The following is a 41326-nucleotide window of genomic DNA, read 5'->3' on the forward strand; positions in this document are numbered from 1 at the left end:
GGAGCGAATTCGTTCTGGCAACCCCTCCTCTGCAATAAAATTGCAAAAATCGGCACTTTTTTAGTTATTCATATCCAGGCACAGCTTTTATACAAACTTATCCACAGAAACCGGTGTCATCTTGCTAGAATGGCCGAAAACAAGGAGGCCAAGATGGACTTGCGACTGAGACCTTACAAGGGAAAATGCCCGCAACTGGGCAAACGGGTATATGTGGATCCCTGTGCCACCCTGGTGGGGGATATCCAGCTGGGTGACGATGCCAGCATCTGGCCCATGGTGGCCGCCAGAGGGGACGTCAACCATATCCGCATCGGTGCCCGCAGCAATGTGCAGGACGGCACAGTTCTGCACCTGACCCGCAAGAGTGCCAGCAACCCCGGCGGCTATCCGTTGCTGATCGGCGAGGATGTCACGGTCGGTCATAAAGCCATGCTGCACGGTTGCACCATAGGCAACCGGGTGCTGGTCGGCATGGGTGCCATCCTGCTGGACGGGGTCGTGGTCGAAGATGATGTGATGATCGGTGCCGGTAGTCTGGTGCCACCGGGCAAACGGTTAGAGGCCGGCTTTCTTTATATGGGTAATCCCATCAAGCAGGCGCGCCCTCTCAAGCCGGCCGAGATCGCCTTCCTGAAGACCTCGGCCAACAACTATGTACTGCTCAAGGACGAGTATCTGCAAGAAGCCTGATACCCCGCCACCACAAACAGGAAGCCCGGCATAATGCCGGGCTTCGCTTCTTATTATAGCTATATAGCCGTGCAGAACGGCTGACCAGAAATCAGTGGGCCTGATCCCAGTTGTCACCGGTACCCGCTTCAACCAGAAGCGGCACATCCAGTTCGGCTGCGGCAGACATCTTCTCCTTGATGATGGCGATGTACTCCTCCAGCTTCTCTTCGCGGATCTCGAACACCAGTTCATCGTGTACCTGCATCAACATGCGGATCGACTCGTCTTCAATCCCGCGGATCCAGCCATCCACGTTGATCATGGCGCGCTTGATGATGTCGGCAGCCGTACCCTGCATAGGTGCGTTGATGGCGGCCCGTTCGGCCGCCTTGCGCAGACCGGCGTTGCGGGACTTGATATCCGGCAGATAGAGGCGACGGCCAAACAGGGTTTCGACATAGCCCTGGGCGTCCGCCTGCTGGCGGGTGCGCTCCATATACTCCAGCACCCCCGGGTAACGCTCGAAGTAGAGATCCATGTACTTCTGCGCTTCGGCGCGACCGATCCCCAGCTGCTTGGCCAGACCGAAGGCGCTCATGCCGTAGATGAGACCAAAGTTGATCGCCTTGGCGCTGCGGCGCATGTCGCTGGTCACCGCATCGAGCGCGACCCCGAACACCTCGGCGGCGGTCGCCTTGTGGATGTCCTTGCCCTCGGCGAAGGCGGTCAGCAACCCCTTGTCACCGGAGAGGTGGGCCATGATGCGCAGCTCGATCTGGGAGTAATCCGCCGCCACCAGCTTGTAACCGGCGCACGGAATGAAGGCCTGCCGAATACGGCGCCCCTGTTCGTTGCGTACCGGGATGTTCTGCAGGTTGGGATCGGTGGACGAGAGCCGACCGGTCGCCGCCACCGCCTGATGATAGGAGGTGTGCACCCGCCCGGTCTGCGGCTTGATCATCAGCGGCAGCTTGTCGGTGTAGGTGGACTTGAGCTTGGCCAGCCCACGGTGCTCCATCAGCAGTTGCGGCAGCTCATAGGTCTCCGCCAGCTCGGCCAGCACCTCTTCCGCAGTGGATGGCGCTCCCTTGGGGGTCTTTTTGATGATCGGCAGCCCCAGCTTGGTGAAGAGGATTTCACCCAGCTGCTTGGGCGAGGAGAGATTGAACTCCTGCCCGGCCAGCTCGTGGGCCTGCTTCTCCAGCTCTGCCAGACGCACTTCGATCTCCTGGCTCTGCTGATGCAGCAGCTTGGGCTCGATGGTGGTACCGAGTCGCTCCATCCGCGCCAGCACCGGCAGCAGCGGCAATTCGATCTCGCTGAATACCTTGGCAAGGCCCGGCTCGGCAGAGAGCTTGCCCCACAGCGCCTGATGCAGACGCAGGGTGATGTCGGCATCTTCCGCCGCGTAAGGAGCCGCCTGCTCCAGTTCGATCTGGTTGAAGGTGAGCTGCTTGACCCCCTTGCCAGCAATGTCCTCGAACGAGATGGTCTCGACGTTCAGATATCTGCGAGCCAGGGAATCCATGTCGTGGCGGCTGGCGGTAGAGTTGAGCACATAGGACTCGAGCATGGTGTCGTAGGCGATACCCTGCAGCTCGATGCCGTGATTGAGCAGCACGTTGCGATCGTACTTGAGGTTCTGCCCTACCTTGAGACGGGTCGGGTCTTCCAGCAGCGGTTTGAGCTTGCCGAGTACCACGGCCTCGGTCAGCTGCACCGGCGCCCCCAGATAGTCGTGGCCGAAGGGCACATAGGCCGCCTTGCCCGGTTCGATGGCAAAGGAGACGCCAACGACCCGCGCCTCCATATAGTCGAGACTGGTGGTCTCGGTGTCGAAGGCAAACAGTGGCGCCGCCTGCAAACGGGCAAACCACTCATCGAATTCGGCCTCGTCCAAGATACAGCGATAGTCGGTTTCAATGGCGGCTGCCGGGGCGGCGCCTTCCTCATCACTTTCGGCTTCGCTCTCCTCGCCACCAGACTCCAGTTCTTTGATCAGGTTGCGCAGCTCGTACTCGCGGTAGACCGCCAGCAAAGCCTCCTTGTCGATGGGGCCAAGCTGCAGCTCTTCCAGACTCTGCTCCAGGACCACATCGGTCTTGATGGTAGCCAGCACATAGGAGAGGCGCACCTGCTCTTCCTGCTCGCGGAACTTGTCGGCAAACGCCTTGGAGCCGCGGAAGCCGAGCGCCGCCACCTTGTCGAGGTTGGCGGCAATCTCGTCGATGCTGCCTATCCCCTGCAACAGGGCCAGTGCGGTCTTCTCGCCGACACCTGTCATGCCGGGAATGTTGTCCACCTTGTCCCCCATCAGCGCCAGGTAATCGATGATGAGCTCGGGCGGTACGCCGAACTTCTCGATCACCCCTTCCCGATCGGTCTTCACATCCTTCATGGTGTCGATCAGGGTGACATGGTCGGAGACCAGCTGCGCCATGTCCTTGTCGCCGGTGCTGATGAGCACAGGCAGCTGTTTCTCGGTCGCCTGACGGGCCAGGGTGCCAATCACGTCGTCGGCCTCCACCCCTTCGACCATCAGGAAGGGGAAACCCATCGCCTTGATCATCTGGTGGATAGGAGCGACCTGGCTGCGCAGATCGTCCGGCATGCTGGCGCGTGTTGCCTTGTATTCGGGATAGATGTCGTCACGGAAGGTCTTGCCCTTGGCGTCGAACACCACGGCCACGTGGCAGTCGGGGTACTGCTTGCGAAGGCTGCGCATCATGTTGGCCATGACACGGACGGCGCCGCTAGGCAAGCCGGTCGAGGTGCGCAGATCGGCCTGCTGCGAGGCAAAGAAGGCGCGGTAAAGATATGAAGAGCCGTCGACCAGAATAAGAGGATTGCTAGAGGCCATGAAAATCGTCCTGCCAAGAATAAACAGTCGCTAGGATGCCACAGGGCCCGCACCACACCAAGGGGACTCCCACCATCACCCCGGCGCACCGGTGGGGCATATTGCTGTGGATAACTCTGTGCTCAAAAATGGCACCATTGCATCACGGTCGTGACAAAGCTGTGGATTAAAACAAAAAACATCTTTTAAAACATTGCGTTGAGATCATGAAAACTCAACATGACGCACGCATCATGATCTCGATCAATGTGGAAAAAAATTCAAGGGGGTACTGAGGCAGGATCCAAAACGAAACAATCCTAGCACAGGGAGATGACTTGACCAGCGGAGGTCGAACGATAACCATACAAAAGTACAACAATCTACCCTGGCTCACATTTTCAACAACGAGGAGTCTGTCATGAAAAAAGTGGCCGTGATCTTGAGTGGTTGTGGCGTGTTTGACGGCGCCGAAATCCACGAGGCCGTCATCAGCCTGCTGGCGCTGGCCCGTCAGGGAGCATCCGTTCAATGCTTCGCCCCCAATGTCCTTCAGCTTCATGTCATCAATCACCTGACCGGCGAGGTCAGCGAGGGAGAGAGCCGCAACGTGCTGGTCGAGGCGGCCCGCATCTGCCGCGGCCAGATCAGGGATGTGGCTGAACTGGATGCAGCCGACTTCGACGCCCTGCTGGTGCCGGGCGGCTTTGGCGCCGCCAAAAACCTGTGTGACTTCGCCATCAAGGGCGCAGAGTGCCGCATCCAGCCGGATGTGCTGAAGGCTTGCCAGAGCTTTGCCAGAGCCGGCAAACCGGCCGCCTACATCTGCATCGCACCGGCCATGATCCCGCTCATCTATGGGGCAGGCACCCTGGCCACCATTGGCAACGACGAGGGCGCCGCCAACGCCATCGAAGCCATGGGTGGCAGTCATCTCGACTGCCCGGTGAGCGAGTTCGTGGTGGATCAGGAGCGCAAGGTCATCTCCACTCCTGCCTACATGCTGGCCAACAATATTGTGGAGGCGGCGGACGGTATCGAGAAGACCGTCAAACAGCTGCTGGCACTCTGATTGCCCGGCAGACCAAAACAAGCGGGCCGCTCAAGGAGCGGCCCGCTTTCATTCCGGTCAATCTAGACGGGATCAGATGGCATCGCCCATCTGGTCCATCTTGCCCAGCAGGGCACGCAGACGCTCTTGCCAGGCAACGTGCTCGTTGCGCAGTTGGTGGTTTTCGTCTTGCAGCTTGCTGTTCTGCTCTTTCAGCTCGTCCAGCTCCATCTTCAGCAAGGAGATGTTGTCGACGGCGGATTGTACTTTGGATTCGAGTTGCTCAAGGACTTCTAGTGACATATGCATACCTGTATGTTCAATTGCGATGCCCCACAGAGGGCGATTCAAGCGCGTGGAGCCAGCATACCCTGATGCGCTCGGCACAAACAAGCCAGCACGTTGCAAAATGCGCCCTGCGGCCCGGTATTGCTTAAATATGCGTCGGTTTTTCTCGCAGGCAGCAGGAACCTCGATCCCGGGCGTCCGCCGTGGCACAACCCGCCCTCCTGCCGATGCCACCATCAGCCATGCAAGGCGATGAAGCCCCCCATCATCAGACAGGCCACGGCGTACATCAACAGGCCGTAGAGCAGGTTCCAGCGCAGCAGCAGCCCGGCGCTCAGGTTGTAGCGGGACGCCAGCGCCAGATTGGAGCCGGAAAGCGGGCTCGTCCCGGTCGCCAGCCCCCACCCCATGAGGAAGCACATGCCAAGCAGGCTGGGATCCGGTGCCAGCGGCCAGAGCAGCGGCGCCACCCCCGAGATGCTGATGAGAGGATGCACGCCCACTATGGCCACCAGGAAGATCAGCAGCAGGGTCAGGCAGGCTTCCAGCCAGCCGAAGTGGTTGAACAGCGGCAGGCCGTGGCCACTGCCAAAGTCCAGTACTGACAGCGCGCTGTTGATGCCAGCCGCCAGCAGGCCGGCCCCCAGAAACAGCACAAGCTGGCCACCGATGGCCGGGAAGCGCTCAACCACCTGGCGCTTGAGAGCAGCCCCTCGCCCCGCTTGCGGCATGAACAACAAGGCCAGCAAGGGCGCCACCAGGGCGATCACCGCCAGAATGCTGAGTCCGGGCCAGAAACGGTGGATCACCAGCACCAGCAGTGCCAGGGTCACCGGTAGCCCCAGGGTCTGGAGCCGCAGCGGATAACCTTCAAAGGTCTCCACACCGAGTCGCTCTACCTGCCAGGCTGTCAGCCCCATGGCCAGCAAGGCCGCCAGTATGCCAAAAGGCAGTATGCTGCCCAGTTGCAGACCCGGTGCATAGGTGAGGGCCACCGCCATGGCGACGAAGAAGGGGGACCAAAACGCAGCCGCACAGAAGATCCGGCTCAGCACCATGACCTGACGCCGCTCCAGCGTCCCGTTGCGCTCCAGCCGATCGCCGATGATGAAGAGCACCGAAAGATTGATGACGGCCCCCAGCAGATTGAGGCTGGCCATGGTGCTCCACAGCCCCTTGCGACCGGACCAGGAGGCGGTGCCGGTCAAGAGGCCAGAGGTAGCCAGATTGAGGGTGCTTACTGCGGCAAACATGGTCAGCATGTTGATGTTCGGCAAGAGCCAGTCACCTGGGCTGAGGCTGGCCCCTCGCCACCAGGAAAAGAGCAGCAGCAGGAGCGCCGCGCCGTAGAGGGCTAGCGCCTGGCGCCGTGCAGCCCCCACCAGCCAGGGCCAGGTGAGCAGGGAGGCGGCCCAGGCCGCGATGGCGGCGGGCCAGGGGGAGAAGTCCAGATAAAGGTGCAGCAGGTTGAGCAGCCACATCCCCAGGATCAGAAAGCCTGACCAGCGCTTGACCATACAACGGCCTCGGTCAGGGGATCAGAGGCACTGATCCATGTCCAGGGAAGGTTTGTCGCACTCGGGGCGGCCCACAATCCTGGCGGGCACGCCAGCGACCGTGGTGTGAGGCGGCACCGGGTTGATCACCACGCTGCCGGCACCGATCTTGGCGCCGACGCCCACCTCGATGTTGCCGAGGACCTTGGCCCCCGCCCCTATCATCACCCCTTCCCGGATTTTGGGGTGACGATCGCCACTCTCCTTGCCGGTCCCCCCCAGAGTCACACTCTGAAGGATGGAGACGTCGTTCTCGATGACGGCGGTTTCGCCGACCACGATACCGGTGGCATGGTCAAACATGATGCCCTTGCCGATGCGGGCGGCCGGGTGTACATCCACGCCGAACACCACGGAGATCTGGTTTTGCAGATAGAGCGCCAGGGCACGGCGTCCCTGACGCCACAACCAGTTGGCCACCCGATACCCCTGAAGAGCATGGAATCCCTTGAGGTAGAGCAGCGGGGTGGAGAAGAGGTCGACCGCCGGGTCGCGATCCTGCACCGCGCAGATGTCGGCGGCCACTGCGGCCAGCAGCTCGGGCTCGCTGCGCAGGGCCAGCTCGATCACTTCCCGCAAGGCGATGGCAGGCATGGTGGTGCTGTCGAGCTTGTTGGCAAGCTGGAAGCTCAGCGCCGAGCGCAAATCCCGGTGATTGAGAATGGTGGAATGAAAGAAGCTGGCCAGCATGGGCTCCTGGGCCGCCATGCTCTGCGCTTCCTGCTGAATTTTTTGCCAGGTTCTGGCAACCAGATCATCCATGTTGCAGCCTACTGTTGTTCAGGGTGAGTGCTTTGTCGTTCTTTTGTCAGCACCGAGATGGGGTCCATGTGAATGATCACATCCATCCGCTCGAAGGCCTGGCGGACGGCCAGTTCAGCCTCGTCGGCTATCTGATGGGCCCTGACCAGAGGCAGTTGATCATCAAGTTCCAGATGCAACTGCACGAAACGGGTCGGCCCGGATTGGCGGGTACGCAGGTCATGTACGCCATGCACCCCCTCTACGGCGCAGCAGAGGGCCATTATTCTCGCTTGTTCTTCCTCTGGCAACTGACGATCGAGCAGGGCCTGCACCGATTCGTAGCCGATATGGACAGCCCCCCACACCAGGAACAGACCGATCAGAATGGCAAACAGGCCGTCGGCCCAGTACCACCCCTGCCCCGCCAGCACCAGTGCCACCAGCACGCCGCCATTGAGCAGCAGGTCGGAACGGTAGTGCAGCATGTCAGCCTTGATGGCCACACTGTTGGTCTTGCGGATGACAAAGCTCTGGAAGCTCACCAGCAGCAGGGTCAGCACGATGGAGCCGACGCTGACCCAGATCCCGGCCTCCAGGCGCACCACGGGCACCTGATTCAGCATCGACGAGATGCCGTGCATCACCAGCAGTAGGGCGGACCCCGAGATGAAGGCCGACTGCACCAGACCCGCCAGGGACTCCGCTTTGCCGTGGCCGAAGCGATGCTCTTCGTCGGCAGGGGCCAGCGCATAACGGATGGCCAGCAGATTGATGAGAGAGGCGCTGATGTCCATGAAGGAATCGGTCAGGGATGCCAGCAGGCTGGATGAATCCGTCATCAGCCAGGCGATCAGTTTGCCCAGGATGAGCAGGGTGGCGGTGGTCACAGCGGCCATGCTGGCCAGGGTGACCCAGCGGGAATAGTGTTGGTGGCTCAAAACCGGCTTTCCTCCGACGCGTAAAAACTTATTATACCCTGACCCGGACGTCAGTTTGGCGTGCAAAATCAACAGAGTGACTCCCAGATGAACAAAATACTCCTGGTCGACGACGACCTCGAACTGACCCAGCTGCTCACCGAAATCCTGACCCTGGAGGGGTTTGAGGTCACCGTCGCCGAGGATGGGGAAGAGGGATTGCAGCGACTGGCAGAACAGGCATTCGACCTGGTGCTGCTGGACGTCATGATGCCCAGACTCAACGGTTTCGCGATGCTGACCCGGCTGCGCAAGACCCACGACACCCCGGTGTTGATGCTGACCGCCCGTGGCGACAGCCAGGATCGGGTCAACGGGCTGGAGGCCGGTGCCGACGACTATCTCGCCAAGCCGTTCGACGACAGGGAACTGCTGGCCCGGGTGCGCGCCATCCTGCGCCGTACCCAGGGCACCCAGCCCCAGCGCGGCGGCAGCTCGGAAGAGGTGCGCTTCATGGATCTGGTGCTGCAGCCCGGCCTGCAACAGGCTCGCTGCGACGATCAGTTGCTGGAACTCACCGCCACCGAGTTCGGCCTGCTGGAGTGCCTGCTGCGCAATCCGGGCCAGATCGTCAGCAAGGGCCTGCTCTCCGAGCAGGTGCTGGGCAAGAAGCTCGAACCTTTCGATCGGGCCATCGACATGCACCTGAGCAACCTGCGCAAGAAGCTGCCGGAGCGGGCCGACGGCCAGCCCCGCTTCAAGACGGTGCGGGGACGAGGCTACCTGTGGCTGGAGCAGGCATGAAATCGGCCCGCACCTTCAACGGCCTTTCCACCCAGATCTTCCTCTGGTTCTGGTTCATCCTGCTGCTGGTCGTGGCCGCGGTGGTAATCCTCCCCACCCTGGACCCCCGCAACATCATCCCGCTGCCGGCCCACGAGATCACCCGTCTCAACAACAACCTGGCGGCGCTGCAACGGGGCGCGGATCCCGAGCAGGATTTCGATCTGGCCAAGGCCATCGATGCCGCGGGCCTCTTGCCGGTGGACAACATCTATCTACGCGATGCCAAGGGGCAGATGCAGTCCAGCACCCGGCTGAGCAAGTTCGTGATCCGTTTCATGCTCGACTCGGACAACCCGGCCAAGCCCATGCTGGGCAGCGAACACCAGCGCGCCATCGCCGGCCCCTTCCAGATGGTCCATCACGGCCAGACCTATCACGTCTATTTCGGTCTGAACGTCGAAAACTCCTACCTGTTCCTCTTCATCCAGATCCTGGATCACCCCATCCAGATCCTGGGCATCGCCATGCTGGTCAGCACCCCGCTCTGTCTGTTGCTCGCCTGGCGCCTGACCCGCCCCATACTGCAGTTGCAGCAGTCGGTCTCCCAACTCGCCCAGGGCAACCTGGAAATACAGATCCCCAATCTGGGGCGGCGCGACGAGATAGGCCAGCTGGCCGAACATGTCAGTCGCATGGTCGATACCCTCAAGGACATGATCCAGAAGCAGAAGCAGCTGCTCTCCGACATCTCCCACGAGCTGCGCAGCCCCCTGACCCGCATCCAGCTCGCACAGGCGCTGATCCGCCGCAAGCAGGGGGACAGCGCCGAGCTGGCGCGCATCGAAGGGGAGATAGCCCGGCTCGACAAGCTGATAGGGGATCTGCTGGATCTGTCGCGGGTGCAGCAACATGTGGAGGCGCCAGTGACGCTGCCCCTGGCGGAGCTGCTGGAACCCATCCTGGACGACGCCATGTTCGAGGCAAACCAGAACGGCAAACAGCTCAGGCTCCCTTCCCTGCCCGCCGAATCCCTCACCATGTGGCCGGAACTGTTGGCCCGCGCCCTGGAAAACCCGCTGCGCAACGCCCTCAAGTATGCCCGCGAGTTCATCAAGGTGGACTGGTACCGGGAGGGACGGGAGTGGGTGATGACCATACGGGATGACGGCCCTGGCGTGCCGGTGGAGCAGCAGCCCCGGTTGTTCCTGCCCTTCTTTCGGGTGGACGATGCCCGCAACGCCAAGACCGGGGGCACTGGTCTCGGCCTTGCCATCGCCGCCGAGGCAATCCAGCGTCATGGGGGGACCATCCGGGCCAGCAGCAATCAGCCGACCGGACTGGTCATCACCATCCGTCTGCCCATGCCCTGACCTCCCCCTTTTCATCGGCACGGGTGCTGGGTATGCTGGCGCCCGTTTCGCACCAGCCCAGGATCCTTCCATGCTCGATATCGTGCTCTACCAACCGGAAATCCCCCCCAACACCGGCAACATCATTCGCCTCTGCGCCAATACCGGCTACCGGTTGCATCTGATAGAGCCCCTGGGGTTCGAGTGGGATGATAAACGGGTCAAGCGGGCCGGGCTCGACTATCACGAGTTTGCCGACGTCAAGCGCTGGCCTGACTATGAGGCGTTTCTGGCGGCCGTCGCCCCCCAACGGGTCTTTGCCTGCACCACCAAGGGACGCACCGCCCACTCGGCGGCCCGGTTTGCCCCCGGTGACGCCCTGCTGTTCGGGCCCGAGAGCCGAGGCCTGCCCATGGAGATAATCGAGAGCCTGCCATTCGAGCAGCGGCTGCGCATCCCCATGCTGCCCCAGAGCCGCAGCATGAATCTGGCCAACGCTGTCGCGGTGTTCGTCTACGAGAGCTGGCGACAGTTCGACTATTCAGGCTCGCTCTGACCGCTGACGATATTGGCAAGGCGGCCAGAATTCAGACTGACTGCGCCGTCCCCTGCCCCGCCAGCAGCCGTCCATCACGCTCCAGTCGCCAGCAGAGCCAGCCCAGCGTCAGGCCACGACCGGCCATCAGGGCACTCATGGCGGCCCACAGGGCCGCCACACCCCATCCCTGGCAGAGCCACCAGATGGGAAAGAAGCCGGCAAACACCGCCACCAGCATGCTGTTGCGCATCTCCCGGGCCCGGGTGGCGCCGATAAAGACCCCGTCCAGCAGGAAGCACCAGACCGCCAGCAGCGGCATGGCCACCAGCCAGGGGAGCTGACGTTGCGCCTCGGCGATCACCGCCGGTATGTCGGTAATGTGGCGGATGAGCCAGTGGCCCCCCAAGGCAAACGAGAGGGTGAATGCCAGGGCGATCAGCAGCGCCCAGCCCAGATTGAGGACGATGGCCTCCCGCAGCAGCGGCCGATCGCGCCGCCCGATGGCGCGCCCTACCATGGCTTCCACCGCATAGGCAAATCCATCCAGCCCGTAGGAAATCAGCATCAGGAAATTGAGCAGCACCGCATTGGCGGCCACCGCCACATCCCCCAGCCTGGCCCCCTGCAGAGTCATGAACACGAAGCAGAGTTGCAGGCACAGGGAGCGGATGAAAATATCCCGGTTCAGGGCGAGCAGCCGTAGCAGAGCCGGCCACTGGCGCCAGCGCAGCCAGGCGTTGTGCCACACCCCGGGATCAAGTCGGCGCAGATGCCGGCTCACCAGCCAGAACCCCACCCCGAGCGTGCTGTAATCCGCCAGCAGGGACGCTGCGGCCACCCCTTTCACCTGCCAGCCCAATCCCAGCACGAACCAGGCATCCAGCACCATGTTGACGAGATTGCCCAGGATCAGCAGCAGCATGGGACTGCGGGCATCCTGCATGCCCAGCAACCACCCCATGATGACCAGATTGCACAAGGCCGCCGGAGCGCTCCAGACCCGCACCGACACATATTGACCGGCATAGGTCTGTACCTCGGAAGAGCCGCCACCGAGGGCGATGATGGCCGGCAAGAACGGCAACAACAGGAGCAACAGCGCCATGCCCAGTCCTATCGCCAAGCCCAGGGCCCGCGCCAGGGTGTCGAGCTGCCCTTCGGCATGGGCTGCACCCTGAGCCTGGGCGGTCAGCCCTGTGGTGGACATGCGCAGGAAGCCAAGCAACCAGAACAGCAGATTGATGAAGGTCGCACCGACCGAGACGCCGCCGAGAAACCAGGCCTGGCCAAGATGACCGATCACCCAGGTGTCCACCAGCCCCAGCAAGGGCGTGGTGACGTTGGAGAACACCATGGGCAGGGCCAGGGCGAAGACGGCTCTGTGGCGGCGAGGATCCTTCAGCCAGGCGGGAATCAGCATGGTGCGCGCCGGGCTCACTCGCCAGCCAGCCGCACGATGCGCGCGAAGTCGGCCACCATGGCCTGCATGTCCACGTGGGGCACCTCACCCGGTGCTACTTTGGGTCGGAAGGTGGCCACCAGCTTCCCCTCGGGGTTGATCAGCACGATGGAGGCGGAGTGGTCGATCAGGTAGTCCTTGCGATCCCCTTCCACGATGGAATAGACCAGCCCCAGATTGCGGACCAGAGGAAAGAGGGCACTGTGAGGTGCGGTCGCCGCCTTGAACTCGGGCTCGAAGAAGGCGGTATAGCTCTTCAGGCGGGCGCTGTCATCCCGCTGGGGATCCGCCGAGATGAATACCACCTGGCTAGTGGGGGCTATCTTCTTCAACGCCGGATAGACGCTGCGCAGATCCGCCAGCGTGGTCGGACAGACATCCGGGCAGTAGGTGTAGCCGATGAACAGAAAGCTCCAGTGTCCCGTCAGGTTGGCTGGGGTAAAGGGCTGTGCATCCGCATCCGTGAGGGCAAACGGGTTGATGTCTCGCCCCGCCGGGTAGTAATCGGCCTGTTCCGGCACCGCGGGCTGACTCCAGTAATAAGCCGCCGCAATGGCGCCGATGAACAGCAACAGCAGCAGGTAAAAGCGTGGTTTAACCATATAAAACAAAGCCTTGCTTATGTTAGAAGCCCAGGGGGGCAAAACCGGTAGGGGTCATTGTAACCCGCCTGCCCCCGCCGATGGCTAGTCTTGCATCCCGGCGGGAAAGCGCCTGTGCCATGGATCAGCCGCATCGGCGCCAAAACAAGAGCCCCGCTCTGGCGGGGCTCTTGTCTGTACAGGAAGAGGGATCAGGGCCGCAGCCTGTGCTGCGGCTGGGCACGTCTCAGGGGGACGCGCAGCGGGATGACGGGGGCAGTCCAGGGCTCATCCGGCAATCCGATGTCGTGATGACGGCGAAACAGACGAACCAGGCGGACAATCTTGTCTTTGGGGCACCCAAGCCAGATGGTCCAACCATCTCCCTTGTGATAGACCCAGAGCGCATAGAACCATGTCATCCGACTGCCCTTGATGAATCGGGTGATGGAAGATGCGGGCGCTGCGGCCGGCACCGGATCCCACGGCGAGCTTGAAGCCATACCTGTCCTCCTTGCTCAACAGGTCACGCTGACGGGTCTCTTTGTCCCCAACGACGAACCAACCACGGCAGCGTACTGACTGTACGAGTCCCCAGTCTGAGGCGACTCTCCCTTCTGCGCACCGACCCGGCGATCATGCATCCCTGCCATGGCGTACTGCCCGGTGCGACTCCCCCTTCCCTGATCACCGACCATGACAGGGGCCTTATCAAAGGATATATCCGAAATGCATGTCGTGCGGCGAGACTATGTGCACAGGAAGGAGAAGCGAAAAGGTGGGGAGGGAGATGCCATCGGCAGATGAAAATGAAGAGGCCTCCCGCAGGAGGCCTCTTCATCGCATCGGATGCTTACATCCAGTCGGCGTTGCGGATCACGCCGACCGCCAGGCCCTCTATGGTGAGGTGCTGACTGGCGAGATCCACCTCGATGGGGGAGAGCTCTTCGTTTTCCGGCAGCAGCCACACTTGGCTGCCCTTGCGCTGGAAGCGCTTGACGGTGACGTCCTCGTCCAGACGTGCTACCACGACCTGGCCGTTACGTACCTCCTGGGTCTTGTGTACCGCCAGCAGGTCCCCGTCCATGATGCCGATGTTCTTCATGCTCATGCCCTGCACCCGCAGCAGGAAGTCTGCCCGCGGGTGGAACAGGGCGGGATCCACCTGGTAGTGGCTCTCGATGTGTTCCTGGGCCAGGATGGGTTCCCCGGCCGCCACCTTGCCGATCAGTGGCAGGCCGTTTTCTTCAGGCTGCACGTCCTCTTCTTCGAGCAGCAGACGAATGCCGCGGGACGTGCCCGGCATGATCTCGATGACCCCTTTTTTGGCCAGGGCCTTCAGATGTTCTTCGGCCGCGTTGGCCGACTTGAAGCCAAGCTTCTGGGCAATCTCGGCGCGAGTCGGCGGCATGCCGGTCTCGTTCATGTTCGCCTTGATGAGCTCGAGTACTTCAGCCTGGCGAGGGGTAAGGGGTTTCATAGCATGGGCACCTGTCTTTTTATACAGCACACTGGCAGTATATACAGTGCTGGGGCCAAGGCAAGGCGCAACTGGCATTTGTCGCGACCCGACGCACATTTGTCCCTCCCCCCGCTCTGAAGTGCCGACTCATCGTACCTCTCGGCGACAAGCTGTCGGTGATTTGCTATGCTCACGCCGCATTTTTTTGGAGAGCAGACGCACATGTCCCTTGGACAGAAGATTTCCAGAGCCATCCTGCAATGGCCGGTCAGCGGCTTGGTCAATCACAAGAGCCTGCCGGAAAATCCCATCACCGAGCTCAAGCTGGATCCGGCCAGACCCATCGTCTATGCCCTGAAGACCAGCTCGATCACCGACCTGATGACCCTGCAACAGTGCTGCGAGGATCTCGGCCTGCCCGGCCCCTTCACGCCGCTGGAGCTGAACGGTCAACTGCTGCCACGCTACGTCTGTCTGGATCGTCCGCCTCCCCTGTTTGGCACACGCAACAAGCCGCTCCCCTTCCTGCAGGAGTTCCACCAGCTGCTGGACCTGCACAAGCAGGATCCGGCGCTGGACATCCAGGTAGTACCCGTCACCCTGTTCTGGGGCCGCGCCCCGGGCCGGGAAGGCGAGGAGGCCTCCGGCTGGAACATCATCAGCAGCCTGGCGCCAAACCGCCTGAAGAAGGCGCTGATCGTGATCCTGAAAGGGCGCGAGAACCTGGTGCGCTTCTCCCCGCCCCTCTCCCTGCGCTACATGGCGGACAAGCACGGCACCGACGAGGCCATCGCCCACAAGCTGGCGCGGGTGGCCCGTACCCACTTCAGCCGCCAGCAGCTGGCCGCCACCGGGCCCAAGCTGCCGAACCGCAACCTGCTGTTCAAGCAACTGCTGGATTCGAGCGTGATCCAGCAGGCCATCGAGGAGGAGGCCAGACGGGAAGGGATCAGCCTGGAGAAGGCGCAAAAGCGTGCCCACGGCTACATGGACGAGATCGCCTCCAATTTCTCCTATCGGTTGATCCGCCTCGGGGAGAGTTTCCTCGGCTGGCTGTGGAACAAGCTCTATCGCGGCCTCTCGGTCAACGGAGCAGAGCAGGTGCGTCAGCTGGCCCAGGAAGGGCACGAGATCGTCTACGTCCCCTGCCATCGCAGCCACATGGATTACCTGCTGCTCTCCTACGTCATCTACCACCAGGGCATGGTGCCGCCCCACATCGCGGCGGGCATCAACCTCAACTTCTGGCCGGCAGGCCCCATCTTCCGCCACGGCGGCGCCTTCTTCATCCGCCGCACCTTCAAGGGCAATCCGCTCTACAGCACGGTATTCCGGGAGTACCTCAACCTGCTGTTCGCCAAGGGCTACTCGGTGGAGTTCTTCACCGAGGGTGGGCGTTCGCGTACCGGTCGCCTGCTGCCCCCCAAGACCGGCATGCTGGCCATGACCCTGCAGGCCATGATGCGCGGGCTGGACAGGCCGGTGACCCTGGTCCCCGTCTACCTCGGCTACGAGCACGTGATGGAGGTGAACACCTATCACAACGAACTCAAGGGGAGCCGCAAGGAGAAGGAGAGCTTCCTGCAGGTGCTCGGCATCCTGCGCAAGCTGCGCAACTATGGCCGTGGCTTCGTCAATTTCGGAGAGCCGCTGACCCTCAACAGCTACCTCGGCGAACATGTGCCCACCTGGAAGGAGAGCATCGGCCGGGAGGAGCGTCCCGAGTGGATGGCCTCCACCGTCAATCAGCTGGCCGAGCTGCTGATGACCCGTATCAACGATGCCGCCGCCGTCAACGGCCTGACCCTGAGTGCCCTGGCCCTGCTGGCCGCCGAGCGCCACGCCCTGACCCGGGACGAACTCCAGGCCCAGCTCAACACCTATCTGGACCTGCTCAAGCAGGTGCCCTACAGCCCGCACAGCACCATGCCGGACGAGGACGCCAGGACCCTGCTGGAGCAGGCGATGGAGCTCAACAAGTTCGAGGTGAGCGAGGACAAGCTGGGCCAGATCATCAGCCTGGACCGCTATCAGGCGATCCTGCTCACCTACTACCGCAACAACATACTGCACCTGTTCGCCATGCCCTCCCTGGTGGCGGCCCTGATCGAGCGGTGCGAGGGGATCTCTCGCAGCGAGATCGTCGCCCGCTGTGTCGATATCTACCCCCTGCTCAAGACCGAACTCTTCCTGCGCTATGAAGAGGACGAGCTGCCTGAACTGATCGATGCCCTGCTGGCCGAGCTGTTGCGCCAGCAACTGGTCGAGGCCCGCGACGGCGGCTACTGGGTCAACCCCGGCAACCAGATGCGCCTGCTGCTCTTGGCCGAAAGCATCCAGGAGACCCTGCAGCGCTACGCCATCGTGCTGACCCGCATGCTGGCCCAGCCCCACATCGAGGCGGAGCAGCTGGAAGCGGACGGCCTGATGATGGCGGAACGCCTCGGCACCCTGCACGGCATCAACGCCCCCGAGTTCTTCGACCAGAAGCTGTTCAGCACCCTGATCCACACCCTGCGCAGCGAAGGTTATCTGGATCCGGGCTGCAAACCGGATCTCGGCCGCTTCCAGGCATTGGCCGACAACATAGTGCCGCTGCTCAGCAACAAGATCCGCCGCACCATCCAGGCGGGCAACCGGCTCTGAGGCGTCGACACCCAACAAAAAGGCCGCATCATGCGGCCTTTTTTCATCAAGGAAGGCGGCGGGTTAGAGGTAGTGAACCATCACCCCGAGCAGCACCAGCGCCCCCACATAGTTGTTGTTGAGAAACGCCTGGAAGCAGGCTTCCCGCTGCCGCTCCCGGATCAGTCGCTGCTGGTAGACGAACAGCGCCGCCGCCCCCAGCAGCCCCCAGTAATAACCTGACCCCAACCCCATCAGCTGCCCGACCCCCAGCAGGATCAGCAGGGTCGCCAGTTGCAGCGCGCCGATGATCCGCTTGTCGTGGCGGCCAAACAGGATGGCGCTCGACTTGAGGCCGAGCTTGAGGTCGTCATCCCTGTCCACCATGGCGTACTCGGTGTCATAGGCGATGGTCCACAGCAGGTTCGCAAGAAACAACAGCCAGGCTTCCGGCGGCAGGGCATTGGCTTGGGCCGCATAGGCCATGGGAATGGACCAGGAGAAGGCCATGCCGAGCACCAGCTGGGGGATGGGGATGAAGCGCTTCATGAAGGGGTAACAGACCGCCAGCAGCAGACCGGCAAAGGACAGGCTGATGGTGAGCGGGTTCAACGTCAGCACCAGGGCGAACGAGAGAAGCGCCAGCACGGCGAACAGCACCAGCACTTCCCGCTCGGCGACCCGCCCCATGGGCAGCGGTCGCCCGGCGGTGCGTTTCACATGACCGTCGAAGTTGCGATCCGCATAGTCATTGATGACACAGCCGGCGGAGCGCATCAGAAAAACGCCCACCACGAACACGGTCAGGATCCAGGGGTCAGGCAGGCCACCAGCCGCCAGACAGAGCGCCCACAGGGTCGGCCACAGCAGCAGCAGGGTACCGATGGGCTTGTCGATGCGGGCCAACTGCGCATAGGCCAGTCCCCGCTCCTTGGTTAACAGCTTCACTCCAGCTCCTTATCCGATGGCAACGAATGAGACGATAGCGAGGGCAGGAAAAGTTCATGGACCAGCAGTGGCCATTGCCTCAGAAACAGGCGGGAACGACGCCCCCAGACGGTGGCGGCCGGACACCAGGGATTGCTCGCTATCTCGAAACAGGCCAGTTGCAGGTGATCCCGCCGCGCCGGTGCCTCACCGAAAATACGCTCTCCCAGCGGCTGCTCTCCCAGATCCTGCAAACCGCCCCCCTGCAAGGCCGCTTCGGCAAACAGGGTCCAACCCAGGATGGCAGGCCCGCCATCACCGTGCAGGATCACCTCGCGGCACATGCCCACGGGGGCCGACACCGCCACCAGCGCCTGCTCGTCCACCGTCAGCGACACGGCGCGATTGCCGAGCAGTTGCACCGAGAGGTGATGATTGTAACGACGCAGGCGCCGGGTCATGGAATCGGCCTCCAGCAACCAGGGACGCAGCGCCTCGGGTGGTTCGCACTCTGCAGGCGCCCGCCACGGGACGAGCTGGACGAGGGGAACAGTCAACTCGGACTTCACAGCTTCACCATCCGGAGATTTCCGTTGTCAGGTTAAAAACCGGTTTATTATCCGTAAATCAATGGCGAATTGTAAGAACATCCGTGCTTGACGGCCCCGATGGCAGCATCAAAAATGGGGCATCCGTCGCTGCCGAGCCATCCAGATGAAGATCTTCAGAATTCTGCTGCTGTCCCTGGGGTGTACCCTCTTGAATACACAGGCCTTCGCCAATGAGGAAGAGGCCACCGATCCCGCCTCCTCCGCCGTCCAGCCGGGATTCGCCTATCACGCTCTGGATCCGGACATCATCACCAACTACCTTGGCGACGGCAAAACCCTCGGCTATGTACGGGTGACGGTAGAGCTGATGGCCACGGACGCTGCCGACCTCAAGTTGCTGGAGCAGCACGACCCCCTGATCCGCGACGCCATCATCCGGCTGATTGGCAGCAAGACGGGCGCACAGATCAAGTCCCTGGTGAACCGGGAAGAGCTGCGCAAGGAGTGTGAGGCCAAGGTCAACGAACTGCTGGTCAAGGAGACGGGCAAGAAGGCGGTCCGCGAGCTCATCTTCACCAAATACCTGTACCAGTAACCACACCGGGAGGGGTCCTGCCCCTCTCACCCGTTGCATTCACTGTCGAGGACGTCATGGGTCACAAGACGCTGTGTGAGTGGCGCCGTCACGAGATCCCCGCCGATCTCAAGACGCTGCGCAAGATTGTGCGCAAACCCAAATTCGTGTGTGGCAAGTGTGCCCGCAGCGCCAATGACAAGGATTACCTGTGCCAGCCGCTGCGGCTGAAGCATAAAGAAGGGTAGGTACCTCTTCTCACGAAGAGGTTCACGCAATATTTCAGAAGAGAGAGGAAGGCTGATTTATTGATCAGTCCAGCCATGGCGACCCTGTTCAAACAGGCGACGGGCCTGCACGTCGTTGGGACAGACGCCGCGATACTCCTCTCCCGACCGTCCTGCCAGATAGAGATGCTCGGGTCGGCAATACCAGGCCAGCCCCTTCTGGCGACCCAGCTCCCAAAGGGCAAGGTCCACTTTTTCCCCGCACTGGGTCTGGTGAAAAGCCACCCGATCGCCAGCAAAACCGAGCTTGCCGTCCGCCTCTCCCACGTCGCTCCACACCTTCTCGCAAGGGTCGTCGGAGTTGGAAACACAGCCCCCGAGCAGGGCGGCACAAAACATGATGACGAGTGAGCGCATATTCATCCTTGGCGTCGTTGGAATCGTTGTTGAGCCGCTGCCTGCCTCGTACAGCGTCATTTGAGCAGTTCATTCTAACCAGCCCGCCCCGTTCTCACCAAGGGCTGCCCCCCTCGCCACACAAAAAATCGGGCGGGCACCAGGCCCGCCCTCAGGCGTTACAGGGAGTCACTGATCGTCGAGAGGGTCATAGTCCTGCCAGCTCTCGTCATCCAGCTCCTCCAGCTCGTCTTCCCAGGATTCCGGCTCCCAGTCATCATCGAGATCGAAATCAGGCGTCTGCGTACCCATGCTCATTCTCCTTGGATAGTGCACCGGCCTACAAAGTCTATCCAGAATAATGGGGCTCGCCAGTGGTTCCGATCAGAGCTTTACCTGGGTGCAGCCACCTGGAGTCATGGCTCCGGTGGCATCCACGCTCTGTGTCAACCTGGTGACAGACCGGGCGAACACGTCGGCTGGCAGTTCCCGCGCAGGGCGACGGGGCACCGACTTGGTCTTCGGTCACAACGCCTTGAACATGCTTGCCTCGACCTGTCGTGGCATCGCTCGTCAGGTGCTCTGGCGCTTTTGCAATTGAAAATCCAGGGCGAGGCTCATGCCGGCCACCTCCTCGCCCGCCAGCTGGCGCAGGATCAGCTCCGCCGCCTCCCTGCCCATCTGGTGATAGGGGATCCTGACCGAAGTCAGCGCAGGATGACAGGCGCGCGCCACATCCAGATCGTCGAAACCGGCGATGGCGAGCTTGCCCGGCACGCTCAGATGGCGGCGCTGGCATTCGAACAGCACCCCGGCCGCCAGCTCGTCGTTGACGCAGATCAGCGCATCCAGTTCGGGCCAGCGCAGCAGAAACTCCCCCAGCATGGCCGCCCCCGTGCTAAAACTCGGCAGCTCAGAGGTATTGATGATGGCGTCCGGGGAGAGGTAGTTGTCCAGCAGCGCCTTCTGCCAGCCCTGCATGCGCTGCTGCAGCATCCACTGCTCCTGGCGGGCACAGAGAAAGCCGATGTTGCGATGACCGCGCTCGATGAGGTGGCGGGTCAGCTGATAACCGGCATCGAAGTTGGAGACCCCGACGTTCATGTCGATGGGATGGCGCGCCATGGCTCCCACCTCCACCACCGGCAAGCGGGCCGCCTGCAGGCGCTGCCGGATGACCTCCCCGGGATCCCCCCCAAACAACACCACGGCGGCCGGATTGTGCTGCAGGAAATTGCTGAGCAGGCTGGCCTCCTGCTGCTTCAGGTGCTGGGCATCCCCCAGCATGATCTGGTAGCCCTCGGCGAGCAGGGTCTGCTGCAGCCCGGCAATCATGTCACCGCAGGCGCGCTCCGCCAGGCTGGGGACGATGACCACTATGGTCTGGGAAGTGGCGGAAGCCAGCGCCCCCGCCGCCCGATTGGGGATATAGCCGAGTTCATCCACCGCCGCCTCGATGCGCTCTCGCATCTTGTCTGACACCAGCTCGGGGGTGCGCAGGGCGCGCGACACCGTCATGGCTCCCACGCCAGCCAACTGAGCCACGTCGTTGAGGGTCACCCGACCCGTGCTGCGGCGTTTTTTCGCTTCTGACATCCTTTCCCTTCCTCGGCATACGGGCATTCACTTTAAGGCAAAAGCGGGGCACTGACTATTTGCTCAAACCGGATTTTACCTTCTTTGAGGCCGATAAGGGGCAGGATGAATCCCTTCTGTGAGAGAAATGATAGCGCTATCACAGATCAATGTTAGCGCTATCTGGTAGCGCTAACTTTCGGGATCAAGCTCACAGTTATCAAAGGGCAAGATCGCTAGATTGGCGCCATCCTATCCAGCCCGGACACTGCCATGCTGACCCAATTGCTGACCGAGGAGGTCATTTCCATCGAAGCGGGCGCCCGCGACTGGCGCCACGCCATCGAGCTGGCCACCGCCCCCCTGCTGGCCAACGGCACCATAGAGCCCTCCTATGTGGCGGCGCTCTATCGCTCCCACGAGGAGCTCGGCCCCTACTACGTGCTGGGACCGGGCCTGGCCATGCCCCACGCCCGCCCGGAAGACGGCGTCAACCGGTTGGGACTGGCGCTGACCGTGCTGAAGGAGGGGGTCAACTTCGGCTCCGAGGGCAACGACCCGGTGCGGCTGCTGGTCACCCTGGCTGCCAGCGACAGCAACTCCCACGTGGAGACCATCGCCCAGCTGGCCGAGCTGTTCATGAATGAAGAAGACGTGGCGGCCATCATGGCGGCCACCAGCAAAGACGACATCTTGCGCATCCTGGCGCGTTATTGAGTGGCGCCCTGCGCCCGACAGAGGAAGAGAGCATGAAAATTCTGGTTGTATGCGGACACGGCCTGGGCACCAGCCTGATGATGGAGATGAGCATCAAGAGCATTCTCAAGGAGCTGGCCGTGACGGCCGAGGTGGATCACCGGGATCTCGCCTCCGCCGGCAGCGAGCGCGCCGAGATCTTTGTCGCCACCCGCGACATCGCCGAACAGCTAGTCAGCATGGGGGTCGACGGCCGGCTGGTATCCCTGGACAACATGGTCGACAAGGCCGCCATGAAAGAAAAACTCGCCATCGCCCTGCGCGAGCTGGGCGCACTCTAACCCCTTTGCGACTGTCTGGGCGGCCGGTGAGCCGCCGCTTCCATCTGCTTGGAGCTGACCATGGAATTTTTCAATTTTCTGATGTTTGACGTGCTGTCGGAGCCGGCCGTGCTGGTTGGCCTCATCGCCCTCATCGGCCTGATCGCCCAGAAGAAACCGGTGACCGAGTGCATCAAGGGCACGGTCAAGACCATCATGGGCTTCGTCATCCTGGGGGCCGGCGCCACCCTGGTGGTGAACTCGCTGGGCGACTTCGCCACCATCTTCCAGCACGCCTTCGGCATCAAGGGGGTGGTCCCCAACAACGAGGCCATCGTCTCCATCGCCCAGCAGTCGTTCGGCAAAGAGATGGCGATGATCATGTTCTTCGCCATGCTGGTGAACATCCTGATCGCCCGGCTCACCCCGTGGAAGTTCATCTTCCTGACCGGTCACCACACCCTGTTCATGTCGATGATGGTGGCGGCCATCCTCTCCGCCGGCGGCATGAGCGGCATTCCGCTCATCGCGGTGGGCAGCCTGGTGGTCGGCGTGACCATGGTGCTGTTCCCGGCCCTCGCCCACCCTTACATGAAGCAGATCACCGGCTCCGACGATGTGGCACTCGGCCACTTCTCCACCTGCTCCTACGTGCTGGCCGGCTGGATCGGCGCCAAGTTCGGCAACAAGGCCCACAGCAGCGAAGAGGTGCAGGTGCCCAAGAGCCTGCTGTTCCTGCGCGATACCCCGGTGGCCATCTCCTTCACCATGGGCATCATCTTCCTCATCACCTCCGCCTTCGCCGGGCCCGAGTTCGTCGCCAGCGTCGCCAAGGGCAAGCACTGGTTCATGTTCTCCCTGATGCAGTCCATCACCTTCGCCGCCGGGGTCTACGTGATCCTGCAGGGGGTACGGATGGTCATCGCCGAAATCGTGCCGGCCTTCAAGGGGATCTCCGACAAGCTGGTGCCCAACGCCAAGCCGGCGCTGGACTGCCCCATCGTCTTCCCCTACGCCCCCAATGCGGTGCTGATCGGCTTCCTGTCGAGCTTCGCCGCCGGTCTGGTGGGCATGGTGCTGCTCTACCTGCTGGGGCTCACCGTCATCATTCCGGGCGTGGTGCCGCACTTCTTCGTCGGCGCGGCAGCCGGGGTGTTCGGCAATGCCACCGGCGGCCGTCGCGGCGCTCTACTAGGTGCCTTCGCCAACGGCCTGCTGATCACCTTCCTGCCGGTGTTCCTGCTGCCGGTACTGGGAGATCTGGGCTTTGCCAACACCACCTTCAGCGATGCCGACTTCGGTGTGGTGGGGATCCTGCTCGGCCTCATCGTACGCTGATCACTCTTGCTCATCGGGGGCATGGCCAGCGGTGCCATGCCCCCACTCATCTTCCCGCACTGCCAGCCGGGCCCCACCAGCCCGAACAACGTCGAAAATATGTGCAAACACAGTGCGTTGGATCGGATTTTCACCCCATAGCGGCAGCATCTGACAGGGGAGTGCGATATGCTGATGCGCTGACGTTCCACCCGACCTCGCTCGAGGCCCTTTCCATGAAATACTTGGTAGTACAAACCAAACAGATAGGAGATGTGCTGATCTCCACCGCACTGTGCAACAACCTCAAGCAGCACGACCCTGCCGGGGAAGTTCACTATCTGGTCATGGATTACTGCGCGGGCATGGCAGAGGGAAACCCCAACATCGATCGGTTGATCATCATCGAGAAGGCGCGCCGCAACGAGTGGCGCTACATGAAGGATTTGCTGCTGGGCATTCGCCGCGAACGCTACGATGTGGTGATCAACAGCCAGGGCCAGATGATAGGCCTGCTCACCTGCCTCTTCTCCGGCGCCCGCCTGCGGATCGGCTTCGACTCCTTCCCATGGCGCCTGGGCCACAACCGCATCGTGCGCTTTCGCCATGACACCGAGCATCAGGGTAACAGCACCCTGGTGGACGACCGATTTTCACTGCTCAAGCCCCTCGGCCTCGCCAGGGAGGATCGCAACTACTATCTCTGGCTCAGCGACGGGGAGAGACAACGGGGGCGCGAGACCCTGCTGGCCGCTGGCGTCGACCCGACCCGGCCACTCATCGCCATGGGAGTCAACTCACTCGGGCATTACAAGCGCTGGCCCATCGACTGCTTCGCCAAGGTCGCCCAGTGGCTCATCGAGGAGCACAATGCCCAGATCCTGGTCTATTGCGGACCGGGGGAAGAGGAGTACAACCGGGGGCTGAAGCCGTTACTGCCAGCAGCGCTGCAGGCCAGCGTGTTTGACCATGTTCAGACCCGCTCGGTACGGGAACTGGTGGGGCTCTTCGCCCATTGCCAGCTCTTCGTTGGCAACGACACAGGCCCACGGCATATGGCGCAGGCGCTGGATATCCCCCTGCTCACCATCGTCTCTCCCCTCGGACACTCCGCCATTGCCAATCCCGTCTCTCATCCCCGTTATCGCTTCGTCGACACGGGTCGTCAGGATCCGCAGCAGGAAATTTTGAATGTGCAGGAGATACTGGCCACATTCTGTGCTGAGCTAGGAATAATGAATAAATAATCGGCTACAGAGGTATGCCCCGCCAGTAACGCAATTTATGGTCTGACCTTTAATTCGTTACTGGTTATGGTCATTCCACCCGAAAACGGGCTTCACCACCACCGATATGATCGAATGACTCTCGTATTCGGAACTATAGATTGACGCTAGAAACTGCATTAAAGATAGTAGACTATATGTGATTATTATTTCGCAGTCTGTTAAAATAATTAAATTATATCTCAGCTGATTTTAATGCCACTTTCTATAATTTTTTTAAAAAAGCTATGCTTTAAGAAAAAAGTCTATCTAAACTCATCCATTGTTAAATGATATTAATTTTTAATCCTCGCTGCTTATGCCTTAAGGAATAAGACAGTGATGGTCTTATGATAATAGCAAAGAATAACTTAAATCTAGTCGGCTTTTTACATGATTTGATGAGTTCCTTGATAATAAATCTAAACTTAAGAGATTTTGCAGATAAAAAATTATAATTTTTATCAAAAAAATAAAATAAAGATCTGTAAAACTCTATTTCTATGTCTAGATTTCTATTCGTACTCCCACCACCATAATGAACTATCTTTGCATCAGGAACAAAGAATATATTCATTTTTTCTTTCTTCATTCTAATACAGATATCTTCTTCCTCACAGTAAAGGAAAAAATTAGGATCTAAACCTCCAACTTTAAAATAGTCGGATGCGCGAAAAAACATTGATGCTCCACTACCCATTTGGACCCTGAATGGTTTTTTATATTCCTTCTTCCTATCCATATACTCTGATGATTTTAACATTCGACATAATCCGTTGCCAAACCATTGATTACCTACTGATGGTAAATAGGCAAAGGATGGATGATATGTACCATCTTTATTATACTGAGATGGTATACACAGCGATACATCTGGATTATCCTCCATGAAGGAATGAAGTATATCAAGCGCGCCCTCATCCACTAGCGTATCATTGTTAAGAACAAATATGTACTCTCCTTTAGATTCTGATATTCCAAGTATGTTTCCAAGAGCAAATCCGAAATTAATATCATTATCTATAAAATGTATTTTATCATTATTTTTAATTTTCAAGTAATCAATAAATATGCCACGTTCATCCTCGCTCGAGTTATTATCAACCACTATTATTTCATAATCTTGAAATGAACCACGCAATATACTATCAATGCAATCCATTGTGTATTTAGACGAATTGTAATTTAAAATTACAATAGAAACAGAAACCCCCATTCTATACCCTCACTGTTAAAGATGACATTATTTATAATAACTAATCACACAAAAAAACAATACCCCCTGTTTATCGCTATCAATTCATTCTGTATCACTCTCCTTAAAAACTATAGATGCAGCTATAACCAGCGATGAGACAAAGAAAGTAATACCAGAATTGTGACCAAAAAATGCCTGACTGAGGCAGTAATCAATCGATGAAAAAACAGCCACAATAACCAACGCGGAACCACAATGCACATCATCATTATGGGGTCGGTGCAAACGACTTTTTACCAAGAATAGGGGGATCAACATCATCAATAGCAACGCACCAAGGCCAACAATGCCTCGTTTGGCCATTTCATCGAGAAACTGGTTATGGGCATGAGAATTGAAATCATAGATAAACTGGCTAATTTCTCCTCGTGCCAGCTGCGCTTTTTGTGACTGCCGAATCCCATGATTTCCCCAGCCAAATAGTGGCTTTTCGGTAAAGCTCTGCCAAGCACTCTGCCAAAGCTGAAGTCTGATCCCAAGCGAGGTGTTGAGGTTGGTTTTGTCGAGATATTGGCTGATATCATTCTGAGCCAGCTCTATCCGTGCTTCCACACCACTCTGCGGTTGGACAATCAAAAAACCACCGCATAACAGTCCACCTACAAGCATAACGAGGGTTGTCTTGCGATACAGGCACTCTTTAAACAGCACCGCAATAGTAAATAAAATAACAGGTAATAATACCCACCCCCCACGCGTTCCCGAGAGGAAACTGGCCCCCATCCCAGCACAACCTCCCAGCAGCATGAAAAAAGAGAAGGCCAATTTTCCCTTTTTTTGTGCCCAAAGAAGTCCACACAGGCAAAATAATCCTAACGACATGGCAATATTACCACTCTGTAGTGGCATCATATCGTTAAATGCCCGCTCATAGCCCAAAATAAATTTATCATGAATGGCTATGCCACATGCGAGGAGAGCACCGACACCACAACCGGAAAGCAGTATAGGAAGGCGCACAGGCACGCAAGCTAGTAAGGGCAATATGACAACAGCCATCAGCGCTCTACTTGCCCTGTCGATTTGGCTGATCTTGCCACCATCAAACCAAACGGAAATAACCATCACCAGAAAATAGAGCGACAAGCCAAGCCCGATAAACTTGAGTTCACGGGGTAATACCCAATTCAAGCGCCTCACAGCGAAGAAACACAGGCTTGCCAGCAACAACAAAGCTGGGCCATAGGAGTAACCACTGGGCACGGATAGTGCCAGAGCTCCAAATAAAAAAGCTGAGAGTTGAACTAGTAGCGGCAACGCTTGGTCATGGACCAGCCCAAATGCGCCCTGATTGGGCGGCGATTCTGTTTGCATCGGCATACGTTCCTCTACAACAACCTTATTTTCTGAAGACATAATTCCCCCTGATCTTGCGCCACAGACCGAACATGTCGGTGCGGGGGAAGATGGCGATCCGGCGGATCTGGAACGGATCCCGGTGCATGGCTCTGGGGCCGCTGTTGGTGGCCACAGCATAGCGATAACCGGCGGCAACGGCCTGGGCTTTTGCACTGTCGTTCAGATCCCCGTAAGGATAGGCAAACGAGATCAGGGGATGGCCGAGCAACTGCTCCAGCCAGGCCTTGTTGGCCTGGATCTGGTGGGCCTGCTCCTCTGGGGGGAGCGTGCTCAGGCGGGGGTGAGTCAGGGTATGGCCCCCGATCTCCACATGACCGGAGGCCACCAGCGCCTTGATTTCGTCCGGGGTCATCAGGGTCACCGGGGTATCGGGGTGAGTCGGGTGCTCCACATCCCAACGATTGTGATCCTCACCGGTCACCACATAGACCACCGCCTTGTAGCCATACTTTTCCAGTAGCGGCAGCATGCGGGTGAGGTTGTCCCGATAGCCGTCGTCCACGGTGATCATCAGGTACTTCTTGCCGTATTGCAGCCGGTGGATGAACCCGTTCTCCGCCAGGTCGGCAAATGTCAGCGTCTCGTAGCCCAGCCACTTCATCAGCTTGAGGTGCTTCTCGAACATGGCGACCGGGAGCCAGGTGCCATGCACTCCCTTTTCGCTCTCGTGCTCGATGAAGCGGTGATACATGATGACCGGCATCTCCCGGCGCAGGGTCTCGACCACGGCGTCCTGATAGACGGATTCCAGCCCGGTCACGACGCCTTGCAAATCATACTCTTGCAGGATCCGTTGGCGCACTGGGTCTGGCACCACCTTGGAGGCCAGCGCCGAAGGGATCTGCGCCTTCAGCCCGGCAAAGTCGATGGCCAGATCCCTGGGGCCGATGTCGCCGAAGTTGCTGGCGAGGGCCTCGTCCAGATTCTGCTCCGTCACCAGACCGATGGCCCTGGCTTCGCCGATGGCAAACGCCGGACGACCGCACAGCAGCGCCTCCATCGCCACCCGACCGGCACCGATCACCAGATCGCAGCCCGCCATCAGGGCGGGCACATCGTCCACATAGCCGACGAAGTCGACCTTGTCCTGAAAACGGGCAAAACGCGCCGGCACCTGGGTGCCGCTGACGACGCGCACCCGGCAGGCTTCCAGATCCAGCACCTCGTCCAGCAACCGGTAGCAGAGCTCCCCCTTGGGACCGCTCAGCCGACCAATGATGGCGATCACCGGTTTGTCGTTGTCCGGTATCGGCACGGGCTGGAACTTGTCGGTCTCGATGCCGTTGCGCAGCACCTGCACCATGGCCGGGTCCACCCCCAGGTTGTCGATGATCTGGCTGGCGATATCCTCGCACACCGCCACCGCCCGGTAGCCCAGCGCATGGAATGCCTTGCGGGAGGCGTGTACCGGCTGGCGCCCGTGCACCGTGGTGATCATGGGGGTGCCGGTCAGCTTGCAGGCGACGTAGCTGCTCCAGCCCGAGGCGCGCGAATGGGCGTGCACAAGCTGGATCCTGTGCTTGCGGATCAGATAGATGAGATAGAAGACGTGCCAGAAGCGGCGCAGGATGCTGCGCTTGTTGAAGCGCAACCGAAAGACCGGTCCCAGAGTCGGTTTGGTCAGGGTGTCAGAGACGTAGAAAACCTGGTGACCACGGCGGGTCAGCTCGTTGCCGACCGTGGTGGCATAGACCTCCGCGCCCGTCACTTCGAGCTGGGAGAGAGCCATCAATATGTTCATGCAAGCGCATCCGATCGACGGGTGGCCAGAGCCACCCGCCAGAGGGGGATCAAGCCCGGTTCAACCAGGCCATGTAATCGGCCACGCCTTCGGCCACAGTCTTGAACTCGCCGTCATAGCCGACGCCGCGCAACTTGGTGAGATCCGCCTGGGTGAAGCTCTGGTAGCGACCCTTGAGGTGATCCGGGAAGGGAATGTATTCGATGGCGCCTTTCTGGTGATGCCTGATCACGGCTTCCGCCACGTTCTGGAACGGCTCAGCCCGGCCGGTGCCGCAGTTGAAGATGCCGGAGTGCTGCGGATTCTGCCAGAACCAGAGGTTCACCTTGCAGACGTCGTCCACGTAGATGAAGTCGCGCATCTGGCCGCCATCCGGAAAGCCGTCACAGCCCTCGAACAGCTTGGGATTGTCACCCTGCTTCACCTGGGTATTGAGGTGGAAGGCCACGGACGCCATGGATCCCTTGTGCTGCTCGCGGGGACCATAGACGTTGAAGTACTTGAGACCCACCACCTGGGAGTTGATCTCCGGCATCCAGCGACGCACGTACTGATCGAACAGCTGCTTGGAGTAGCCGTAGACGTTGAGGGGCTGCTCGAACCTCGGGTCTTCGATGAAGTTGTCGTTGCGCCCACCATAGGTCGCGGCGGAAGAGGCATAGATGAAGGGGATTTCCCGCTCGATGCAGTAGTGGAACAGATCCTTGGAGTACTCGTAGTTGACCTCCATGATGAACTTGCCGTTCCACTCGGTGGTCGCGGAGCAGGCGCCTTCGTGGAAGATCACCTCGATGCCGTCATCCCACTCCTCGAATTCGTCACCGGAGACGATCCGCGCCTGGAACTCGTCCTTGTCCATGTAGTCGGCGATGGTGAGGTCGACCAGGTTGACGAACTTGGTGCCGTCGGTCAGGTCATCAATGACCACGATATCGGTCCGTCCTTGAGCGTTCAGCTGCTTGACCAGATTGCTGCCGATAAAGCCAGCACCGCCAGTTACTACGATCATGGAGTTTGCCTCGCGTACGTTGTGGCCCCGTGTGACTGCCTGTTAAAGCTGTGTATAGTGGGCCAATTTGAAATTGCCGAAAAGTTTATCACGGGCCGCAAGGGGATTCGACCTCGATGACTTTTCCCCTTCGGGCCCGGCAGAGGGACCAGCGATGAAGACCAGAGACAGGATCATCCACAGCGCCACCGAGCTGTTCAACGATCAGGGCGAGCGCAACATCACCACCAACCACATTGCCGCACACCTTGGCATCAGCCCGGGCAACCTTTACTACCACTTCAGAAACAAAGAAGACATCATCCACTCCATCTTCGATCAGTACGCCCGCCACCTGAGCGACAGCTTCACTCCGATCCGCAGCAGCGAGATCCGGCTGGAGGATCTGATGGGCTACCTGGATGCCATCTTCTATTTGATGTGGCAGTTCCGCTTCTTCTACGCGAACCTGCCGGACATCCTGAGTCGCGACGAGCTGCTGCAGCAGAAATACCTCAAGGCACAGGAGCAGCTCCGTGCCACCGTGGAGACGCTGCTCAGAAGCCTGCGCGAAGGCGGTATCATCGCCGTCAGCGATGAAGACCTGCCGGATCTCGGCCAGACCATCAAGATGGTCGTCACCTGCTGGATCCCGTTCCAGATCGCCCAGGCCCCGGCCACCCGCATCACCAAACCCCTGCTCTACCAGGGGGTCTTGCGGGTGCTGTTTTTGCTGCGCCCCTACGTGCAGCCACAGGTGGCCCCCCAGATACATCAACTGGAGCAACATTATCACCAACTGGCCCAACCAGCCGGGTGAGATCTGTTTCACAATTGTTGATTATCAGCATAAAAATTTGAATTTATACGCAGGGATTACAGTAAAATGTCGCCCATTCTAGGGTCTGTCGGCGTTTCGTCGCGACCGTGACGACGCCGAACCGTGCGGGTTGCACGGCCCGGGATCCTGATAACACAGTCGATACAGCAATGAGGACCGAGGATGTCTAACGGATTCTATCGTCACCTGACCGAACAGCTCGAACAGGTCAAGGCGGAAGGGCTATACAAGCAGGAGCGCATCATCACCTCGGCCCAGCAGGCCCAGATTGCGGTGGGTGGCGAGCAGGTACTGAACTTCTGTGCCAACAACTACCTGGGGTTGGCCAACCATCCCGACCTGATTGCCGCCGCCCATCAGGGGCTCGAGAGCCACGGCTTCGGCATGGCCTCCGTGCGCTTCATCTGCGGTACCCAGGACCAGCACAAGGAGCTGGAGCAGAAGCTGTCCGCCTTCCTCGGCACCGAAGACAGCATCCTCTACTCCTCCTGCTTCGACGCCAACGGCGGTCTGTTCGAGACCCTGTTCGGTGCCGAAGACGCCATCATCTCCGACGCCCTCAACCATGCCTCCATCATCGATGGGGTGCGGTTGTGCAAGGCCAGGCGCTATCGCTACGCCAACAACGACATGGCCGAACTGGAAGCCCAGCTCAAGCAGGCCGATGCCGACGGCGCCCGCTTCAAGCTGATCGCCACCGACGGCGTCTTCTCCATGGATGGCGTCATCGCCGACCTCAAATCCATCTGCGATCTGGCCGACAAGTACGATGCGCTGGTGATGGTGGATGACTCCCACGCCGTCGGCTTCATCGGTGAGAACGGCCGCGGCACCCACGAATACTGCGAGGTGATGGAACGGGTCGACATCATCACCGGTACCCTGGGCAAGGCGCTGGGTGGCGCGTCCGGTGGCTACACATCCGGTAAGAAAGAGGTGATCGACTGGTTGCGTCAGCGCTCCCGTCCCTACCTCTTCTCCAACTCCCTGGCACCCTCCATCGTTTCGGCCACCATCAAGGTGATCGACATGCTGGCCGAGGGTCACGACCTGCGTGCCCGCCTCAAGGAGAACAGTGCCTACTTCCGCGAGCGCATGAGCGCCGCCGGCTTTACCCTGGCCGGCGCCGATCACGCCATCATTCCGGTCATGCTGGGGGATGCCAAACTGGCCGCCGAGATGGCGAGCCGCATGCTGGACGCCGGTATCTACGTGGTGGGCTTCTCCTTCCCCGTGGTACCCAAGGGTCAGGCGCGCATCCGGACCCAGATGTCCGCCGCCCATACCCGGGAGCAACTGGACAAGGCGATCGATGCCTTCATTCGCATCGGTCGCGAGCTCGGTGTGATTTGATCACATGGCTGGCTGATTAAAACGGGGGCCAAGGTTGGGCCCCATTTTATTACCCTCTGTACCCGGCATGGCGCCGTGAGGAATCTGTCATGAAAGCACTCTCCAAACTCAAATCCGAAGTCGGCATCTGGATGACCGATGTCCCGGCTCCCGAGCTCGGCCACAACGATCTGCTCATCAAGATCCGCAAGACCGCCATCTGCGGCACCGACATGCACATCTACAACTGGGACGAGTGGGCCCAGAAGACCATTCCCGTCCCCATGGTGGTGGGGCATGAGTATGTGGGAGAGGTGGTCGCCGTCGGCCAGGAAGTGCGCGGCTTCGCCATCGGCGATCGCGTCTCCGGCGAAGGCCATATCACCTGCGGCCACTGCCGCAACTGCCGTGCCGGTCGCACCCACCTGTGCCGCAACACCATTGGTGTGGGTGTGAACCGCCCGGGTTCCTTCGCCGAATACCTGGTGATCCCGGCCTTCAACGCCTTCAAGCTGCCGGACAACATCCCCGATGAGCTGGCCGCCATCTTCGATCCGTTCGGCAATGCCGTGCACACCGCCCTCTCCTTCGACCTGGTGGGTGAAGACGTGCTCATCACCGGCGCAGGCCCCATCGGCATCATGGCCGCTGCCGTCTGCCGTCACGTTGGCGCCCGTCACGTGGTGATCACCGACGTCAACGAATACCGGCTGGAACTGGCCCGCAAGATGGGCGCCACCCGTGCCGTCAACGTGGCCAAGGAGAAGCTCTCCGATGTCATGGAAGATCTCGGCATGACCGAAGGGTTCGATGTGGGGCTGGAGATGTCCGGGGTGCCCAGCGCCTTCCAGGACATGATCGACAAGATGAACCACGGCGGCAAAATCGCCATGCTCGGCATTCCTCCCTCCACCATGGCCATCGACTGGGGCAAGGTGATCTTCAAGGGACTCTTCATCAAGGGGATCTACGGCCGCGAAATGTTCGAAACCTGGTACAAGATGGCAAGCCTCATCCAGTCTGGCCTGGATCTCAGCCCCATCATCACCCATCACTTCCACATCGACGACTTCCAGCAGGGCTTCGAAGCCATGGGCTCGGGCAAGTCCGGCAAGGTGATCCTGAACTGGGATTGACGACGCGCGAGGGGCGCCTGGGCAATCAGCGCGCCCTCTCTTGTTCAGCCTCACGAAACCCGGCGCATGCCGGGTTTTTTGATGTGGGATCACCCCTTCCCGCTCTACCACTTTGTTTGCAGATTGCTTAACACTTCACACACAAGCGTTTAAATGGCTGTAACTATTCGGTTATAATCCCGTCGTTTTCTGGGGATAATAAGAGCCTGCTGGGAGTACATGAGCGTGTTGAAAAAACTGAGCTATTTGCTGGCTGCCGGGATGGCGGCTGCCACTCTGTCCGGCGCCGTCCTTGCCGCCGATGACATGTCGACAGAGGCCATCGCCGAGCGTATTGCCCCGGTTGGCCAGGTTTATACCGCCAAGGATCTGGAAGGCATTGCGACCGCGGCGGCGGCGCCTGCAGCAGCCTCCTCCGGCCCACGTGACGGCGAGACCGTGTTCAAGGGTGCCTGCTTCGCCTGCCACGATACCGGTGCCGCCGGCGCCCCCAAGCGAGGTGACAAGGCCGCCTGGGAGCCACGCATCGCCCAGGGATTCGACACCTTGCGCAAACACGCCATCGAAGGCTTCACCGGCAAGGCTGGCATGATGCCACCGCGGGGGACCTGCGCCACCTGCAGTGACGAAGAGATCGAGAACGCCATTCACTACATGATCGACAAGCTCTAAGTAATTGAAAGGGCTCCTCTTGAAGCCCTTTCAATCCCATCACTTCCGACTACGCTTGAAGGTAAGTTTTTTCGGGAGTGTTGCATGTCAGTTCAGCCCACCACACCGCCAGACTCGCACTCCTTGCTGGCGGTCGTCTCCTCCATCATGGATTTTCCCGCCCCCGGCATTGCCTCCCCCGAGGATTACGCCCGACTGGTCGGTCTGCTGGACACACTCTGCCCTCTGCAACATTTCGCCATGCTGGGGTTGGCCGACGGGGGGCTGAACTGGCGCTACACCTATCAGCTTCCCGACGTGTTCAAGCAACAATTGGGACGGGAAGAACCTCGCCTCACCGAACAGCTCACCCGGCTCGATGAAGGTCAGGGCTGGTGCGTGCAGCCTGTGGAGCATATCGACGTGCAGTGGTTGCTGGCACGCAGCACCCCGGATCAGGCACCCACCCTGAGGTTGCTGTTGGAGTGCCTGGCCAAACGCCTGCACGAAACCCAGACCGGTACCCAGCTGGCGGGGCAGGCTTCCCCTCTCATGCAGCGGGATCCCCAGTGGCAGGAGAAAATCGAGAAGATCGGCCGAGTCATGCGCCTGGCTCACAACCTGCCTCAGCATGCCCTATTTGCCCAGTTGGAAGCTGTGTTGCGCCAGATGCTCTCGGTCAGCGACATGTTGCTGATCCGGCTGGAAAACCAGCGACTGGAGCGACTCTATCCACCACACCTGACATACGACGATGACATCATTCGGGCCATGTGCCACAGCACCAACAGCGTAGAGCGCCATGAAGAGGGACTTTACTGGTACAGCCTGCCCCTGCGTCAGCAGCAGCAATATTTTGCCCACCTCATCCTCAACATGACCCGGCCTCTGGAAACCGATGACAGGCTATTCCTCGATTTCCTGCGCCATCAGTTGACCCTGCTGCTGGAGCTCAAAAGGGTGCGACAGCAACTCGATGAGCTCAACTCGGAGGAGTCCATCAACCAGCGCCTCCAACAGCTGCGCCAAACCAACCTGAGGTTGCAGAAACGGCTCAAGCATCATCAGGAGCTGGAGCGGCGGCTCCAGTTCAATGCCCTGCACGACCCGCTGACCCAGTTGCCAAACCGGGCGCTGCTGATGAATCACCTGCATCATGCCATGACCCGCTACCGCCGTTACCAGACAGCCGGCTTCACCCTGATTTTCGTCGATGTGGATCACTTCAAGCAGGTCAATGACGCCTTGGGCCACAGTGCTGGCGATCAGTTGCTGCAAGAGCTGGGCAGCAGGCTGCAAGGCTGTATCCGGCAAAATGACATGGTGGCGAGGCTCGGAGGGGACGAATTCGTCATCTATCTGGACAACAGCCAGCGGGAAGAGGACATCAGCCCCGTGCTCAATCGCCTGATTGGCCGTATCGGCCATCCGTTCCGGCTCCAGGGCAACGAACTGACCATCACCGTCAGTCTGGGGGTCGCCAGCGTGACGGAGCAAACGGCCGATGTCAGTGAACTGCTGCACCAGGCAGACCTCGCCATGTACCAGGCCAAGCGCAACGGTCGCAGCCGCATCGTCATGTATTCGGAGGCCTGTACCGAACAGGCGGGGTCACCGGAAGAGCGGCTCTTCAGAGCCTTGCGGGAAGGGCGGATTGTGCCCTACTTCCAGCCGGTGATCAGGCTGTGTGACAGCCGCTTGGTCGGACTGGAGGTGATGGCGCGCTGGATAACGGAGGAAGGGGAGCTCAAGGATGCATTCGACTTCATTCCTCTGGCGGAACAGTGCGGCCTCATTCAGGATCTGGACCGCCAGATCCTCAAGCGCACCTGCCAGCAACTGAAGCTTTGGCAACCCGCCTCCGGGGTCGGTCGTTTCAGGATAGCCATCAACCTCTCCGGCAAGCACCTGGCCAGCCACGAGCAGATCATGCAACTGCTCACCATCATGGAGGAGGAGGGTGTCATCCCCGCATGTTTCATCTTTGAGTTCAACGAACGCGAGCTCTCCCGGCAGAGTGCCGACTCCCTCACAGCCTTGCATGAACTCAGGGCGAAAGGGATCCAGGTCAGCCTGGATGACTTCGGCACCGGCTTCTCTTCTCTCAACGCCCTGTTTCACTTCCCGGTGGATTACATCAAGGTGGACGACAGCTTCACCCATCGCATGTTGAACTCACCCAAGGATCTGGCGCTGATCCGCGCCATGCGGGACATCTGTCAGGACCTCGACTTCACCCTGGTGGTCGAGGGGATCGAAAATCAGCAACAGTTGCAAAAGCTCATCGAGCTTGGCTGCGCCCTCGGGCAGGGGCGCCACATCTCCCCCCCGCTACCGGGAGCCGATATTCCCCCCCTGCTGGGTCAGGCCGCCCGAGAGGCCAAGCCTTCCGGCCTCAATCCTTCTTGAACAGGGCCCGCAGGTTGGCGACACCAACCTGCCCCTTCTGCTGGCGCTCCTCTGCCGTCACCTTCTTCTGGTTTTCCCACTCCAGGTCATCCTGGGGCAGCTCCAGCAGGAAGCGGCTCGGCTCCGGCCGTACCGACTCGCCAAACTGGCGACGCTCCTTGCAGAGGGTAAAGGTCAGCTCGGTCTGGGCCCGGGTGATCCCCACGTAGGCGAGGCGCCGCTCCTCCTCCACGTTGTCCTCATCGATGCTGGTCTGGTGGGGCAGCAGCCCCTCCTCCATGCCCACCATGTAGACATAGGGAAACTCCAGCCCCTTGGAGGCGTGCAATGTCATCAGCTGCACCTGATCCGCCTCATCCTCCCCTTCGTTGCGCTCCATCATGTCCCGCAGGGTGAGGCGAGTCACCACCTGAGCAAGTGTCATCGACTCCTCCAGCTCATCCCCCTCCAGCATCTCGCTGATCCAGCGATAAAGGGTGGAGACGTTTTGCATCCGCATCTCGGCCGCCTTCGGGCTGGGGGAGGTCTCGTAGAGCCACTCCTCGTAGTGGATCTCCTTGATCATGTCCCGCACCGCCTCCACCGGGTTGCCGCGCAGGGCCTGATCACCGAGCCGTACCAGCCAGTTGGTGAAAGCCTGCAGCGCGGTGAGGCCACGACCGGAGAGGTGTTGCTCCAGCCCCAGCTCGAAGCTGGCTGCAAACAGGCTCTTGCCGCGCTGATTGGCGTACTGGCCCAGTTTCTCGAGGGTGGTGGGGCCGATTTCCCGGCGCGGCAGATTCACCACCCGCAGGAAGGCAGTGTCCTCGTCCGGGTTCACCAGCAACTTGAGGTAGGCCATGATGTCCTTGATCTCGGTGCGGGAGAAAAACGAGGTACCTCCCGAGATACGATAGGGGATGCGGTTGGTCATCAACGCCTTCTCGAAGATGCGCGACTGATGGTTGCCCCGGTAGAGGATGGCGTAATCCTTGAACCGGGTGCGGTTCATGAACTTGTGGCCCATCAGCTCGGCGGCGATACGCTCCGCCTCGTGCTCCTCATTCTTGGCAAACAGCACCTTGAGCTTCACCCCCTCGTCCAGCTCGGAGAAGAGCGCCTTGTCGTAGACGTGGGGGTTGTTGGCGATCAGGATGTTGGCGCACTTGAGGATGCGCCGCTTGGAGCGGTAGTTCTGCTCCAGCTTGATGAGCCGCAGATTGGGGAAATCTTCGTTCAGCAGCACCAGGTTCTGCGGCTTGGCCCCACGCCAGGAGTAGATGGACTGGTCGTCGTCCCCCACCACGGTAAAACGGGCCCGCTCGCCGACGATCTGCTTCACCAGCTCGTACTGGCTGGTGTTGGTGTCCTGGTATTCATCGACCAGCAGGTAGCGGATCTTGTTCTGCCAGCGCTCGCGCACCTCCTGATTGCTCTTGAGCAACAGGGTCGGCATTACGATGAGGTCGTCGAAATCCAGCGCGTTGTAGGCCACCATCTGGCGGTGGTAGCGCTCGTAGAGCTGGGCCATCAGCACCTCTTCAGGCCCGCGGGCGATGCGCATGGCCCGAGCCGGCAGGATGAGGTCGTTCTTCCAGTTTGAGATCTGGCTGATGAGGGCCGAGAGCTTGTCCTTGTCGTTGTCGAGCTCTGCCTCGGTCAGCTCTTTGAGCAGCGCCAGCTGATCGGTGTCGTCGAACAGGGAGAAGTTCGCCTTGAGGTTCAGGCTCTTGTGCTCGCGGCGAATGATCTCGAGCCCCAGGGTATGGAAAGTGGAGACCATCAGCCCCCGCGCCTCCTTGCGACCCAGGGTCTGGCCGACCCGCTCCTTCATCTCCCGCGCCGCCTTGTTGGTAAAAGTGACCGCCGCTATGTTGCGTGCGTTGTAGCCGCACTGCTGTACCAGATAGGCAATCTTGTTGGTGATGACGCGGGTCTTGCCCGATCCGGCACCCGCCAGCACCAGGCAAGGGCCGGAGACATACTTGACCGCTTCGTTCTGATTGGGGTTGAGCTTCATGGGCCGGATCTCTTGGCTTATGATGAGGGGCGGCATTGTAGCAGAGATCCCGCGGGCAGCCGAAACCGGGCACGGGATCCCGCCACTTCATCTTGTGTTTGCCCGCCATTTTCCGGATCATGACCGACTTTTCCAGACGAGATGAGGGGAGCATGAATCAGCAACAGCACGCCCGGCTGCGCGGCCAGTTTCCAGCCTTGGCGCAGGAGGTGAACGGCCACCCTCTGGTCTATCTGGACAACGCCGCCACCACCCAGAAACCGCAAGCCGTGCTGGATGCGATCAATCACTACTATCGGGCCGACAATGCCAACGTGCACCGCGCCGCCCATGCCCTGAGCGGCCGGGCCACACGCGCCTTCGAAGATGCCCGCGAGACGGTTGCCCGCTTTATCAATGCCCCTCGCAGCCACGAAGTGATATGGACCCGTGGCACCACGGAGGCGATCAATCTGGTGGCCCAGAGCTGGGGGATGAGCGAGCTGAAGGCGGGGGATGAAATCGTGCTCAGCACCCTGGAGCATCACGCCAATATCGTCCCCTGGCAGCTGGTCGCCCAGCGCACCGGCGCCGTCATCCGGGTCATCCCCCTCGATGAGCGGGGCGATCTCGATCTGGCCGCCTATCATGCCCTGCTGGGACCACGTACCCGGCTGGTGAGCGTGGCCCATGTCTCCAACGCCCTTGGCACCGTCAATCCAGTCAAAGAGATGGTGGCTGCGGCCAAGGCAGTCGGCGCTCTGACCCTGCTCGATGGCGCTCAGGCGGTGGCTCATCTCGAGGTGGATGTGCAGGCCATCGGTTGCGACTTCTACGCCTTCTCCGGTCACAAGCTCTATGGCCCGACCGGCATCGGTGTGTTGTGGGGCCGCACCGAACTACTGGAGCGGATGCCGCCCTGGCAAGCGGGAGGCGAGATGATCGACAGGGTCAGCTTTGCCGGTACCACCTTCAACACCCTGCCCTTCAAATTCGAGGCAGGCACCCCCCATATCGCCGGCGCCATCGGCCTGGCCGCAGCCATCGACTTTGTGATGAAGCAGGACAGGGACTCACTGGCCAGCCATGAAGCAGCGCTGACCGACTATCTGGTTGCCGGACTGCAACAGGTGCCAGGGCTGCGTCTGGTCGGCGAACCCGGCCAGCGCGCCGGCGCCGTCTCCTTCCTGCTGGAGGATATCCACCCGCAGGACGCCGCCACCCTGCTCGACATGCAGGGCATAGCCCTGCGGGTCGGCCATCACTGCGCCATGCCGCTGATGGAATCGCTCGGTGTCGGCGGCACGATGCGCGCCTCGCTGGCCTGCTATAACAATCGGGACGATGCCGACGCCCTGCTGGCCGCCCTGCACAAACTCAGTGACTTCTTCTAAGGCAGACACCCGATGAACAGCCTCGCAACCTACACCCGGATAGGCGTTGAGCCCGACGCAAATAGCATCCGCCAGCAGTTTGCGGCAGCAAACGGCTGGGAGAACCAGTACCGACTCATCATCCAGCTCGGCAAACAGCTGCCTGCACTGCCCGGCGAATGGCAGCAGGAGGCATTTCGCCTCAAGGGGTGTGAAAGCCAGGCCTGGTTGAAAGGGGAGAAAGGTGAGGATGGTAACTGGCACTTTGCTTGCGATTCCGATGCCCGCATCGTGCGCGGTCTTATCGTCATCGTGCTGGCGGCGTTCAATCATCAGACGGCCAACGCTATCCAGGCTTTTGATATGGATGCCTATTTCAGTGAATTGGGGCTCGAGAAACATCTGAGCCCGTCGCGAGGCAACGGGCTCAGGGCAATCGTGTTGGCAATCCGGCAGCAGGCTGCCTAACCCACCTTGTACTGTGGTCGATCAGGCTTCGCCAATCGACCCTGTGTCTTCATTTCCGGCCTCTTTCTCGGCGCGGGCTCCCCGCTCGGCGATCTTCTTCAATACCCGGGACGCGGCAACCAAGCCAAAAGTGGCCGTCACCGGCGTCACGGCACCGAAGCCGGAGGCGCAATCCATCTTCATATTGCCGTCGCTGGCCGCCTTGGCCTGGCAGGTGCCGCCATTGCCATCCGGATAACTCAGCTGCTCGGTTGAGAAGACACACTCCACCCCGAATTTGCGCGCCGGATTCTTGCTGAAGTTGTGCAGTCGGCGCAGGTCGGAGCGCACCTTGGCGGCCAGCGGATCCTGAATGGTCTTGGCCAAGTCGGCCACGGTGATCTGGGTCGGGTCCATCTGCCCGCCGGCACCGCCCGCCACTATCACCGGGATCTTGTTGCGCTTGCAGAAGGCAATCAGCGCCACCTTGGCCTTGACCGAGTCGATGGCATCTACCACATAGTCAAACTCCCGCTTGATATGCTCGCCCAGGTTGTCGGCGGTGACGAAGTCATCCACCTCGATCACCTCGCAATCCGGGTTGATGGCACGGATGCGCTCGGCCATCACCTCCGTCTTGAGACGGCCGACCGTGCCCTGCATGGCATGGATCTGGCGATTGGTGTTGGTGATGCAGATATCATCCATGTCGATCAGAGTGATCTGGTTGATGCCGGCCCGAGCCAGCGCCTCGGCCGCCCAGGAGCCGACGCCACCAATCCCTACCACACAGACTTTCGCCTGGCTGAAGGAGCCAAGGGCACGCTGGCCATAAAGACGGGCTATGCCCCCGAATCGCTGTAGATACTCTGCTTTCATACCACCACCTTGCTTGAGGGCGGCCATTATAGCGGCAACCTCTCTCAGGGGCGATGATCGGATGATGGCGGTGTTGATGTGAGGGGAAATGGGTGCTGTCTCGGGAACGAAAAAAAGCCCAGTCGTTAGACTGGGCTTTTTAAGTAGTGGCGGAGCGGACGGGACTCGAACCCGCGACCCCCGGCGTGACAGGCCGGTATTCTAACCGACTGAACT

The 41326-nt window shown here is 60.2% G+C and carries 39 protein-coding genes; 19 read left to right on the forward strand and 20 right to left on the reverse strand.

The genetic code is table 11. The features are described from left to right. Positions 1–153: 153 nt before the first annotated feature. Positions 154–693 carry a gamma carbonic anhydrase family protein gene (locus PG879_RS17490; protein ID WP_270830514.1) on the forward strand — a complete coding sequence of 180 codons (540 nt, stop codon included), beginning with the start codon at positions 154–156 and terminating at the stop codon, positions 691–693. A gap of 91 nt (positions 694–784) precedes the next feature. On the opposite strand, the gene polA is transcribed toward PG879_RS17490, so the two are convergent. Further along, positions 785–3535, reverse strand: a complete 2751-nt coding sequence (polA, locus tag PG879_RS17495; protein ID WP_270830515.1) for a DNA polymerase I — start codon at positions 3533–3535, stop codon at positions 785–787. Positions 3536–3935: 400 nt separating this feature from the next. Between polA and elbB the strand changes: the two genes are divergently transcribed. Then, the gene (gene elbB / locus PG879_RS17500) at positions 3936–4586 is read left to right on the forward strand and encodes an isoprenoid biosynthesis glyoxalase ElbB (RefSeq protein WP_270830516.1); all 651 of its coding nucleotides are present in this window, start codon (positions 3936–3938) and stop codon (positions 4584–4586) included. A gap of 72 nt (positions 4587–4658) precedes the next feature. On the opposite strand, the gene PG879_RS17505 is transcribed toward elbB, so the two are convergent. The 4 genes from PG879_RS17505 to fieF form a co-directional block, all read right to left on the reverse strand. Further along, positions 4659–4868 carry a cell division protein ZapB gene (locus PG879_RS17505; protein ID WP_010672454.1) on the reverse strand — a complete coding sequence of 70 codons (210 nt, stop codon included), beginning with the start codon at positions 4866–4868 and terminating at the stop codon, positions 4659–4661. A 221-nt stretch (positions 4869–5089) separates the two neighbouring features. Further along, the gene (locus tag PG879_RS17510; protein WP_010672453.1) at positions 5090–6370 is read right to left on the reverse strand and encodes a hypothetical protein; all 1281 of its coding nucleotides are present in this window, start codon (positions 6368–6370) and stop codon (positions 5090–5092) included. A gap of 21 nt (positions 6371–6391) precedes the next feature. Then, positions 6392–7171, reverse strand: a complete 780-nt coding sequence (cysE, locus tag PG879_RS17515; protein ID WP_010672452.1) for a serine O-acetyltransferase — start codon at positions 7169–7171, stop codon at positions 6392–6394. 8 nt (positions 7172–7179) lie between these two features. Beyond that, on the reverse strand, positions 7180–8091 hold the full coding sequence (gene fieF / locus PG879_RS17520) for a cation efflux pump FieF (RefSeq protein WP_010672451.1): 912 nt from the start codon (positions 8089–8091) through the stop codon (positions 7180–7182). An 87-nt stretch (positions 8092–8178) separates the two neighbouring features. On the opposite strand from fieF, the gene PG879_RS17525 reads away from it, so the two are divergent. The 3 genes from PG879_RS17525 to trmL all read left to right on the forward strand — a co-directional run bounded on the left by PG879_RS17525 (position 8179) and on the right by trmL (position 10761). Then, positions 8179–8874 (forward strand): response regulator, encoded by a 696-nt coding sequence (locus PG879_RS17525; protein ID WP_119197079.1) that lies wholly within the window; start codon positions 8179–8181, stop codon positions 8872–8874. Next, positions 8871–10226 (forward strand): ATP-binding protein, encoded by a 1356-nt coding sequence (locus PG879_RS17530; protein ID WP_039041147.1) that lies wholly within the window; start codon positions 8871–8873, stop codon positions 10224–10226. Before PG879_RS17525 ends, PG879_RS17530 begins: the two co-directional genes overlap by 4 nt. A 70-nt stretch (positions 10227–10296) precedes the next feature. Next, positions 10297–10761, forward strand: a complete 465-nt coding sequence (trmL, locus tag PG879_RS17535) for a tRNA (uridine(34)/cytosine(34)/5-carboxymethylaminomethyluridine(34)-2'-O)-methyltransferase TrmL (RefSeq protein ID WP_039041146.1) — start codon at positions 10297–10299, stop codon at positions 10759–10761. Positions 10762–10792: 31 nt separating this feature from the next. On the opposite strand, the gene PG879_RS17540 is transcribed toward trmL, so the two are convergent. The 4 genes from PG879_RS17540 to lexA form a co-directional block, all read right to left on the reverse strand. Continuing rightward, positions 10793–12163, reverse strand: coding sequence for an MATE family efflux transporter (locus PG879_RS17540; protein WP_201895272.1), 1371 nt, complete (start codon positions 12161–12163; stop codon positions 10793–10795). Positions 12164–12177: 14 nt separating this feature from the next. Further along, on the reverse strand, positions 12178–12804 hold the full coding sequence (locus PG879_RS17545; RefSeq protein ID WP_048209466.1) for an SCO family protein: 627 nt from the start codon (positions 12802–12804) through the stop codon (positions 12178–12180). Between the two features lie 191 nt (positions 12805–12995). Beyond that, positions 12996–13205 carry a hypothetical protein gene (locus tag PG879_RS17550; RefSeq protein ID WP_080560358.1) on the reverse strand — a complete coding sequence of 70 codons (210 nt, stop codon included), beginning with the start codon at positions 13203–13205 and terminating at the stop codon, positions 12996–12998. 431 nt (positions 13206–13636) lie between these two features. After that, the gene (lexA, locus tag PG879_RS17555; RefSeq protein WP_010672444.1) at positions 13637–14263 is read right to left on the reverse strand and encodes a transcriptional repressor LexA; all 627 of its coding nucleotides are present in this window, start codon (positions 14261–14263) and stop codon (positions 13637–13639) included. Positions 14264–14467: 204 nt separating this feature from the next. Between lexA and plsB the strand changes: the two genes are divergently transcribed. After that, entirely contained in the window at positions 14468–16891 is a 2424-nt protein-coding gene (plsB, locus tag PG879_RS17560; protein ID WP_010672443.1) for a glycerol-3-phosphate 1-O-acyltransferase PlsB, read from the forward strand. 63 nt (positions 16892–16954) lie between these two features. Here plsB and ubiA read toward each other — a convergent pair whose 3' ends face one another. Together ubiA and PG879_RS17570 are read right to left on the reverse strand one after the other, a co-directional pair. After that, positions 16955–17818, reverse strand: a complete 864-nt coding sequence (ubiA, locus tag PG879_RS17565) for a 4-hydroxybenzoate octaprenyltransferase (protein ID WP_010672442.1) — start codon at positions 17816–17818, stop codon at positions 16955–16957. Next, positions 17815–18366 carry a chorismate--pyruvate lyase family protein gene (locus PG879_RS17570; RefSeq protein WP_270830517.1) on the reverse strand — a complete coding sequence of 184 codons (552 nt, stop codon included), beginning with the start codon at positions 18364–18366 and terminating at the stop codon, positions 17815–17817. The genes ubiA and PG879_RS17570 overlap by 4 nt, the downstream gene beginning before the upstream one ends. A gap of 145 nt (positions 18367–18511) precedes the next feature. On the opposite strand from PG879_RS17570, the gene PG879_RS17575 reads away from it, so the two are divergent. Together PG879_RS17575 and PG879_RS17580 are read left to right on the forward strand one after the other, a co-directional pair. After that, entirely contained in the window at positions 18512–18943 is a 432-nt protein-coding gene (locus tag PG879_RS17575) for a flagellar basal body-associated FliL family protein (RefSeq protein ID WP_010672440.1), read from the forward strand. Positions 18944–18999: 56 nt separating this feature from the next. After that, the gene (locus tag PG879_RS17580; protein ID WP_010672439.1) at positions 19000–19170 is read left to right on the forward strand and encodes a hypothetical protein; all 171 of its coding nucleotides are present in this window, start codon (positions 19000–19002) and stop codon (positions 19168–19170) included. 57 nt (positions 19171–19227) lie between these two features. Here the strand turns inward: PG879_RS17580 and PG879_RS17585 are convergent, their stop codons facing one another. The 3 genes from PG879_RS17585 to PG879_RS17595 all read right to left on the reverse strand — a co-directional run bounded on the left by PG879_RS17585 (position 19228) and on the right by PG879_RS17595 (position 21141). After that, complete coding sequence (locus tag PG879_RS17585) at positions 19228–19572, reverse strand: DUF2799 domain-containing protein (protein ID WP_080989975.1); 345 nt, start codon at positions 19570–19572, stop codon at positions 19228–19230. Between the two features lie 162 nt (positions 19573–19734). Next, complete coding sequence (locus PG879_RS17590) at positions 19735–19857, reverse strand: hypothetical protein (protein ID WP_010672437.1); 123 nt, start codon at positions 19855–19857, stop codon at positions 19735–19737. Between the two features lie 261 nt (positions 19858–20118). Further along, positions 20119–21141, reverse strand: coding sequence for a LacI family DNA-binding transcriptional regulator (locus PG879_RS17595; protein WP_041212112.1), 1023 nt, complete (start codon positions 21139–21141; stop codon positions 20119–20121). Between the two features lie 252 nt (positions 21142–21393). On the opposite strand from PG879_RS17595, the gene PG879_RS17600 reads away from it, so the two are divergent. From PG879_RS17600 to PG879_RS17615, 4 genes are all read left to right on the forward strand, one after another. Continuing rightward, positions 21394–21837 carry a PTS sugar transporter subunit IIA gene (locus tag PG879_RS17600; protein WP_005307534.1) on the forward strand — a complete coding sequence of 148 codons (444 nt, stop codon included), beginning with the start codon at positions 21394–21396 and terminating at the stop codon, positions 21835–21837. Positions 21838–21869: 32 nt separating this feature from the next. Further along, on the forward strand, positions 21870–22157 hold the full coding sequence (locus PG879_RS17605) for a PTS sugar transporter subunit IIB (RefSeq protein ID WP_026142047.1): 288 nt from the start codon (positions 21870–21872) through the stop codon (positions 22155–22157). 60 nt (positions 22158–22217) lie between these two features. After that, positions 22218–23474 (forward strand): PTS ascorbate transporter subunit IIC, encoded by a 1257-nt coding sequence (locus PG879_RS17610; RefSeq protein ID WP_011704190.1) that lies wholly within the window; start codon positions 22218–22220, stop codon positions 23472–23474. Between the two features lie 215 nt (positions 23475–23689). Beyond that, positions 23690–24700 (forward strand): glycosyltransferase family 9 protein, encoded by a 1011-nt coding sequence (locus PG879_RS17615; RefSeq protein ID WP_333563504.1) that lies wholly within the window; start codon positions 23690–23692, stop codon positions 24698–24700. A 304-nt stretch (positions 24701–25004) separates the two neighbouring features. Here the strand turns inward: PG879_RS17615 and PG879_RS17620 are convergent, their stop codons facing one another. The 4 genes from PG879_RS17620 to rfaD all read right to left on the reverse strand — a co-directional run bounded on the left by PG879_RS17620 (position 25005) and on the right by rfaD (position 30085). After that, entirely contained in the window at positions 25005–25934 is a 930-nt protein-coding gene (locus PG879_RS17620) for a glycosyltransferase family 2 protein (protein WP_270830518.1), read from the reverse strand. Between the two features lie 84 nt (positions 25935–26018). Then, the gene (locus tag PG879_RS17625; RefSeq protein ID WP_231959404.1) at positions 26019–27332 is read right to left on the reverse strand and encodes an O-antigen ligase family protein; all 1314 of its coding nucleotides are present in this window, start codon (positions 27330–27332) and stop codon (positions 26019–26021) included. Further along, on the reverse strand, positions 27316–29076 hold the full coding sequence (locus PG879_RS17630) for a polysaccharide deacetylase family protein (protein ID WP_042014709.1): 1761 nt from the start codon (positions 29074–29076) through the stop codon (positions 27316–27318). The genes PG879_RS17625 and PG879_RS17630 overlap by 17 nt, the downstream gene beginning before the upstream one ends. Positions 29077–29125: 49 nt before the next feature. Continuing rightward, positions 29126–30085, reverse strand: a complete 960-nt coding sequence (rfaD, locus tag PG879_RS17635) for an ADP-glyceromanno-heptose 6-epimerase (protein WP_039041134.1) — start codon at positions 30083–30085, stop codon at positions 29126–29128. Between the two features lie 154 nt (positions 30086–30239). Between rfaD and PG879_RS17640 the strand changes: the two genes are divergently transcribed. From PG879_RS17640 to PG879_RS17660, 5 genes are all read left to right on the forward strand, one after another. Then, complete coding sequence (locus PG879_RS17640; protein ID WP_010672429.1) at positions 30240–30884, forward strand: TetR/AcrR family transcriptional regulator; 645 nt, start codon at positions 30240–30242, stop codon at positions 30882–30884. Between the two features lie 183 nt (positions 30885–31067). Further along, the gene (locus tag PG879_RS17645) at positions 31068–32258 is read left to right on the forward strand and encodes a glycine C-acetyltransferase (RefSeq protein ID WP_052815560.1); all 1191 of its coding nucleotides are present in this window, start codon (positions 31068–31070) and stop codon (positions 32256–32258) included. 89 nt (positions 32259–32347) lie between these two features. Beyond that, a complete protein-coding gene (tdh, locus tag PG879_RS17650) occupies positions 32348–33373 on the forward strand; it encodes an L-threonine 3-dehydrogenase (RefSeq protein ID WP_010672427.1) in 1026 nt (341 codons plus the stop codon). 219 nt (positions 33374–33592) lie between these two features. Continuing rightward, positions 33593–34045 (forward strand): c-type cytochrome, encoded by a 453-nt coding sequence (locus PG879_RS17655; RefSeq protein WP_039041132.1) that lies wholly within the window; start codon positions 33593–33595, stop codon positions 34043–34045. 84 nt (positions 34046–34129) lie between these two features. Next, positions 34130–36433, forward strand: a complete 2304-nt coding sequence (locus tag PG879_RS17660) for a putative bifunctional diguanylate cyclase/phosphodiesterase (RefSeq protein WP_050498260.1) — start codon at positions 34130–34132, stop codon at positions 36431–36433. On the opposite strand, the gene rep is transcribed toward PG879_RS17660, so the two are convergent. After that, complete coding sequence (rep, locus tag PG879_RS17665; protein WP_270830519.1) at positions 36420–38432, reverse strand: DNA helicase Rep; 2013 nt, start codon at positions 38430–38432, stop codon at positions 36420–36422. The genes PG879_RS17660 and rep overlap by 14 nt on opposite strands. 152 nt (positions 38433–38584) lie before the next feature. Here rep and PG879_RS17670 point away from each other — a divergent pair, with 152 nt between their 5' ends. Further along, positions 38585–39805 carry a cysteine desulfurase gene (locus PG879_RS17670; RefSeq protein WP_270830520.1) on the forward strand — a complete coding sequence of 407 codons (1221 nt, stop codon included), beginning with the start codon at positions 38585–38587 and terminating at the stop codon, positions 39803–39805. Positions 39806–39817: 12 nt separating this feature from the next. Further along, complete coding sequence (locus PG879_RS17675; RefSeq protein WP_270830521.1) at positions 39818–40252, forward strand: SufE family protein; 435 nt, start codon at positions 39818–39820, stop codon at positions 40250–40252. 21 nt (positions 40253–40273) lie between these two features. Here the strand turns inward: PG879_RS17675 and tcdA are convergent, their stop codons facing one another. After that, positions 40274–41110: a tRNA cyclic N6-threonylcarbamoyladenosine(37) synthase TcdA gene (tcdA, locus tag PG879_RS17680; RefSeq protein ID WP_029313443.1), complete on the reverse strand. Its 837-nt coding sequence runs from the start codon at positions 41108–41110 to the stop codon at positions 40274–40276. Between the last annotated feature and the right edge of the window lie 216 nt (positions 41111–41326).

The organism is Aeromonas sp. QDB63 (genome assembly GCF_027707425.1).
GTDB classification, from domain to species: Bacteria; Pseudomonadota; Gammaproteobacteria; order Enterobacterales; family Aeromonadaceae; genus Aeromonas; species Aeromonas caviae.

What these genes read in the sequence shown, in the direction of transcription:
- PG879_RS17530 (WP_039041147.1), top strand. Translation starts at nt 8,871, where the DNA reads ATGAAATCGGCCCGCACCTTCAACGGCCTTTCCACCCAGATCTTCCTC.
- PG879_RS17540 (WP_201895272.1), bottom strand. Translation starts at nt 12,163, where the DNA reads ATGCTGATTCCCGCCTGGCTGAAGGATCCTCGCCGCCACAGAGCCGTC.
- PG879_RS17625 (WP_231959404.1), bottom strand. Translation starts at nt 27,332, where the DNA reads ATGTCTTCAGAAAATAAGGTTGTTGTAGAGGAACGTATGCCGATGCAA.
- PG879_RS17510 (WP_010672453.1), bottom strand. Translation starts at nt 6,370, where the DNA reads ATGGTCAAGCGCTGGTCAGGCTTTCTGATCCTGGGGATGTGGCTGCTC.
- cysE (WP_010672452.1), bottom strand. Translation starts at nt 7,171, where the DNA reads ATGGATGATCTGGTTGCCAGAACCTGGCAAAAAATTCAGCAGGAAGCG.
- rep (WP_270830519.1), bottom strand. Translation starts at nt 38,432, where the DNA reads ATGAAGCTCAACCCCAATCAGAACGAAGCGGTCAAGTATGTCTCCGGC.
- PG879_RS17585 (WP_080989975.1), bottom strand. Translation starts at nt 19,572, where the DNA reads ATGAATATGCGCTCACTCGTCATCATGTTTTGTGCCGCCCTGCTCGGG.
- tcdA (WP_029313443.1), bottom strand. Translation starts at nt 41,110, where the DNA reads ATGAAAGCAGAGTATCTACAGCGATTCGGGGGCATAGCCCGTCTTTAT.
- PG879_RS17525 (WP_119197079.1), top strand. Translation starts at nt 8,179, where the DNA reads ATGAACAAAATACTCCTGGTCGACGACGACCTCGAACTGACCCAGCTG.
- rfaD (WP_039041134.1), bottom strand. Translation starts at nt 30,085, where the DNA reads ATGATCGTAGTAACTGGCGGTGCTGGCTTTATCGGCAGCAATCTGGTC.
- PG879_RS17640 (WP_010672429.1), top strand. Translation starts at nt 30,240, where the DNA reads ATGAAGACCAGAGACAGGATCATCCACAGCGCCACCGAGCTGTTCAAC.
- PG879_RS17600 (WP_005307534.1), top strand. Translation starts at nt 21,394, where the DNA reads ATGCTGACCCAATTGCTGACCGAGGAGGTCATTTCCATCGAAGCGGGC.
- PG879_RS17610 (WP_011704190.1), top strand. Translation starts at nt 22,218, where the DNA reads ATGGAATTTTTCAATTTTCTGATGTTTGACGTGCTGTCGGAGCCGGCC.
- PG879_RS17490 (WP_270830514.1), top strand. Translation starts at nt 154, where the DNA reads ATGGACTTGCGACTGAGACCTTACAAGGGAAAATGCCCGCAACTGGGC.
- PG879_RS17675 (WP_270830521.1), top strand. Translation starts at nt 39,818, where the DNA reads ATGAACAGCCTCGCAACCTACACCCGGATAGGCGTTGAGCCCGACGCA.
- PG879_RS17595 (WP_041212112.1), bottom strand. Translation starts at nt 21,141, where the DNA reads ATGTCAGAAGCGAAAAAACGCCGCAGCACGGGTCGGGTGACCCTCAAC.
- PG879_RS17660 (WP_050498260.1), top strand. Translation starts at nt 34,130, where the DNA reads ATGTCAGTTCAGCCCACCACACCGCCAGACTCGCACTCCTTGCTGGCG.
- PG879_RS17580 (WP_010672439.1), top strand. Translation starts at nt 19,000, where the DNA reads ATGGGTCACAAGACGCTGTGTGAGTGGCGCCGTCACGAGATCCCCGCC.
- elbB (WP_270830516.1), top strand. Translation starts at nt 3,936, where the DNA reads ATGAAAAAAGTGGCCGTGATCTTGAGTGGTTGTGGCGTGTTTGACGGC.
- PG879_RS17655 (WP_039041132.1), top strand. Translation starts at nt 33,593, where the DNA reads ATGAGCGTGTTGAAAAAACTGAGCTATTTGCTGGCTGCCGGGATGGCG.
- tdh (WP_010672427.1), top strand. Translation starts at nt 32,348, where the DNA reads ATGAAAGCACTCTCCAAACTCAAATCCGAAGTCGGCATCTGGATGACC.
- PG879_RS17590 (WP_010672437.1), bottom strand. Translation starts at nt 19,857, where the DNA reads ATGGGTACGCAGACGCCTGATTTCGATCTCGATGATGACTGGGAGCCG.
- lexA (WP_010672444.1), bottom strand. Translation starts at nt 14,263, where the DNA reads ATGAAACCCCTTACCCCTCGCCAGGCTGAAGTACTCGAGCTCATCAAG.
- polA (WP_270830515.1), bottom strand. Translation starts at nt 3,535, where the DNA reads ATGGCCTCTAGCAATCCTCTTATTCTGGTCGACGGCTCTTCATATCTT.
- PG879_RS17545 (WP_048209466.1), bottom strand. Translation starts at nt 12,804, where the DNA reads ATGGTTAAACCACGCTTTTACCTGCTGCTGTTGCTGTTCATCGGCGCC.
- PG879_RS17575 (WP_010672440.1), top strand. Translation starts at nt 18,512, where the DNA reads ATGAAGATCTTCAGAATTCTGCTGCTGTCCCTGGGGTGTACCCTCTTG.
- PG879_RS17550 (WP_080560358.1), bottom strand. Translation starts at nt 13,205, where the DNA reads ATGACATGGTTCTATGCGCTCTGGGTCTATCACAAGGGAGATGGTTGG.
- PG879_RS17645 (WP_052815560.1), top strand. Translation starts at nt 31,068, where the DNA reads ATGTCTAACGGATTCTATCGTCACCTGACCGAACAGCTCGAACAGGTC.
- PG879_RS17630 (WP_042014709.1), bottom strand. Translation starts at nt 29,076, where the DNA reads ATGAACATATTGATGGCTCTCTCCCAGCTCGAAGTGACGGGCGCGGAG.
- PG879_RS17615 (WP_333563504.1), top strand. Translation starts at nt 23,690, where the DNA reads ATGAAATACTTGGTAGTACAAACCAAACAGATAGGAGATGTGCTGATC.
- PG879_RS17620 (WP_270830518.1), bottom strand. Translation starts at nt 25,934, where the DNA reads ATGGGGGTTTCTGTTTCTATTGTAATTTTAAATTACAATTCGTCTAAA.
- PG879_RS17605 (WP_026142047.1), top strand. Translation starts at nt 21,870, where the DNA reads ATGAAAATTCTGGTTGTATGCGGACACGGCCTGGGCACCAGCCTGATG.
- trmL (WP_039041146.1), top strand. Translation starts at nt 10,297, where the DNA reads ATGCTCGATATCGTGCTCTACCAACCGGAAATCCCCCCCAACACCGGC.
- plsB (WP_010672443.1), top strand. Translation starts at nt 14,468, where the DNA reads ATGTCCCTTGGACAGAAGATTTCCAGAGCCATCCTGCAATGGCCGGTC.
- PG879_RS17670 (WP_270830520.1), top strand. Translation starts at nt 38,585, where the DNA reads ATGAATCAGCAACAGCACGCCCGGCTGCGCGGCCAGTTTCCAGCCTTG.
- PG879_RS17505 (WP_010672454.1), bottom strand. Translation starts at nt 4,868, where the DNA reads ATGTCACTAGAAGTCCTTGAGCAACTCGAATCCAAAGTACAATCCGCC.